Below are 54639 nucleotides of genomic sequence, written 5' to 3'. Positions count from 1 at the left end.
GCGCAATTGCAGGATACTGAATCCGGCGCCGAGATCATGCATATGGCCGAAAACGGCTTCTGCGCGGACGGCGAACAGGAACAATGGCTCGCCGAGGGATGGAGCGAGATTGGCGGTAAAATGCCGATCAACACCGACGGCGGCTGCCTTGCCTGCGGCGAACCCATCGGCGCCTCGGGCCTGCGGCAAGTCTATGAAAATACGGTGCAACTGCGCGGCCGCGGCGGCGAGCGGCAGGTGCCGAACGGCCCCAAGGTCGGTTACAGCCATGTCTATGGCGCGCCCGGCCTGTCGGCCGTGGCGATCCTCGAACGCTAGCGAATTTATGGATCTCGATCTCACCCAAGACGAACTGTATTTCCGCGAGGAGGTGCGCGATTTCCTCCGCACCTCGCTCCCCGACCATGTACGAGACGGAGCGAAACGAACGCCCGGCGTGTTCGTCGAACCCGATATCGGCCTCGTCTGGCACCGCATTCTCAACGACAAGGGGTGGGTCGCCTATCACTGGCCCGAGGATTGTGGCGGCACCGGCTGGACACCGATGCAACGCTATATCTTCGAAAAGGAATGCGCGGTCGCCGGCGCACCGGCCTTGTCGGTGCTCGGCCTGCGCCTCGTCGGCCCGGTGATCTGCGCCTTCGGCACGCAGGAACAGAAGGACCGCTTCCTGCCCGCGATCCGCGCCGGAACCGATTATTGGTGTCAGGGCTATTCCGAACCGCATAGCGGCTCCGACCTCGCGTCGCTCCGCACCCGCGCGCGGCGCGACGGCAACGAATATGTGGTCGACGGGTCGAAAATCTGGACCACGCATGCCCATCATGCGAACTGGATCTTCTGCCTCGTTCGCACCGACAGCGAAGTGAAGAAACAGGCGGGGATCAGCTTTCTGCTCGTGCCGATGGACCAACCCGGCGTCACGGTTGCCCCGATCATCACGATGGCGGGCGACCATGAGGTCAACCAGGTCTTCCTCGATGGCGCGCGCACCGCGGTCGACAACCGGATCGGCGAGGAAGGTCAAGGCTGGACGATCGCCAAATTCTTGCTCGAGAATGAGCGCGGCGGGTCGTTCCACGCGCCGCGCCTGATCCGCGCGATCGATCATCTGGAACAGCTCGCAGGCATCGCGCCGAGCGGGCACAATGGATCGCTCGGCGGCGACATCCAGGTTGCGATCCAGATCGCGCGGCTGCGGCTCGAGGCCGAAGCACTCGAAACCACCGAACTGCGCATCCTCGCCGACATCGCCAAGGGCCGCCCCGCCGGACCGCAGACCTCGCTCGTCAAGCTGATCTCGTCCGAACTGCACCAGCGGATCGATGCCCTTGCGATGGATCTCCATGGGTATGACGGCCTGCAATTGCCCACCGTTCGCCCGCTCTATGGCAACGAGGCGCCGTCGCCGATCGGCGACGAGGACGCGCAGGTTGCCGCCGCCCGCTATCTCAACAGCCGTGCCTGGACCGTATTCGGCGGTTCGAGCGAAGTTCAGAAAAACATCATAGCAAAGACGGTGCTCCGCTTATGACACATGCATTGCGACTTGCCCGCCCGTATGAGATAGTCCCCGGCATGGGAGAACAGGCAGAAAAACTGCCCGTCGACGGGTTCGCACCCCCAATGGATGCCAGGACGCTCGTCGACGCGGTCACGATCCGCAACGTGGAGGACATCCACGATGCCGCGGTGTTGCTCCGCGACTATGCTGCGGCTTTTGGTCTGCGCGCTGCGCTATGCGACGATATCGCGTCCAAGGAGACGATGGTCGATGCCGATGGCGCGGTGCTGGCGGCTGACCTGTTCGGCTGGCTCGGCGACGGCGAACGCTGGTGGGAAGATCACCGGCTGGCGCTTCATTCGCCCTTGCCGCGATCATGTCGCTACGAAAGCGAGCCGTTCTGGTGCAACAGCGACGGGTTTCGCACCGCCCAGCCGAACCCCTATCTCGAAGAAATCGACCCGGCGCGCTATTTCGCCGCGAACCCGCGCTATAAGGCGGCGATCGTTATTCCGGTGCATCTGCCGTTTGGACAGATTTCTGCCAACAGCTTTCATCCGACCGATCCAGACATCGCCGATCTGAGCGACCTGTTCGCGGAAATCGGCGACACGCTGGCGCTCGCGACGCGGCGCTTCATCGCGGGCTATGCTTCGGCGATGCGAACCAAGCGGCGTATCCCGTCGGATTGCGAGCTGTCGAAGCGCGAGGTCGAATGTCTGCGCTGGGCCGCGATCGGCAAGACCGACCGCGAAATCGGCATGATCATCTCGCTGAGCCACGCGACGGTGCGCTATCATGTCCATCGTGCGGGTGAGAAACTGAACTCGGTCAACCGCGCGCAGACGATCTTCAAGGCCGGGCAGCTCGGCTACCTCGGCGCGAATAGCTGATTATCCCAGCGAGCGTAGCGGCTCGCTGCCATCCCAGTTCCGCGCCGCGTCGCGCATCATCGCGAACAATTCCCTGGTGCCCGCCTGCGGCTCCAGTAGTTCCACAAGATTGCCGGGACCGCTGCCCGGATCGGCGTAGATCACCCCGCCGGTATCGCCAACGGGCGCCTCGAAGATGATCTCGGCGCCGACCTCGCCGCACCGCGCGCGTGCCTCGTCGATCGAATCGACCAACAGGCAAACATGGTGAAGCCGGTCGGCGACCCCATAATCGCCGCGATAGATCGACGCGGCGTCATTCTCGGGCCGGATCAACTCGATCTGCATGTCGCCCCAATAGCCAAGCGCCATGGTGAAGACCGGATCGCTGGCCTCGCCGCGATAGCGCCCGCCGGGAAGCGATACGTTCGGTAGCAGAAAAAACGGTCCCGCACCGATCACTTCGGTCCAATGTTTCACCGCCGCGTCAAAGTCCGATGGCACAAATGCCAGCTGCATGACGTCGCCCAGCGATGCGAGTGTTCGAGTTCCGGTCATGGGACATCCTCCTCAAAAGCGATAGCGCACAAGCTTGCGACTCTGTGCGATAAGATAGCCGAGACCCGGAAGCATACTGGGCAAAATGTGAGGAGAGCTATGGCCGATTCCGATCCCCATATCGCCCAGAAGGATTGGCCTGCCGTCCGCAAGCGCAATGCGCGCACCGGACTGCGCAAGCTGGTATCGATCGTCGCCGAGAACCGCACCGACCGCGCCGAAGCGCCGCTGCCGCTGCACAAATCCGTTTATACCGGTGAGGCCCGCAACGCGGCGGAAATGAAGCATATCTTCCGGGGCGAGCCCATTGTGGCGGGCCTTTCCGGCGACATTCCCAAGGCCGGCGACACACTCGTCTTCGACTCGGTCGGCCCGTCGATCCTCGTCGCGCGCGGCAAGGACGGCGTCGCCCGCGCCTTCCTCAACATGTGCACGCACCGCGGTGCGAAGCTGGTCGAAGAAAAAGAGCCCTGGAGCGGCCCGCGACCGCGTCTCGTCTGCCCCTTTCACGCATGGACCTTTGACCCGGCGGGCGAACTCGTCGGACAGCCCGGCAAGGAAGGCTTTGCAAACTGCGAGATCGGCGCCCGCAATCTGATCGCTCTGCCCTGCACCGAACATCTCGGCCTGATCTTCGTCCGCGCCAATCCCGATGGCGAACCGATCGACGCCGAGGCGCATCTTGGCGATTTCGGACCGGTGCTGGCACAACTTGAGCTGCATCGCGCCGAACCGGTCAAGAAGGGCATCCTCACCGCCGATTCGAACTGGAAGTTCGCGCTCGACACCTATGGTGAGAGCTATCACTTCAAGATGCTCCACAACACGACGATCGGCCAGACGCACTACAGCGACCGCAACGTCTATGAACCGATCGGCCGCCATCATCGCGTGAGCTTTCCCGACCTGTCGATCGGCACGCTCGTCGGCAAGGACGAGAGCGAATGGCCCGAGACCGAATATGGCGGAGTGCATTTTCTGTTCCCCAACACCGTGATCTTCTTCGGCGCCGTCACGCCCGGGGTCTATTTTACGCAGGTCTTCCGCCTCTTCCCCGACGGACCGGGCAAGATGTTCTGCCAGTTTGCGGTCTATGCGCCGTTCGGGGTCGAAAATGACGCGCATCGCGCGATGTGCGAGATGGCCTATGACGCGACCGCGACGGTGGTGCAGACCGAGGATTATCGCGTCGCGAGCAATGGCTACGCCAACCTGATGACCGCACCCGACAATTTCCGCGTCGTGTTGGGCGCGAACGAGCCGGCCTTGCACGGCGTCCACCGTTCGATCGCCGCCGCCTGCGGCATGCCGCTCGACCAGATCGCCTGAACCCTCCGGAGTTTATCGATGAACGACCTCAGTCCTACCCAGGCCGACAACAGCGATAGCGGGCGCGACGATCGTTGCCCCGGCACCAGCTACACCGACATGCTGAAGGCCGATACCCGGCGCGTGCCCGACTATCTGTTCGCCGAATCGAACCAGGATATAGGCGACGCACCGATCCCGATCGCGCGCTATGTCAGCGAGGATTGGGCGAAGCTCGAACGCGAAAAGATGTGGCCGAACATCTGGCAATATGCCGCGCGCGAAGAGGATATGCCCGAACCCGGCGATACGGTCGTCTATGACATCAACGAGAAAAGCATCCTGCTCGTCCGTCAGAAGGACCTGTCGGTCAAAGCCTTCTACAACGTCTGCCTGCACCGCGGCCGCAAGCTGCGCACCGAGAGCGGACCCGCGGTCAACCTGCGCTGCCCCTTCCATGGCTTTTCCTGGCACCATGACGGGCGCTTCAAGGAAGCCCCGTGCGCGTGGGATTTCAAGCATCTCGAAGCCAAGGATATGAGCCTGCCCGAACTGCGGGTCGAACGTTGGCAAGGCTTCATCCTCGTCACCGAAAATCTCGACCTGCCATCGTTCCGCGACTGGGTCGGCCCGGGCGTCGAGCATTATGACAATTGGCGGCTGGACGAATGCTACACCGGCGCATGGGTCGGCCGGGTCATTCCGGCCAACTGGAAAGCGGTATCCGAAGCCTTTATGGAGGCGTGGCACAGCATCGTCACCCATCCCCAGATCCTGGGCTTCACCGCTGACGCGAACACGCGCTACGACCTCTATGGCGACTTTCTCAACCGCGCGATCACCCCGGCGGGCGCAATGTCGCCGCACATCAAGGGCAAGGATCAGTTCTACGTCCTGAAATCGCTCGAAGATTTCATCGGTGCGGGCGATAGCCGCGCGCGCCGCGCGACCGGCGACCCTGCCGATCTGAAAGGCTTCGAAGCCGACGACCCGATGCTGGCGCGCAAGGTGCTGGCGCAGGCGAACCGCGACGCCTTTTCAGCGGTGAACGGGCATGATTATTCGGACGCGACCGACAGCGAGATGCTCGACAATTTCACGTACAATGTCTTCCCCAACTGGTCGCCCTGGGGAGGGCTGGTGCCCAACATCGTCTATCGCTGGCGCCCGTGGGGCGACGCCGACCATTGCCTGATGGAAGTCCGCATCCTGATGCGCACGCCCAAGGGCGAAAAGCCGCCGAAATCGGCGCCGATGTACCTGGTCCCAGATGATCAACCGTTCGCCAGCGCCAGTCATTTGATCGGCGCCGCGCTCGCCGGGGTGTTCGATCAGGACATGGAAAACCTGCCTTATGTGCAGGAGGGGATGAAATCGTCGCCGAACGGGGTGCTCGAACTCGGCCATTATCAGGAAAGCCGCATCCGCCATTTCCACCGCACGCTGGAAAAATATATGGACGGGACGCTGCCGGCCTGATGGCGACACGCCGCCCTCTGCTATCGCTGGCGGCGGGGGTGATGCCCGACTTCTCGCCGCAGCGGACCGTGGCAGCGGCAGCGCAAAGTGATTGGCCGGCAGTCGGCATCTGGTACGATCCAGCGACGTGGACCCCGGCCACGACGATCGAAATCCGTGACCGTATCGCCGACGCCGGGCTGGTCGCGCTCGATATCGAGGTGATCTGGCTGAAACCCGGTCCCGACGATCCAGCGCATTTCGCCGCGATCGATGCCGGCGCGGCCATCGGCGCGCGCAATGTGCTGGTGGTGAGTTCCGAATCCGACCCCGCGCGCACCGCCGAAAAGCTGGCGCGGTTGAGCAGCCATGCAGCGGCGTCGGGGATGCGCGTCTGTCTGGAGTTTGCCGCCTTTACGGCGGTCGGTACTATCGACGCGGCATTGGCCATCCTCGATGCGGCCGGGTGCGAAGAGGTCGGCCTGCTGATCGATCCGCTGCACCTTGCCAGAACCGGTGGCGCACCTGGCGATCTCGCCGCGATCGACCCGCACCGCTTTCCCTATGCGCAGTTCTGCGACGCCCCCGCCAGCGGCCCGCCGCCGAGCGACGTTCCCTCGATTATCCACGAAGCACTCGATCTGCGGCTGATGCCCGGCGACGGCGCGCTGCCATTGACCGAATTGTTGGCGGTATTGCCAGGCGATATTCCGCTGAGCGTCGAGCTCCGCAGCGCGATGCTGCGCGATGGCTACCCCGATCCGGTCGAGCGGGCCCGCGTCTTGCTGACCGCAACGCAGCAATGGCTGCGCTAGCCTAGCTCCAGTCCTGCCGCTTCGCCCACTCGACCAAGGGCGTCGGGGTCAATCCCAGCCGCGCGGCCGGCGCCGGATCGACGATCAATGGCGACACAGGCTGATCGTTATACCAGCGATAGAATTTCGCCATGCCGTCATAGATGCTGTGCGGCTGGACCTCACGCGATCCGGTGACAAGTTCGCTCATGCTCGCAGCGAATTCGTCGGGCGCAAGGCTGAGGAAACGGATCGGTCGGCCGAGCGCCTCCGACAAGCGTTCGGCCACTTGATCGCCAACCAGCGTTTCGGGACCACCCAGCGGCAGGTGCAGCGGCGCATCGGATTGTTCGAGCGCCGCGACCATAGCGGCGGCAACGTCGCCCAGGCACACCCAGTTGATCCGCAACGTCGGCGCGGCGGGATAGGCAAAGATGCCGCGCTGCGCGATCGACGGCCTGCTCCAGACGCGGATCATATTGTCCATGAACACCACGGGCTCGACGAAGCAACATCGTGCGCCGCTCGCCTGCAAAGCCGCCTCGATATCGCGCCGACCGTCGTGCGCCGACAGATCAAGATCATGGTCGGCGACAAAACAGGCGGTGTTGAACACGATATCGCGAATGCCCGCCGCCTTCGCCGCCGTGCCGATCGCCTGCCCGTAAGCAGCGGCGCGCGCGCGGTCAAATTCGAACGGCAAGTGAAAGGCAAGCGCGTCCTGCCCGGCAAAGGCGGCCGCGAGCGACGCGCTGTCTCCAATATCGGCGTGAACGGTCGGCAAGCTCGGAAACGGCGTACCCGCCATGGCGTCCGCGCGTCGCGCCCCTGCGGTCACGTCATGGCCCGCAGCGCGCAGCGCACGCACCAGCGGAACTCCCTGATCCGCCGACGCGCCCAGCACCATCACCCGCATCTCAGCCTGTTCTTTCGGTCGCATGGGCCGCGTGGCGCCCGGCAAGAAAGCCGAACACCATGCCCGGCGCGATCGTCCCGCCGGGGCCGCCGTAGGTCATGCCCATTGCCGAGGCCATGACATTGCCCGCGGCATAGAGGCCAGGGATCGCCCCGCCATCGACGCTCAAGACCCGCGCGTTCACATCAGTCTGTGGGCCGCCCTTGGTGCCGAGCGCCCCGCTCTTGAGCTCGACCGCGAAGAAAGGCGCCTGCCCGACCGGGCCGAGCGTTGCGGCCGTCGATCCGCGTCCGTCGGGATCCCCCCACCAGCGGTCATGCGCCGCATCGCCGCGCCCGAAATCGGGATCGCGCCCGCTCGCGCAGTGGCCGTTGAACCGATCGACCGTCGCTTCAAGCGCATCGGCATCGATGCCCAGCCGCTGCGCAAGCTCGGGCAGGTTTTCGGCGCGCATCGACCATTGCGGGGGCGCAACGCCACGCTCGCCGCTGATCATGCCAAAGCCGAAGCGGTCGATATATTGCTGGTCGAAGATCAGCCAGCACGGCAGGTTGGCATAGTCGAACGCGCTGACATCCTGATCGTGGAAGGCCGCGCCGATGGCGTTGTAATTCGCCGCCTCATTGGTGAAACGCTTGCCCGCGCAGTTGACCATGATCGAATGCGGCAGGCTGCGCTGACCGGCGACGAGCGTCTTGCCGGTCGAACATTCGCTTTCCGGCACCTCGGCCACGGGCATCCACCACGCCTCGCGCATATTGCCGAGCATCGCCCCGACGCGCATCGCCATTTTCAGCCCGTCGCCGCTGTTCGTCTGCGGGCTCAACGGATGCGTCATCGGCCCGCGGAGGAAGGCGCGGAGCAAATCCTTGTCCCATTCGAAACCACCGGTCGCGAGGATCACCGCATCGGCGGCGACCTCGACCGTCCCGTCAGCGGTTTCGAACACCGCCCCCGCAACGCGCTCACCGTCCATCAGCAACCGTACCGCACGAGGCCCCGTCCGCGGCTCGATGCCGCGATCGAGGCACGCCCGCAGCAACCGCCCGACCAGCGCCTGCCCGCTGCCGCGCAGATCGGCGTCGATCCGTCGCTGCAACTCCTCGGGCGACAGCGGTTCAGGCTGCGCCTGTCCGAGCGGAGTGTCGTAGATCGAGAAATGCGGCGAGGGATAATAGGGCGAGCGCGTCACCCGCTCGGCCCAGTCGCCCAGTTCGTGAAAGGAATAGAGCGGGCAATCGAGCGAGCGCCCCCCATTGGGCATCCCGCCCGGAAACTCGGCATGATAGTCGGGAAATTCGGGGATAGGCCGGAACTGCACTGGCGTATTCGCTTCGAGGAAGGCCACCATCTCGGGCCCATGATCGAGGAACGCCTCGACCAGATGCTCCTGCATCAACCCGTGCGACATCGACAGCAAATAGGTCAGCGCCTTTTCGCGGTTGTCCTCGACGCCAAGCGTGGCTTCATGATGATTGTTCGGAACCCAGATCATCCCGCCCGACCAGGCCGTGGTGCCGCCGACCTCGTCGCCCTTTTCGAACAGCGAAACCCGCGCGCCGGCTTCATGCGCGGCGATCGCGGCGGTCATCCCCGCGCCGCCAGTACCCAGAACGAGGACATGCGGCGCTTCCATCATGGCTATGCCTTCAATTGTTCGACCATATCGGCCGTGTCGAAATAATGGATGCGCATCGACGCCATCTTGCCAGCGTCGTCGAACGCGGTGACTTCGGCGATATGCGTCTCGAACCGCTTGCCGGAAGATCGCGCCGTCACCGTGAAGTGCAGCAACGCGACGGCATATTTTTCGCCGCCAACCAATTCCTGCCATTTGACCACCGGGTCTTCCCAATAGCCCATGACATGCGCGTAAAGCCGCTGCAGCGCGTCCTTCCCTTTCCACTCGCCGCCATAGGGAAGCGACGCTGGTTCATGGATGACGAAGGCGTCGGCCATGAAATCGGCGACCGCGTCCCAGTCGCCTTTGGCGACCGCGGCGTACATCGCCTTGCTGGCGTCGAGCGGCGTCATTCGATCGTCCCGACCAACGCGCCGACCGGATAGACTTCACCCTCGACTCCCGTGGGGCGAATCGTCCCCGCAACCTGCGCCTCGATCTCGACCGTCGTCTTGTCGGTTTCGACGGTGTAGATGATATCGCCGACCTCGACACGCTCGCCATCGCCGACCATCCACTCATTGAGTGTCATTTCGGTCGCCGACATGCCAATCTTCGGGATGCGCAGTTCTTCCGCCATTGTCTTCATCCCTTCCAGTTGACCGCGGCGCGCACGGCGTCGGCGATGGCATCCTTGTTCGGAATCCACGCCTGTTCGAGCGCATTCGCCATCGGCACGGCAGAGAAAGCGCCACCGATCCGTGTCACGGGCGCCTTCAGCTTACCGAACAATTTTTCGTTGAGACGCGAGGCGATTTCGGCGCCGGTGCCATATTGTTTGACCGCTTCGTGCAGCACCACCGCGCGCCCGGTCTTCTCGACCGACGCGGTGACGGTCGCCTCATCGTAAGGCGCGATGGTGCGCAGATCGATCACCTCGACCGAGATGCCTTCCTCGGCGAGCCTGCCCGCGATTTCGAGCGCGTCGAGCACGGTGCGGCCATAGGTGATGATCGAACAGTCGGTCCCCTCGCGCGTCACCGCCGCCTTGCCGAGCGGGACGATATGCCCCGGCCCCGGATCGTCCGACTTCAGCCCGTAACAGAGAATATTCTCGATAAAGATCACCGGGTCGTTGCACGCGATCGCGGCGCGCATCAGCCCCTGCGCATCGGCAGCGTTCGACGGGGTCACGACCTTCAGCCCCGCGACATGCGCAAACCACGCCTCCAGCATATCGCTATGCTGGCCGCCGAAACCGACGCCGACCCCGGTGGTGGTGCGGATGACCAGCGGAACATGCGTCTGGCCGCCCGACATGAAGCGCAGCTTGGCGGCGTGGTTGACGATCTGGTCCATCGCGACGGTGACGAAGTTCATCAGCATGATCTCGGCGATCGGGCGGAAACCCGCGAGCGCCGCGCCGACGCACGCGCCGACGATCGCCGTTTCCGAAATCGGCGTCGCACGAATGCGGTGCTCGCCATATTTTTCGCTGAGGCCCGACGAGATTTTGAACACCCCGCCGCCCTGCTTCGCCGCGACATCCTCGCCGAGCAGGATCACGCCCTCATCCTCGGCCATCGCTTCGTCGATCGCGCGGTTGATCGCCTGCGTCATCGTGATCTGACCGCTCATGCCGCAATCTCCTCTTCGAAGACATCCTTGCGGATTTCCTCCGGCCCCGGCAGCGGACTGTTCGCGGCGAATTCGGCGGCCGCGTCCATCTGCGCGTCGAGGTTGGCAACGATCGCGTCGAGTTCGGCCTCGGTGAACTGGTGATCAAGCATCAACTGGCGCAGTCGCGGCAACGGATCCTCGGCCGCCATCTCTGCCAGATGCTCCTTGGGCATGTAGGAGAAGTCGGCGCCAAAGAAATGGCCCATCATCCGGTAACACATCGCCTCGATCAGCGTCGGCCCCTCACCCGCCCGCGCACGCTCGACCGCAGCCTTCGTCGTGTTGTACATCGCGATCGCGTCATTGCCGTCCACATGCGCCCCGGCCATGCCATAGGCATTCGCTCGGGTGACGATCGAATCGACCTTGGTATGGTCGGCAAAGGCGGTGTGCTCGCCATAACGGTTGTTCTGGCACAGGAAGATCACGGGCAACTTCCACAACTGCGCCATGTTCATCGCCTCGTGGAACGCGCCGATATTGGTCGCGCCGTCGCCGAAGCAGACCATCGTCACCTTGCCGTCGCCGCGGTTCTGCGACGCGAGCGCGAGCCCGTTGGCGATCGGCAGCCCCGATCCGACGACCCCCGTCGTCACCATCACGCCTGTTTCGGGATGGGTGATGTGCATCGACCCACCCTTGCCGCGGCAGGTGCCACCGACCTTGCCCGCGATCTCGGCAAACAGCGGGTTCAGCGGCACGCCCTTGGCGATCTGGTCGTGCTGGCCGCGGTAGGTGGTGACGAGATAATCGTCCTGGTTGAGCGCCGCCATCGCCGCCGCCGACACCAGCTCCTGCCCGCGCACGGTGTAATAGATCACCGCCAGCTTGCCGGTCATCAGCAGCGAGCGGAATTTCTCGTCGGCACGCGCAACGCGCATCGTGCGGGTGTAGATGTCGCGCAATTTGTCGCGATCGATCGAGGCGTCGGTCATGCTAGTCTCTCCTCAGGCGGGTTCGGCCACGCCCTGTTTATGATTGGCACTGTCGGCAGCACTTGGCCGCGCCGCGACACGATCCCGCCATGCGACCAGGTTGGTCAGCGCGGGATCGAGCGGCTGCCCGACCATCGCTCCGAATTCGACGAACGAAAACAGCAGGATGTCGGCGAGGCTGAACCGATCTCCGGCGATCCACGGCCCGATGCCGACGATCTTGTCGATCGCCGCCATACCGCTTGCCGCCTGGCGTTTAAGATCGCCCGCGGCATCGGGCAGGCACAGCATCCGCGGCTGGAACATCGGTAGCCCTTCGGCACCGCGGAACGCCAGCGTCATCGGCACCACCGCCTGCTGGTCGATGATCCGCACCAGCATCCGCGTCTGCGCGCGCTCCTCCGCCGTCGCTCCGAGCAGCGCGTGCGCGGTGCGCGTCTCGTCCAGATATTCGCAGATCGCGATGCTTTCGGCGATGCAGCCCCCATCGTCGAGTTCGAGCAAAGGTGTGTGGCCGAGCGGACTTTTCGCGCAGAAGTCGGGCTGGCGGTTCTCGGCCGCCATGATGTCGACGAACCGGCGATCGACCTGCACGCCGGTCTCGGCGAGGTACATCAGCACCACGCGCGGATTAGGACCGAGTGATTGATATAGCTTCATCGCCCCGCGCCTAGAACTGGACGCGTTTGGTGAAACCGCCGTCGATGACGAGATGCGCGCCGGTCATATAAGGGCAAGCGGGCGAGGCCATGAAGACGATGCCCTTGGCGACTTCTTCGGCCTCGCCGAAACGCCCCATCGGCATCTGCGCGAGCGTCGCGTCATAGAGCGCGGGAACGGCCTCCTTGATGACCTCCCAGTTGCCGCCGGGGTAATAGATTGCGCCCGGCGAGACGATGTTGACGCGGATATTCTGTGCCGCGAGCGCCTGACTCAATTGCGAACCATAGGTGATGAGTGCGGCCTTCAGCGCATTGAACGCCTGCGGCACGATGAAGGTCTCGACCGCCGCGGTCGACGACATGAAGATGATCGATCCCGACCCCGACGCCGCCAGCGCCTCGGTCAGTACCTCGACCCCGTGCACCGCGCCCATGACGTCCATGTCGAGCCCGCGCTGCCAATCCCCGGTCGCGCCCTGCCCCGACGAGCTGGCGGTGTGGATGAAGATGTCGCAGCCGCCGAGCGCGTCGCGCGCCTTGCCCAGCCACTCGCGATAGCCGTCGGGATTGTCGGTCATGTCGAATTGTTCGCCGTGAACCTTGCCCGGCCCCGCCGCGTCGATCGCCGCGACCGCGGCCTTTACCTTTTCGGCGTTGCGCGAGAAAAAGGCGACGTCGGCGCCCTCGGCCGCAAAAATCTTGAGCGAAGCGAGCCCCAGACCGTGTGCGCCGCCGTTCATGATGACTTTTTTGCCCTTGAGACCCAGATCCATCGCATCCTCCTCTGATTATTTGCAAGAAGGGTAGCTGGAACATTGATCGCGAGACATCAGCAAAAATGTGAGCATCGCAGTCCGCGCGGGCATCACGGACCGGCGTTGTTCTACAGCCTGAGATGAGAACTAAACCACGCCGTCGAGCCTGCTTTCGCAAGGCAGGATGATTTCGGTGAGCGACCGAAATGAGGCGCGAACCGGACGGCGCGACAGCGACGTCTCGACACGCAGGTGGTGCGCGCCGGCCCCGCGCACGCGAGAATATGATGATGGCGTAGGATCGAAAATGATCGAAAAGAATCGGCAAATATCGCATAAAGATTATACCGACTGAATCATGAATTCAGACATGCGGGGAACGCCGTGTGGGACCGAATTTTCCGGACAAGTATTTGAAAAAATATATCAAATACATGGGTTTAGTTTTCTGAAACCTTTCGCTCCGCCACCGGAACGGAATTCCGGTTACATCGGCACATCTTCGATTGCTTAGCCGGTTCGTACACCTCACCTGCATCAAAGCGTTCGAAATCCTGCCGCCGATCTCTCTGCGCGGCTGTCCATTCGTGGTTGAAAATGTCGAAATCCGGGCAGAATATGTTCGCTTAAATGCGCGAAACACGATCCCACTAGCGATTTCGAACGCCACGCCGTAAAGGCGCCGCCATGCGGATCGCGATCATCGACACCAGCACGACGCGCGCGGCGATCATCTCCGATGGTTTGCGCGAGGCGGGGCTCGACGATCTGGTGCTGATCGATCCGGCGGGCGCGCTGGTCGCGCAAATCGAAGCGGCGAAACCCGAAGTCATATTGGTCAATCTGGAAAATCCCAGCCGCGATTTGCTCGAGGATTTCTTCGCCATGTCGCGCGCGCTTGCCCGGCCCATCGCGATGTTTGTCGACCAGAGCGATACCGAGGCAACCGGCGCCGCGATCGACGCGGGGGTGTCGGCGTATGTCGTCGACGGCCTGTCGAAGCAGCGGATCAAGCCCGTCATCGATCTTGCGGTGCGGCGGTTCCAGGCATTTTCGCGGCTCCAGCGCGAACTCGACGAAGCCAAAAATGCCTTGGCAGACCGCACGGTGATTGATCGCGCCAAGGCCATCCTGATGAAACGCCGCACAATCGACGAGCCGGCCGCCTACGCGCTGCTGCGCGGTCAGGCGATGCGCACCAACCGCCGGATCGCCGAGATCGCCGAGGCGATCGTCACGAGCGACGCGCTCTTGGGAGATATGGAATGAGCGCCGAGACATTCCGCATCGGATTCCTGCCGCTGGTCGACGCCGCGCTGCCGATCCTCGCGCATGAGCTGGGTTTCGCAGCGCGTGAGGGCGTGAACATCGAACTGGTCCGCGACATGACTTGGGCGACGGTGCGCGACCGCTTGCTCTATGGCCATACCGACGCGGCGCATATGATCGCGCCGCTGGCGATCGCGACCGCGCTCGGCCGCGACCGGCCGGCGGTCGCGATGGCAGTGCCCTTCGTTCTGGGGCTCAACGGCAATGCCGTGACCTTTTCGGTCGCGCTGGCGCTCCACGTCGGGTTGGGCGATGCGCTCGGCGATCCGGTGATCATTGGCGCCGCGCTCCGGGACATCGCGGCGGCACGCAAGAGGGCGGGCCAACCGCTGCGCTTCGGGGTTGTCCATCGCTATTCGAGCCACAATTACATGCTGCGATACTGGCTCGCCGGGGTAGGAATCCGCCCCGACGCCGATGTCGAGATCGTTGTCACCAGCCCGCCCTTCGCCGCCGATGCGCTCGCGGCGGGCGAGGTCGACGGCATATGCGTCGGCGAGCCCTGGAACTCGATCGCGGTCGATCGCGGCGTCGGTCATATCGCGCTCGCGACCGCGCAGATCTGGCGCCGCGGCGTCGAGAAGGTGCTTGCGATGCGCGAGGTCGTCATCGACGAGCGGCGCGATGCGGTCGAGGCGTTGCTGCGCGCGCTGCACGACGCCGCCGCCCATTTCGTCGAACCCGGCACGGCGGAGGAAAGCGCCGACATATTGGCGCGGCCCGAATATCTGGGCGCACCGCGCGATGCGATACTGCGCGCGATTACCGATCGCATCCGGCTCGTGCCCGGCGGTGACCCAATCCACTATCCCGATTTTATGTTCCAGCATCGCGAAGCCGCCAATTTCCCTTGGCGCAGCCAGGCGGCATGGCTTTATTCGCAGATGCTTCGATGGGACCGGGCCGACTATTCGGCCGCCGATGCCGCGACAGCCGCCGCGGTGTTCCGCCCAGACGTTTATCGCGCCGCATTGGCCGGGTCGGGCGCGCCCCTTCCCGGCGCCAGTTCGAAGCTCGAAGGCGGGATCGGCGAGCCCCTCGGCGCCGGCTCGACGCAGGGCCGCCTTGTCCTCGGCAGCGATCGCTTTTTCGACGGACGCGCCTTCGATCCCGACGATATTCAAGGCTATCTTGCTGATCTGGGCTAGTTTTACCCGCGCACCGAATTTTATGCTGCACCTGCGAAATAACCGGTTGCGCCGATAGGGCGAATCGGGCAGTCTTTACGCACTCGGCAAGGATGCCGGGACAGGATCAAGCGGCTACGTCTCCAACGAAGGGGCCGGTCCGCGTGGCAGGCGGGGAGCCTTTTCCCCGCACTCCAACAGGCAATGAAGCCGTCAGGATGCGCCCATATGGCCGCCGTCCTGGCGGCTTTTTTATTGCCCGTCGCACAAGGGGACGGACGATGACGACCATGAAGAGCGGCGCCAGTGCCGGGACAAAATCGAGTTTCTGGGCAAGCGGGCATTGGCCGACGCTGCTCGCGGCCTTTCTCTATTTCGACCTCGCCTTCATGGTGTGGGTCATCCTCGGGCCGCTCGCGCCCACGATCGCACAGGATTTGGGCCTGACCCCGGCGCAGAAAGGCTTGATGGTCGCTGTGCCGACGCTTGCCGGCGCGCTGCTCAGGATCACAAACGGGATACTCGTCGATGACATCGGCCCCAAGCGGGCGGGCGCCATCAGTCAGATTGTCGTCATCGGCGGGCTGTTCTATTCGTGGTTCAACGGGATCGACAGCTTCGAGGGCATCCTCGCGCTTGGCCTCGTCCTGGGGTTTGCGGGGGCAAGTTTCGCAATCGCGCTGCCGCTGGCGAGCCGTTGGTATCCGCCCGAACATCAGGGCAAGGCGATGGGTCTTGCCGGCATGGGCAATTCGGGAACGGTGCTCGCCGCGCTATTGGCCCCCACCCTCGCCAATAGCTATGGCTGGAACGCGGTACTCGGCCTGGCGTGCATCCCGCTCACGATCGTTTTCGTCGTCTACATGGTGATGGCGAAGGATGCGCCGAACCCGCCGGCGCGAAAAAGCCAAACGCGCTATTTCGAGCCGCTCAAGACCGCCGATGCCTGGTGGCTGATGGCTTTTTATGCGGTGACCTTCGGCGGCTTCGTCGGGCTTGCCGCGTCGCTCCCGATCTACTTCACCGACCAATTTCACCTTACCCCGGTCACCGCCGGCTATTGCACCGCGGCGTGCGTCTTCGCCGGATCGCTCGTGCGCCCGCTGGGCGGCGCGCTCGCCGACCGGATCGGCGGGGTCAAGGCGCTGATGATCGTCTTCGTCGTCGCCGCACTGGCGCTCGCCGGCGTTCCGCAAGCGGACAGCCTGCCCGCCGCACTCGCGCTGTTCGTGATCGCGATGCTCGCCTTCGGGATCGGCAACGGATCGGTGTTCCAACTGGTGCCGCAACGTTTCGCGGCCGAGATCGGCGTGATGACCGGCCTCGTCGGCATGGCGGGCGGCATGGGCGGCTTCTATCTCGCTTCTTCGCTCGGCTTCGCCAAGCAGTGGAGCGGCAGCTTCGCACCGGGCTTCTACATCTTCGCGGGGCTCGCCGTGCTGGCACTGATCGCGCTGATCTTCGTCAAGGGCCACTGGCGCGCGACCTGGGGCGCGGCCGAGGGCGTGCGGATCTGATCGATGAACCGCACGCTTATCCTCCTGCTGGCACTCGCACCATCCGGGGCGGCCCATGCTCAGGACATTATCCTGAAACCCCTCGGCGAAGCGCGGCTGCGCTATGAAAGCGTCGATCAGGACGGCCTGCCCGCCGATGCCGAGGCGCTGACCCTCCGCGTCCGCGCCGGGGTCGAGGCCAAGGCGGGCAATTGGTCGGCGCTGGTCGAAGGGCAAGGCAATCTGGCGATCGTCGACGACTATTTCGACGGACTCCACGGTGCCGCCACCCGCCCGCTGATCGCCGACCCGGACAATATCGCCCTCTCCCGCGCGCAGGTCCGCTATACCTCGCCCGGCTTCGCGATCACCGCGGGGCGCCAGCGGCTGGCGTTCGACGACGAGCGTTTCGTTGGCGGTGTTGGCTTCCGCCAGAACGGTCAAAGCTTCGACGCGGTGCGCGCGGAGATCACACCGGTAAAGGGCGTGAAGGCCGACATCGCCTATGCGTGGAGCGTTCGGACGATCTGGGGCATCGACGGCACGGGCGCCCGGCAACAGGCGGTGTCGGGCGACAATGTTTTCAGCAATCTCAGCGTGGCAACGCCGGTGGGCAAGGTGGCGGCCTTTGCCTATCTCGTCGACCAGGACGAAGCCGCGATGCAGGGCTTTCGCATGGCGAGTCAGAGCTATGGCGTGCGGCTCGACGGCAGCCAGCCGCTTGGCAAGGCGAAGATAGCCTATCAGCTCTCTTACGCGCGCCAGTCCGACTGGCACCGCAATCCGAATAATTATGCGACGGACTATTATCATGCCGACTTGGCGGTCGATTTTGGAGGCCCCCGGGTCGGCGTCGGGTATGAAATACTCGGCGCCGACGACGGGACCGCACTCACCAGCTTCCAGACCCCGCTCGCGACGGGTTTCAAATTCAAGGGCTGGGCCGACAAATTCCTCACCACCCCGCCCGACGGATTGCGCGACCTGTATGCGAGCGCGGGCTGGGGCTGGAAGGCGGTGGGGCCGTTGAAAGCCGTGACGCTGCAGGCGACGTATCACGAGTTTCGCAGCGACCGCGCCAGCCGCGTCTATGGCGACGAGATCGACCTGCTCGCCAGCGCGAAGCTCGGCAAGTTCACCACGTCGGCGCGCTACGCCCGCTACCGCGCCGACGGTTTCGCCACCGACACCGACAAATATTGGCTGCAACTCGATTGGACGCTTTGATGGAACATACTCCCCTCATGCCCGAAACCGACACGCGCGATCATCTGGTCGTGATCGGCAACGGCATGGCCGGCTGCCGCGCGATCGAAGAATTGCTCGCGCGCGATCCGGACCGCTATCGCGTGACGATTTTCGGCGCCGAACCGCGAGTCAATTACAACCGCATCATGCTCTCGCCCGTTCTCGCAGGCGAGAAGAGCTTCGACGACATCGTGATCAACGACGCCGACTGGTATGCGGCGAACGGCATTGCGCTGGTCGCCGGCGATCCAGTGGCCGCTATCGATCGTGCAGCAAAGACGGTGACGACGCGCGGCCGCCTCATCGAACGCTATGACCGGCTGCTGATCGCGACCGGTTCGGATCCCTTCATCATTCCCGTGCCGGGGAAGGATTTGCCCGGGGTCATCGCCTTCCGTGACATGGACGATGTCGAGACGATGCTTGCGGCGGCGGATGCCGGCGGTGACGCGGTCGTGATCGGGGGCGGGCTGCTTGGCCTCGAGGCGGCGCATGGGCTCAGCTTGCGCGGCATGAAAGTCACCGTCATCCACCTGATGCCGACGCTGATGGAGCGCCAGCTCGACGAGGCGGCGGGCTGGCTGCTCAAGCAAGCCTTGGAAGGCCGCGGGCAGACGATCCTGACCGGTGCCGATACCGCCGAGATCGTCGGCGATGCCCGGGTCGAAGGGGTAAAGCTCAAGGACGGGACGCTGATCCCCGCCAGCCTCGTCGTGATGGCGGTCGGCATACGCCCCTCGGTCGCGCTTGCCCGCGACGCCGGTCTCGCGGTCGGACGCGGCATCCAGGTCGACGATCATATGGTGACCAGCGACCCGCATGTCCTCGCGGTCGGCGAATGCGTCGAGCATGACGGGCAGGTTTACGGCCTCGTCGCGCCTTTGTGGGATATGTGCCGCAGCTTCGCTGACGGACTCGTCGAACAGCCGAGCGGCTATCGCGGATCGGTGACCTCGACCAAGCTCAAGGTATCGGGCATCGACGTGTTTTCGGCGGGCGATTTCTCGGGCGGCGACGGCTGCGAGGACATTGTGCTGCGCGACGCGAGCCGCGGCGTCTACAAGCGCGTGATCGTCAGGGACGACCGCATCGTCGGCGCAGTGCTTTATGGCGATACCGCCGACGGCAGCTGGTATTTCGACCTGCTCAAGAAGCAGGAGGACGTCTCCGAGCTTCGCGACCTGCTGATCTTTGGCCAGTCCTTCGCCTCGGGAGGGGGCGCGACGGACCCTAAGGCGGCCGTTGCGGCGCTCTCGGACGATGCCGAGATTTGCGGCTGCAACGGCGTTACCAAAGGCCAGGTCGTCTCGTGCATCGCCAAGGGCGCACACAGTCTCGATGCGGTGCGCGGCACCTGCAAGGCGTCCGCCAGCTGCGGCAGTTGCACGGGCCTCGTTGAAAATCTGCTCGCGCTGACGCTCGGCGACGATGTCCAGTCCGGCCCGAAGACAATGTGCAAATGCACCAGCTTCGGCCACGACGATGTCCGCCGCGAGATTGTCGCGCAGGACATGCGATCGATTCCCGAAGTAATGCAGAAACTGCACTGGACGACCCCCGATGGCTGCTCCTCATGCCGTCCGGCGCTCAACTATTATCTGCTCTGTGCACTTCCCGGCGACTATGTCGACGACCAGCAGAGCCGCTTCGTCAACGAGCGGATGCACGCCAATATCCAGAAGGACGGCACTTACTCGGTCGTCCCGCGCATGTGGGGCGGCCTCACCAACCCGCGCGAACTGCGCGCGATCGCCGATGTCGTCGAAAAGTTCAACGCGCCGATGGTCAAAGTGACCGGCGGCCAGCGGCTCGACATCTTCGGGATCAAGAAAGAGGATCTTCCTGCGGTCTGGGCCGATCTCAATGCGGCCGGGATGGTGTCCGGCCACGCTTATGGCAAGTCGCTGCGCACGGTGAAGACCTGCGTCGGGTCCGAATGGTGCCGCTTCGGCACGCAGGATTCGACCGGGCTTGGCGTGAAGATCGAGCGGATGAGCTGGGGCAGCTGGATGCCGCACAAGTTCAAGATCGCGGTGTCGGGCTGCCCGCGCAACTGCGCCGAGGCGACGATCAAGGATTTCGGCATCGTCTGCGTCGACAGCGGCTACGAACTCCACGTCGGCGGCAATGGCGGCATCCATGTCCGTGCCACCGACCTGCTTTGCAAGGTTGCGACCGAGCAGGAGGCGATGGACCATTGCGCCGCCTTCATCCAGCTCTACCGCGAGGAGGCGCGCTATCTCGAACGTACCGCGCCGTGGATCGAGCGCGTCGGCGTCGATTATATGAAGGCACGGATCGCCGACGACGCCGTGGGCCGCGAGGCGCTGCGCGCGCGTTTCCTTTACGCCCAGAGCTTTTCACAGGACGACCCGTGGGCACAGCGCGCCGAGGGCGCCGAACGCGAACATCATGCGCCGATGGCCCGCTTCACCCCGCAGGAAGCGTTTTTGAAAGAGGAGATGGGGGCATGACCGGCGACTGGCTCGACATCGGCTGGGTCGATGAAATCCCCGTGCGCGGCAGCCGTACGGTACAGGTCGCGGGCGGCGACGACATCGCGGTGTTTCGCACCGCCGAGGGCAAGGTTTTCGCGCTGCTCGACCGCTGCCCGCACAAGCATGGACGGCTGAGCCAGGGAATCGTCCACGGCGGCGCCGTCGCCTGCCCGCTCCACAATTGGCGGATCAGCCTGTCGACCGGCGAAGCGCTCGGCGAAGACAAGGGCTGCACCCCGACGGTGCCGGTCAAGATCGACGCCGGACGGGTGCTCATCTGCCGCGCGAGCACGTTGAAGGCCGCGGCCTGATGCGCGAAGCGGTCCGCACCACCTGCGCCTATTGCGGCGTTGGCTGCGGTATCCGGGCGACGGTGACGGGCGAGCGGACGGTCGAGATCGCAGGCGATCCCGATCATCCTGCCAACAGGGGCCGCCTCTGCTCGAAGGGAACGCATCTGGGCGAAACCGTCGGGCTGGAAGGTCGCCTGCTCGCGCCCATGATCGGCAAGAAGCGCGCGAGTTGGGACAAGGCGCTCGACCTCGTCGCGAAGCGTTTCAAGGAGACGATTGCGCGCCATGGGCCGAACAGCGTTGCCTTCTATGTCTCGGGCCAATTGCTCACCGAAGATTATTATGTCGCGAACAAGCTGATGAAGGGATTCATCGGCACTGCGAATATCGACACCAATTCGCGGCTGTGTATGTCGAGCGCAGTGGCGGGTCATATGCGCGCGCTCGGCGAGGATGTGGTCCCCGCGACATACGACGATCTCGACGCCGCAGACCTGATCGTGCTCGTGGGATCGAACACCGCCTGGTGCCACCCGATCGTCTATCAACGTATTCGTATGCGCTGCGAAGCGGGCGCAAAGCTCGTCGTCATCGACCCGCGCCGCACCGAGACCGCCGAAGAGGCCGACCTCCACCTCGCGATCCGGCCGGGCAGCGACGTCGCGCTGATGAACGGCCTCCTGCAATGGTGCCGCGAGGCCGGCGTGGTCGACGACGACTATCTCGCCGCGCATGTCGCGGTGCCCGACAGTTTCTGGGACGAGCTTGGCGAGGGGAATGACCTGTGGTCGGTGGCGCAGACATGCGACGTCCCTGCCGCCGACCTCAGGCATTTCTACGAGCTGTTCGCCGCAACCCCGCGCACGGTCACGATGTTCAGCCAGGGGATCAACCAGGCGACCGCAGGCACCGACCAGGTCAACGCGATCCTCAACATCCATCTCGCGACCGGCCGCATCGGCAAGCCCGGCGCCGCGCCCTTCTCGATCACCGGCCAGCCCAATGCGATGGGCGGGCGCGAGGTTGGCGGGCTCGCCTCGACGCTTGCCGCGCATATGGATTTCGCGCCGGAAAACCGCGCCCGCGTCCAGCGCTTCTGGGCCGCGCCGGCGATCGCGGAGAAGGCCGGACTGAAGGCCGTCGATCTGTTCCGCGCGGTCGGCGAGGGCCGCATCAAGGCGCTGTGGGTGATGGCGACCAACCCCGCCGTCTCGATGCCCGACGCGAACGCCGTGCGCGAGGCGCTTGGCCAGTGCCCCTTCGTCGTCGTCAGCGACGTGATCGAAAACACCGATACCGGCGCCTTCGCGCACGTCCGCCTGCCCGCCGCCGCATGGGGCGAAAAGGACGGCACTGTCACCAACAGCGACCGCACGATCAGCCGCCAGCGCGCGCTGTTTCCTTTGCCGGGCGAAGCGATGCCCGACTGGTGGATCGTCAAGGAAGTCGCGCGGCGGATGGGCTGGAAGACGGCCTTTAGCTATGACCGGCCCGCCGACATCTGGCGCGAGCATTGCCGTCTGTCGACCTATGACAATGACGGGGCGCGGCTGTTCGCGCTCCCCGGCGCAGGCCAGGGCGGCAACCGCGCCTATGACGACATGCCCCCTTTTCGATGGGGCGGCGACCATGTCTTCGCGGATGGCCGGTTTTCGACCGACGACCGCCGCGCGCGGCTCGTGCCGGTGGCGCAAAAGCCGCTCCCCGAACCGCTTGCGAAATGGCCGCTGACGCTCAACACCGGCCGCTATCGCGATCAGTGGCATACGATGACGCGCACCGGCCTCGCGCCAAAGCTCGCGCGTCACCGCGAGGAGCCGCTGGTCGAGGTGCACCCCGATGACGCCGCACGGCTCGGGCTTGCCGACGGCGGGCTCGCGCGGGTCGAAACCCCGCAGGGCGAGAGCGTCTATCGCACCGCCGTTTCGGAAGGCCAGCGGCGCGGCGAGCTGTTCGTCCCGATCCACTGGACCGACCGCACCTCAAGCGGCGGCCGCACCGGATTGCTCCCGCGCCCGCTCGTCGACCCCGTGTCAGGGCAGCCAGGCTTCAAGCGAACCCCCGCCGCGATCGCGCCGGTCGCGACGAAATGGCGCGGCTTCTTGCTCCTCGCAAACGAACTCGACGAACGGCCCGCCTGCCTGTGGGCGACCCGCGTCGCGGTGCCGGCGGGGGTGCTCTGGGAACTCGCCGGCAACGGCGACCTGAAACGCATCGAAGCGCTGCTCCCGCGCGGCGAACGGATCGAGGCGCAGGACAGCGCGCGCGGGACACGCCGCGTCGCGGTCGTCGCCGGGGGGCGCCTCGCCGGGGCACTGTTCGTCACCGAGAGCGGCGAACTGCCGCCGCGGGACTGGCTGATCGCGCAGCTTGGCGCGCCCGAGATCGCTCCGACGTTGCTCGCCGGCCGCGCCCCAGGCGCCCAGACCGACCGCGGCCCCGTCATTTGCGTCTGCTTCGATATCGGATTGAAGACGATCGCCGCGGCGATCCGCGACCAGCAGCTTGCCGACGTCGCCGCGATCGGCGGCGCAACCGGCGCGGGAACCAACTGCGGATCGTGCCGACCGGCGCTCGCACGCATATTGGCCGAGGAGACGAGCGATGCAGCCTGACGATTTTCAGCCCGGCACCGTCTGGCTCGTGGGTGCAGGCCCCGGCGACCCCGACCTTTTGACGCGCAAGGCGATCCGCCTCATCGAACGCGCCGACATCATATTCCACGACGCCCTCGTCGGCCCTGCCGTTCTCGATCTCATTCCGGCGGGCGCCGAACGCGTCAGCGTCGGCAAGCGTTCAGGTCGCCATTCGAAGGATCAGCATCAGATCGACGCTCTGTTGGTGACCGCCGCCGCGGCCGCCAAGCGCGTCGTTCGCCTGAAAGGCGGCGATCCTTCGCTATTCGGCCGTTCGACCGAGGAAATCGCGGCGTTGCACATCGCCGGCTATCCCGTCTTCGTCTGCCCCGGCATTACGGCGGCGAGCGCCGCCGCGGCATCAGCGAAAATATCGCTCTCGCTCCGCGATGTCGCGCGCGACGTCCGTTTTGTCACCGCACACAGCCGTCGCGGCGCGGCGCTCGACCTCGACTGGAACTCGCTCGCCCGCTGTGGATCGACCCTTGCCTTCTACATGGGACGCGACGCGGCCGCCGAAATCGCCCGCGGTCTCATCGGCGCGGGCATGCCGGCCGATATGCCTGTCATGATTGCTTGCAACGTCAGCCGCGCCGACGAACAGCGGCTCACGACGCGCCTCGACCTGCTCGGCCTAGCGACGCGCGCGCTGGCCAACGACGCCCCGACGCTCATCCTGATCGGTGCCGCGGTTATACTTGCCATGCCCGCAAAGGCTCGTGCGACCGCTACCGACAGCGCGTCATAGCCGCGATAGCCCGAACTCGGCCCACTGTGACCTTCGGGCCACAGTGCTTCGTCATTCGTGTCAGACGGTCGTTTTCTTCTCATCCTAATCCTTTTCAGAAGCGTTGCAGATGAGGTCGCCGGACTCCGTCCGATGGCCACTCGCATATGCCTGAAAAATAACAGGAGGAGAGGATCATGACCAAGTTCGAGCTTTTTGCCCGGTCTGGAACGGCGGGGATTGCCATCGCGGCGGCATTGGCGAACGCTTCGCCCGGCCGAGCCCAGCAAACGGGGCAGCCCCCACAAGACACCACCGCCGAAACCTCGGGCGAAACCATCGTCGTGACCGGCTCGCGCATTCGCCGCGACCCGCTCGATCAGGACGCGCCGATCGTCTATGTCGGACAGGACGATATAGCCAAGACCGGCCTCGCGTCGGTCAATGACGTGCTCCAGCGCCTACCGAGCTCGGGCGGCGGTCTCAACAGCAAGTTCAACAACAGCGGCAACCTTGGCAATCCGCCCGATGGCGGCGGCGTCGGCGCGGGTGCGGCCGAAATCGACCTGCGCTATCTCGGCTCACGCCGCGTCCTCGTGCTCGTCGACGGCATCCGCTATGTGAACGGCGCTTCGGCGAGCGGCGTGCCCGGATCGACCGACCTCAACTCGATCCCCGAAAGCGCGATCGAGCGTATCGAAGTGCTGCAGGACGGCGCCTCGGCGATTTACGGCTCGGACGCGATCGCCGGCGTCGTCAACATCATCACCAAGAAAAGTCAGGAGGGGCTCCGCGCCAGCGCGCAGGTCGGCGGCTATGGCCAAGGCGACGGCTTTACCAAGAGTGCGCAGGTGAGTTGGGGCAACGGCCGCGGCCCGACGCAGATCGTCGTCGGCGCGAACTATGTCCAGCAGGACGGCGTTTTGGCAGGCAGCCGGGCGATTTCGCGCTTTCCGGCGCCTTACTCCGACACCTGCCTCGACGGCGGCTGCTCGGGCTTTGTGCCGCTCGGACGCTTTATCGTCTTCGGTACTCCGACAGCCAGAAACGACCTGACGCTGCGCGGTCCGGTGATCGGCCGCAACCCCGTGTATAACGCGGGCAATCCGACCGATCCGGCGAGCGACTTCAAAGCCTTTGGAACCCCCGACCGCTTCAATTTCGGTCCGTTCAACTATCTGCAGATCCCCGTCGAACGCTATGGCGCCTTTATCAACGCCCGGCAGGAAATCTCCGACAGCATCAATTTCTCGGTTCGCGGGATCTGGAACCAGCGCAAGTCGAAGAACCAGGCCGCACCGCTGCCGTTCGGTTTCGGCCCCGCCGCGGGGCTGACCCCGGTGCTCGACGCGATCACCGTCGATGCCACCAATCCCTTCAACCCGTTCGGGGTAACGCTCGACGCGAGCAACACCGATCTGGTCTATCGCCGCTTCGTCGAGGGCGGCCCGCGCCGCTTCAACCAGACGGTGACGACCATATACGGCGTCGCGACGCTCGACGGCAGCTTCGACTTCGGCGGCGGCAGCAAATGGTATTGGGACATCAACGCCGCCTATGGCCGCAACAAGGCCAAGCAGACGATGTTCGGCAACATCAATTCGGATCGCCTGCGCCGCGCGCTTGGTCCGGTCGCCGCCTGTACCGGCGAATGCGTGCCGTTCAACATCTTCGGCGGGGTCGGCTCGATCACCCAGCCGATGCTCGACTATGTCATGTTCACCCAGCGCGACCGCAGCCGCCAGTCGACCTTCAGCGCCTCGGCCAATGTGACGGGCAGCCTGTTCGACTTACCCGGCGGGCCGCTCGGCATCGCGGTCGGGGTCGAATATCGCAAACTCAAAGGCAGCTTCGATCCCGACCCGATCGTCGCCGCGGGCTTCAGTTCGGACATTCCGGCGCTGCCGACGCGCGGCAGCTATAACGTCAAGGAAGCCTATGCCGAACTCAGCGCCCCGGTGCTGTCCGACATCCCCTTCATCGACCTGCTCGAATTCACCGGCGCGGTGCGCTGGTCGGACTATTCAACCTCGGGCTCGACGACGACGCTGAAGGGCGGCGTCAACTGGAAACCGATCCAGGATCTGCGCCTCCGCGCCTCCTATGCCGAAGGGTTCCGCGCCCCGTCGATCGGCGAATTGTTCGGCACCCAGTCGCGCTTCGACCAGCAGATCAACGATCCCTGCTCGACGTCGACGACCACGGGCCAGAACTGGAACAACAACACGACGATCCGCACCAATTGCATCGCGCAGGGGGTTCCCGCGGCGGGTTATGCCCAGGCGAATCCCCAAATCTCGGTGCTCGTCGGCGGCAATCAGGATCTGGCGGCCGAAAGTTCGAAGAGCTGGATTTTCGGCGGTGTTTACAGTCCCGGTTTCATCCCCGGCCTGTCGATCGAGGGCAATTATTACGACATCAAGATCAAGGGGGCGATCCAGGCGGTGAATGCCGCGATCACGCTGGGCCAATGCGTCGCACAGAATGATGCCGACGCCTGCGCGCTGGTCACCCGCGCGGGCGGCGGACAGCTGACTTTCGTCGAGGGGCTGCTCCAGAATATCGCCGGCATCCGCACCAAGGGGATCGACGCCAACCTGACCTACCGGACACAGAAAACCGCCGCCGGCCGGTTCGGCTTCACCTGGAACAACACCTTCCTCACCCAATATGATGTGATCGTTCCGACCGCCGACGGCCCGCTCGTCATCAGCCGCGAGGGAACCGAACAGGGCAGCCCCAGCCAGACCTTCCCCAAATGGAAGTCGGTCGGCATCCTCGATTGGGACGGCACCTCGATCGGCGCGACGCTGACCGGCCGTTATGTTTCGGCGATCCGCGAACCGCTGGCCGACGACAACAAGTTGAAGGCGCGCTTCTACACCGACTTCCAGCTGCGCTGGTTCCCGGCGGACGATCCCGAGGCATTCGGCTTCGCGCTCGGCGTGAACAATCTGTTCAACGTCAAGGCGCCGGGCTGCATCAGCTGCGACATCAACAATTTCGACCCCACCGCCTATGACCTGCCCGGACGCTATTATTACGTCCGCGCCAGCTTCAAGATGTAAGCGGGGATAGCGGACGATAGATTTGGCGCACATGCCGCCGCGCTTTAACAGACGCGGCAGCATGTATGATCGCAACCCAGGGCGTGATCGTCCTGTCCGACATCGCGACTACCAGAACCGTTTGGTGTCGACGAAATCCTCATGCGCGTCGGCGGCCGCTTCGATGAATCGCCCTTTCTTGCCATGAGCCATCAATTCGGCCGCGCCGTGGCTTTCGGCAATGCCAAGCCTTGTCAGAACTTCGGGTGCGGTCGCGAGGTCGTTGAGCGCACCGAGCTGGTCCTGCAGCGCTTCGAGTGCCTTGACGAAGCGCTTGTGCCGGCGTTTCTCGCCCTTGCGCTCGAATAGACCGGCATAGAACTCCGCCGCATAACGTAGCTTCTTCGCGCTCTTGCGCACCTCGTGTCGCGCATCGTCGTCGAGACCGGCCAGATTGCGCCCCTTGCGCTTCACCTTTCGCCGATAGCGGTCGAGCGCCCTGGCGGCGAAGTCCCGCGCCGGTCGATTGCCTTCGCGTTCGCCGCCTGCGGTCCCCGACCAATCCGACGTCGCAATCCACGCCGTCACATCGAACATGAGCCGGCGCGCCCGCACCGAGGACAGAATTTCGCACCCTTCGTCATAGGCGGCCTCGCGCATCGTCGCGATCCGGTCGTGCAGCGGTCCGCCCTCGGCACGCTTCAGGAGCACGTCGAGATCGCGCGCCTTGCCCAGTTCCGAAGCCAGCCAGCGCAATTCCGTGCGCAAATCGATACCTGCATCACCGATCATCGGCTTGAAGATCGAGAAGGCCGACCGCAGGCGGCGCAGCGCGACGCGCCCCTGATGCAAGGCGTCGGCGTTCCGGCTTGCGAGAAGAAGGGTCTCGTTGAGCCGGAACTGCCGGATGCAGGATTGCGCAATCAGCCCGAACGCCTGTCCCGCAGTCGTGTCGCCGCCGAGTATCACGGCCTCCGCGGTGACCCGCGCCGGCGCCGCGTCGGTGAACCGATAGCCGCGCTCCGCCTTGCTCAAGACGCCGAGACGTATCGGTACGACCGCGTCGATCCGGCGCGCGAAAGCGAACAGCGCAGCGGGATCGCCCGACTTCAGCTCAATTTCGATTTCGCACACCGGCGACCGCCGCTCGCCAACCACGACTTCGCCGCGGTCAAGCACCAGCTCGATCGTTGCACCGTCTTCGACGATATTCCAGACCCGGCGGTCGATCTCCACCTCGAAGGCCGGGGCGATGGCATCGACCTTGTCGCCGAGCAGCGAGGGGAGCGGCGTTGCGTAGTCGAGGACCGGCGTATCGTTTTCCGCCGCGCGCTCCCATTCGGATCGGATGAAGAGGCCGGCGGCACTGGCGCCATCCGCCTTGATCGTCTGCACCCGCTTCTTGCCCGAACGACGGATGCGAAGCGAAAAGCCGGCGTTGGCGACGTCATGATCGGGGGTATCGAAATAGGTCGATATCTGCCGCATCTTTTTGGGGGCGCCCGTCATCAAACCCGACGCCTCGAATTTTCCGGCGTCTTCGCTCGCAATTTCGAGTTTCAGTTCAATCTCGTCCGCCATATGCGTCTTCTCCGCAATACTGGACCTATCTCACAAATCCGACGATCCGGCGTTCACGCTTGGCTCTTTATCGCAATATGTGGCCCGCTGATAGTATCGGGCAACAGCCGCGCGTCAGCGCATTCGATTGCCGGCTGGCCGAGCCCTTCTTGACGATGCACAAGTATGGAAAACCCGCTCTTCCGACGATATCGGATCATGGCAGGAAGGAATGGTGCACCCGGAGCGATTCGAACGCCCGACCCTCAGATTCGTAGTTTTGTGGTCTAACTTGCCGCGAGTTTCCGGTAGCACGCCTTGGCTTTCCCGAATCGACGGCTTTCCGTGCTAGTTCCTGTCCTGTTCCTTCCTTGCCTTTCCTCTGGTTGCCGCTAGTATGATTGCCAGATGATTGCCAAGACGGCGATAAGGGCAAAGACATGGCGACAGGCAAAATCACGAAGCGAGCAGTGGACGCCTTGCGTGCTGGATCGCGCAACGATTTCCTGTGGGACACCGAGGTCAAGGGCTTCGGAGTAAAGATCACCCCTGCGGGCAAGCGGGTCTACATTCTTCAGTACAGGCTCGGCGGCGCTGGCACCAAGACGCAACGCTATACGATAGGCCAGCATGGAACATGGACGCCCGACGCGGCCGAGCGAGAGGCGAAGCGGCTGCTTGCTCTTGTCGATCAAGGGAAAGACCCTGCCGACGATAAGCGCCAGCGCGTCCGCGAGGCAACCGACCTGACCTTCAACGCTGTTGCCGACCGATTTGAGACATTGGAAGTTCCGAAGCGGTGGCCGAAGTCGGGCGGCTTCGTGAAAGATGCGCTGCGGCTGCATCTCCGTCCAAAACTAGGCAAGCGCCCCCTCCCCGCCATCAAGGGGCAAGAAGTCGTCGCGCTGCTCGATGACCTCAAGGGCGGGCAGGCCATGCGCCGCAACGTGTATGCCGTCGTGCATCGCCTGTTCCGCTGGTCGCTAGGCCGCGGCGAAATCGACCGCAACCCGCTTGAGGGTGTCGAGGCGCCCAAGCCGGTTGCCAGCCGTGACCGCGTGCTGTCAGATAACGAGCTGCGGATGGTGTGGCTCGCGAGCGAGGAATTGGGAGCGACATTCGGCGCGCTGGTCCGCCTGCTGCTGCTGACCGGACAGAGGCGTGATGAAGTCGCGGGGCTGGAATGGTCCGAACTTGATCGCTCCCGCTCCGAATGGATATTGCCTGCCGCCAGGGCGAAAAATGGCAGAGAACACCTTGTGCCGCTGTCACCGCAAGTGGTGGCCGAATTTGATGCGCTCGCTGGCGGTGAGACGTGGCCGCGCAAATGCTATGTCCTAACAACCGACGCGGGCAAATCGCGCGTCTCGGGCTTCTCCAAGGCCAAGCGCAAGCTAGACGGAGAGATTGCTGACCTTATCGAAGACGACGCGCCCCCGGTGCAGCCGTGGCGCTTCCACGATCTGCGGCGTTCAGTCGCGACGGGGCTTCAACGTCTCCGCATCCCATCGGACTGGATCGAGGCCGTCCAGAATCGGCGCAAGGCGGGAATGGCTGGCACCTATCAGCGGTATGCCTTTGCCGATGAAAAGCGGGAGGCGTTGCAGACTTGGGGCGGGCACGTCGCTTCGCTCCTGATTGCCGAGGACAATGTGGTGCAGATAGCGGAACGCCGATGAAAACAGGGCAATGGGATTTCTTCGAGATCATTCTGTGGATTGGCTCTCGGTCGCCACAAATGATCGCGGATTTCCAGTCTTTGCGGGAGGGGCACCAGCATAACAACTATCGCCCTCATTCCGGTGGCGAAATGTTCGTAATTCACTCCTATTTGGATGGTGCCGTCGTTGGCTACGGCGACGCGATCGATGAGCTGCGAGTGGCTCTACAGGATAACGCACTTTGCGCCAGCTCCCTTGGCCCCGATGGGACAAGAGCGATGCGTGCCGCTTACGAATTTTCTGACTGGTCGATCTCTTATGAAACCAGCGGGACTTATGTCACTCGCGATCTGTACGACGTGCGGGCCTCGGCGAATGACGTGATCGTCCATTGGCCGCAGTCGTGCTCCGATCTCACGAGATACGCTGACAGTTCAGGTGGACCCGGCCGTAAATCGGTCAAGCATATCGTGGCCGGCGAGATATGGGACAGCCGCAGAAGTCGAAAACTACCGCTCTGCCCTACCCTAAGGGAAGAGGCCGTGGCGTGTCTCGCAGATTTTGACGCATTGGACGGCGTGCGGGGTCTGGCCCGACCTGCCAAATCTAATACGGTGGAGGGTTGGCTGCGTGACCAATACAACGCGGCCAAAACAGCGGGCGATAAACTATAAAATCAGGGCGATTTATCGCCAGTATTTATCGCTTCCCGCATTTGCCAGTCCTTTCCTGCCCGATCCATGGGCTGGAGAACTGACATGCAAACCAGTGATATTCTGGCGGTAAACGAGGATGAAGCCTCAAAGCTGATTGGCGTTTCCGTCTCATCCCTTCAAAAAATGCGGATGCGGGGAGATGGCCCGCCCTATGCCAAGGTTGGTCAGCGGGTCCGCTACCGCCCGTCCGATCTGGCGGCATTTGTCGCAAGCCGAATCGTTCGCTCGACCAGCGAACAGGTCGCGGCATGATCCATGGGGGTCATCAACGGTTATTCGCACCGTAAAGCGAAAGACCGCACCGACGTAAAGCCGCGTGCGGTCCCCGAATTGCCTAAGCTGGCAGGCTGGCTCGAATTAGATAGCGCAGAAGCGCGGCGCCTTCAAGTTTGGGGGCAGCGCATCATCGACGACATACGGCAATGGCGGCACCGTGAGGCCCGCCGTCGCGAGGGGGCGCCGAAATGAGCAGCAACCCCACAATGGCAGCCGTGCGCGTCAAAATGCTGGCTGAACATCAGCGGCAAGCCTGCCACGCGCTCGACACCGGCAAAGGCATCTTGAGCCGCGCCGAGTGCTCGTTTCTCCACCGCGTTCGGGAGGAGATCGCAATCACCGCAAAGCAGCGCCGGTATCTCAACGATATTGATGCGCGCCTGAAATGGGAGATTTCCCTTGTCCATATCTGAATCCGCCTTCGCGCTTTTGGAAGCGCACCGATCAGGCAAATCGAAACTCACCCGCAAGGCTGGGTCGCTGTGTGGTCAATGCGCTGTTGATCCCCAGCCACTTACCGAAGCTCAGGCGAACTGGATTGCGATCCTTCTGGAACGTGCCGGCTTGCCGCAGATCGGGGAGCGCGCCAATGGCTGATGCTCTCCCAAGCTACCGCGGCGGTGCGGGCGCTGGCTTTCGCAACCATAGCGAAGCCAGCAAGGACGGCGCCCGCAAGGTCAACCCGAAACGCCTGACGCTGTGCGACGAGTATTACACGCTGATACTGGATTCGGGGCACAGTGGCATGTCGGGCGAGAACATCGCGGCCATTGTCGAGCGCGATCCCTACCTGATCCGCCCACGCCTGACCGACCTGAAAAATCAGGGCAAGATCGTCGTGAAAGTCGATGAGCGCCGCCCCGGTTATTATGGGGTGGATAACACCGTATGGATCGCCGCCTGCTTCGCCCCGAAGCTCGACGGCGATCAAGGCGACTTGTTCGGGGAGGCTGCATAGTGGCAGCGGTCCACCTGAGCCGCGACAAGGGGATTTACCGCGTTCGGGTCTTGCCGCCCGACGCGGCCCCGGCTCGCCCAGTCGTGTCCGAAACCCATATCGGCTACCTGTCCGCACAGACTGCCGCCTTTACGGCTTGCAAAGTCCTGGGGCTCCCGCTTGTCGATGAGTCTCAGGATAGAGGGGGGCGTCGTGGCTGATCGCAGCAACTCGGCTCGACCGCAAAAGGTCGACCACGGCGGCAACTTCATCCAGCTTCCACGCGCGATGTTGACAAGCCCGCCGTTCTTGAGCCTGTCGATGCGGGCGCGCTCGGCCCTCTATGTCATGCTGGAACGGTTCAACGGCTTCAACAATGGCCGCATATGCCTATCGATCGACAACCTCGGCGCAGCCCTCGGCAATCAAAACCATGCCGCCAACTCACGCGCGCTGGTCGAGCTAATGGATCGCGGCTTTCTGGAGTGCGTGGCCGGGGCGAACCACATCAAGAGCAAAGCCCGGGAATATCGCCTGACCTTCATTGAATCGGGTCACCGCGGGCAAGAAAAGGCGACCAATGAATGGAAACTTTGGCAGGCTCCGAAAAAAAACGGTCCTGAGGCTACCGCAACGCGAGAGTGGAAACCCGTTGAGGCTACCGCAACGCGACGGAAACTTGGCGTTGAGGCTACCGCAACGCGAGCGACGGAAACTTGCGGGGTTGGAGGACGTTTCCGCGTTGAGGCTACCGCAGCCCATATAATTAGCCAGTATGAGCCTGCTCCTGCCGCTGCTCTGGATCATGGAAACAGCTTCAAATCCCCATCCGAACTTCGGGCGGCCCTCAACGACCTCATCGCGACGGGCGAAACTACGGCGACGGCGGTTGCTCTCGCGATCGGCATGCCAGCCGGGACGATGAGCAAGTTCCGAAATGGCAAGGGGCTTCCCGATTCATACCGCGGCCCGCTTCATCTGGAACTGGGGCGGCATGATGCTTTCGCGCTGACCGGCGATGGTCCTGTCGAGGGAGGTAGTCAGTCGGTCGGGGTTGTCGTCCTCGGCGATGCGCTTTGCTGGCGTGACGGTCGCACCCTCAAGGTGCTGCCAGACATCCTGCTCGCCTCGTCACCGACACGGGCGGCAAAAAGCAGGGTCGCAGCATGAAAACACCAGAGAATAGACCCTCAAAAAAATCGGGCCTCCCACGAAATGCGTAAAACCATGGCAAATGATGACTATCCCGAGAAGTTCGGCACGGGCGGCGACATCGATCCGATGACCGCTGATGTCGGTGGGCGCCGGCGTCGTGTCGCGCGTGATCGCCCCGCCCCGCCTGACGAACTGCGTAAATGGGAAGCCAAGGCCGAACAGCGCATGTTGGCGCGGCCCTATCCGCCGAACGTCATCCTCGAACCGGCTGGCATGGATCGGGAGCATCTGACCTCCCCCCATAGCGACCCGGCTCTGTGGACGTTGCAGCTTGCCGACGCCTTCGGCACTCGCTCCCGCGCCGTGATCGATTTCTTTATGTCGCAGCTCCGGGAATTTTGCGGCGGCAACATCTGGGACGAGGAAGCCCAGCAATGGCGGCTCGACGAAACTGAATATTCGGCGATGCTCGCGCTCGTGAACGCCCACCGACCGAAGAATGAGGCGCAAGCGATGATCGCCGCTCAACTCGTCGGGCTGCACATCCTGTCCATGAAGGTCACGGCTCGGGGCATCCGCTATCCCTATGAGACGCGCACCGTCACCAACGCTGCGAAGCTCGCCACCGCAACCGCGAATCTCACCGACGCAATGCAGGGGCTGAAAGGTCGCAACCGCACCGCCCGCCAATCCATCAAGGTCACGAAGGAAACCCACTATCATGCTCACCGACACGATCCCCCCACCCCCGGGGGAGGTGCAGGAAATAGCGAGCGACCCCATGAGCGAAAGGACAGCCATGCTGCCCAAATTGATGACCAACGCACGCTTGTGCGGCGCGAAGAATCGAGCCGGGTTGCCCTGTCGCTGCCCAGCGATGAGGGGTAAGGCTCGATGCTCCAAACACGGGGGCAAATCACCGGGCGGGCCGAAGGGTGAGCACAACGGGAATTATCGTCACGGCGGCGAGACGCTGGAAGCCATCGAACTGCGGCGGCAAGTGAGCCGCGCGCTCAAGACGATCAGGAGCGAAGCCTATGCGCAATGATTTTCGGACAGGTACGCGCGCCCGCGCGCGCGAGGGTGAAACACGGGGGCCGAACAAGATCGCCGCCGACTGTCGGGACGCCGTGGCCGAACTCGACGCAGCGATTGACGCCGCACCGACCAAGCGCGCCGCGAAGCCCCTGCGGCAGAAACGCCGACTGATGCGCGATATCGAACGCTGGGCGAAGTCGTGCGCGGGGTATGTGGAGCCGGTGAAGTGATCCGCCGCCCATCATGGCGGGAGAACCTCGCCGAGTGCGATCGGCAGATAGCGCAGATGGAGCGGGAGCGCCCGACCGTCACCGCCGATCTGATGCCGCAGTTCGAACGGGCATTGGCGCAGCTTCACGCCGTCCGCAATGTTGCGCTCGACCAGATGAGGGCGAAAGCGTGACCGGCGAACCGTGGACCCGCGAGCGCCTGGCCGAAATGTGCCGCAGTGCGATCCTCGATATGGAGGGAGACGCCGCGCTTTATGCGGCGATGCCCGCCAGCATGAGACGTCAATTCGATAACCAGCTAGCCGCCCTGAAAGACACCGAAGCGCGATGCGGGGGTGTCACCGTGATAATCAAGCGAGGATCCGATGCAGAGTGAACCATGGACGATTGACCTCCTACGCCGGATGACGCGGGGCCAATTCAACGCGCGGGTGAAGACTGGGGATTTGCCGCCTGTCGATCTCGCCATGCAACTGATGACCGAGCGGCTTGGCCGGCGCGTCAATAAGATTGGCAATTCTGATCTTAACCGCGGCGAGTGACTGATAATACAGGCGGATATAACGGGCGGTCAGCATTCGCACCCGGATTCGGTCCTATCTCCTGCTGCCGATCGCTCGCGCAGATGATATGAGAGGGCATGGCCAACGACGAACAACTTGCTGGCGGCTGGGTGGATTACCTCATCGCCAGCGACGATCCCATTGACCGGGCATTGCTCGATGAGTTTCGCGACCGGGCGTGGGCACATGGGCAGCTGATGCAATTCATCACGGCCGACCCGGCGAACATCAACGCCGAGACATTCGCACGGATGGAAGAAGGTCAGGAGCAGGAGAACGACCTGCAAAGCCGCATCGCCGCGCGTGGCAAGGTTCTGCGTGATGCAGGGCACGCGCCGGCCGACGAAGCTGCCTTCAAGGCGTGGCGCGCAACATGGGTGCCGCTGGCGTCGCACCTCCCATCGGACGAGCCAATCCCGCGCGCCTGAGCGTGTGGAGTAGTGTCCCGTAATGGGTTCAACTACCAACTGCCGATCGTTGACGATGCCGCCATTATGGATATGATTGCTGCAACTTTGGCGACTCCTGCGACCAGGAGAAGCCACGGGTGAGGGCATACCCAATGCCGGAAAGGCCGTGCTCCACTGGCGCGGCCTTTTTGCTGCGCGCTTGCCTGAACATCAACCTCGCTGAGGCGGGATGCACTGGCACGAGAAAGGCGCCGGATCGTAATCCGACGCCCCTTTTACCCGTTTACACAATGCTGTTATCAACCGCCCGTCGGTACAGTTGCCGGTACGGGCTCGACGATCGCCGCTGGCGATGCCGCGACTGGAACCGACACAGGTGCCGCCGGCGCGGGAATCTGCAAGGGTGCAGGCGCAGCGTTTGCGAACGACAGTTCCACATCTTCGTCGATGAAGCCACCGACGGTCCCGCCCTTGGGAAGAACTGCGCTGGTGCCGGTTACGAAGAAGCCAACGACTGGGACTAGCAAGACCGATGCAACGACGCCGCCGGTGCCGGTCACGCCCTTGTCGTCGAACGTGCCAGTCAGTCGGATTTGTCGCCCGTCAATGCGCAGGTAAAGCACTCGAGCATCCAGCTTGCCGGACTTGCCCCACATGCCCTTGTTGCGGACGGTGGTGATTTCGCCCCATGCAGGCGTCCCGCTTGGAACCACGGTGATATTGTTGACGACCACGGGCTCGGCAACTTCCATCATGAACCGCTGGCCGACGCGAGCTGCCTTCTTCTGCGTTGTGATTTCTTCCATCATCCGCAGAACAACCGGCGTGCCGGCGCGAAGCATTGCCTTGCTCGGCGCGATCGCAGCCGCTTCGACAATTGGCGCGGCATCTGACGTCTGTGCGGATGCCTTAGGCGCGAACAAGCATGAGACCGCAAGCGCGGCCGCAATAGTGGCTTTCATTAATTGACCCCTCCCAAGTGAACGGTCCCCCGACCGATCATCGCGATCTTCTATCAACGACTTGCGCGCGCGCAATTTAATTCGCCGGTGCCATGCGACAATCTTGCAACCATTTTGGTTGCTAATGGCGGTTAGGCGTTAAATGAGAATTGGCCCCCTCCGGCGCCGTTAAATTGTAACGGCATCACTCCCGAGTCCTGCCAATCTGGCACCATTTCACGCCGCATCGGACGAAGATGATGCGGATTCCTGCGTCAAAATGGGGCATATTCCCAACGTCACAGATGCGGGGGATTTATGGAGCATCAAATTGGCGAGCAGCACATCTCACCGGAATTTACCGGCGATAAGGCGGCATTCGTAGAGAATGAACTTCGTCGCCTTTGCAACCTTCTTGGCTTCAAAATGGAACCGTTGGCGAGCCAGTCTGACGCCATCGCCTCACCGGTTAGTTTTCGACCTAGCGTGCTAACGGCGTCTGTTAGGTCGGCTATCGATCCTACCACACAACAGCGACGAGCCCGCGCGCGCCTCGTCAGGGACGAAATCAGAAAGAGGCGCCAGCGCGATCGCTTCTTTCCGTCAGATCTGTTTGCCGATCCCGCTTGGGATATCCTGCTTGATCTTTACGCCTCGCATCTTGAAGGTCGAAATATTTCTGTTTCGAGCGCTTGCATTGCTGCGGCCGTGCCGGCGACCACGGCGCTGCGCTGGCTGAAAACCCTGTCGGACAATGGGCAAATTGTGAGGGTGCCGGACGTCTACGATGGCCGACGGATATTCGTTGCGATCAGCGAAGATTCTAAGAATCAGCTAGATGCTTATTTCGAGGAATGGAGCGACCAGTAGCGAGCCAGTTCAGTTAGAAAACAGACGATTCTGTAGCCGCTGAATTTCCTCTTCGCTGGTGGGCTCGTTAAGCCGCATGTTAAGAATTTCGATTGCGGCATTCACGTCATCGCCAGCCCGAACCTCCCCGAGCAGATCAAGCTCCGCCAATTCGGCTCGTAGTCGATCACGCGACGCCCGCACTCGGACCTCCAAGTCCTTAATCTTGCCTGCCATGAGAGTTTCCCCGCAGCCCCTACGCCATCAAGCGCGCGGGAATTGGGGAGGCAATATCAAATGCGCTGGCCGGGCGAAACCATTTTTGGTTCAGTTTGGCGGCGCCATTCTGATCCGAATGGCAAGTTCGACGTCATCGCCCGATTTTCGTGACGTAAGGACGCCTTGATCGACGAGCTGCGCGGCTACACGAATAATCGTAGTGCACGGAAGGCCAGTGGTCTCCGTCAATCGGCGAATTGAAGTGTGCCCATAGGCGATACCATCCATGATCGCCTTGGCTCGCATGATAAAATCAACCGTCGGCTTCTCGAAAGTGTTTTCGTTGAACATGGCTATTTGGTCCTAGCCGAAGCGTCATCTCTGTCGCGCAATGTCGCTGTGCCAATTCGTGCGCGATGCGCCTGTCGCCAGAGAGCTGCCATTAGGATTACGGCCATCTGCGGATAGGCCCAAAAGCCTTGGCCCGCGGAGTAAATCTTGGGGACGATGTCCGGCGCCACTAGCTTGGCGAGATGGGTCAGGCAGGTGATAAGTTGGAGTGCCGGCAGGACAATGGTCCAGTATCGTCGGCTAACTGCCAAATGCCCCATGAAGATGGCTAGCACCAGAAAATCGAGCGAAATAAGAAGCATATCGGCAAATTCGAAATATCGTCCCGAAAGATAGACAATCAGAAGCGTCAGTGCCGATCCGGCGGCCATCGTCGAAATCGCAAATCTGGCTTCCCAATCCCCAACCCACAAAATGTAGGCAGTCGCTGACAGCGTCAAGCCGATGTAGATGTAGCCCCAGATCATGATAGGTCCTTGTCCAGACTGAGCACGATCTGGGGTTGCCAGGGATTACGCGGCCCGCGCGTCGCTTGTCGACGTCACTGCTTCGTCGTTCAAGCCTTGGGGTTCGAGAATTTTTGCCGCATCCCCCATTCCAGCGATGCGGAAGCGCCGGAGGCCCATTCGGTTTCGAACGTCGTCGATTTTGTGATGGAAAGCGACCATGCTTGAGCGGGTGGTCAGGAGTGCGTTGGCCGCGGCCTGTAAATCGCCATATGCACCATCGCCGACCACCGGCGAGATTTTGGCCGATGCCTGCGCGGCAGGAAGGTGGCTCATCAAGGCTCCCACCTTCGCGACGGCTTGATCAATTGCCTGCTCGGCCTCGAAAAGCTTCGTTGCGACGATGGTCGCCGCGGCAAGACGTTCTTTCAGCATATTGTTCCCCCCTACATGCTTTCGCACGCTCAATCATGGAGAAGAGTAAAGCCGGGACAATTGCAACAGGCCGCTTACGAGCCCCCCGAAACCAATCCCAATTCCGATCGCAAGCGCAATGACCCAGAGCATGCGCTGTACGAGGGAAAGCCTGTTCTCGCCTCCAAAGAATTTGGCAATCGGATGATAAGGCTCAAGCCAAGCAGGACCATCCCAGGAATCCCGTGATTCCGAACTGATTGGTTCGCGATGTCTGAGGTCGTCGGGTCCGTCGCCTTGCCCCGCCGACACCTCGTTGTCCGCTAAATTGCAGTCATTCGAAATGTCCGAATTTCCATATACCATTTTTGGTACTTCGCGGTTTTTCGCACTCACGAGCATTTGCGCGGCGACACCTCGCTTCGCGACGTTAAGTTTTTTGGCGGCCGATTTCAGATAGGCGTCAACGGTATTGGGCGACAATCGGGTCTCGCGTGCGATCTCTTTCGACGTCAGCCCCTTAGGGACCAGTTCAAGGCATCGGATTTCCGCAGGCGTAAGCCTTGCGAGCAGCCTGTCTACTTCATCGGGGGAAGGTTCATCGTTCATTTGTTCTGCCCGCCCATGCCTTGGCGCATAATGCCGCTATTGGGCGGGCTCAATCAAGCTTTGGTTACAGCCGCACTAACGTAAGTTGTCCGCACGAGATCTCTGACCGTGAAATCTAGCTCTGTCGCTTGGGCTGCCCCCTCCATTCGATGATTCCCGACAACAAAAATTACGGCGCGTGCGCTCCTCAGAAGTCAGATCGCTTCGTGGCATCCGCTTCCGCTTCGCGAAGTAGTGCTAAGCCGACGTCGGATGAGATCGATGGGCTAGCCGCTTTATGGTGCACGGAAGGGCTGCGAAAGTCGATCGATCAGGCTAACGGCAACGAATGATTATCTCACTGCTGCTTTCCGCTACCGTAGTCCCCGCGGGCCAATCATTCCGATGCACGCCCACCGCCGTGTGGGACGGCGATGGCCCGATATGGTGCGCAGAAGGTCCGCATATTCGCCTGTCTGGCATTGCAGCGCGCGAGATGGACGGGACGTGCCGCCCTGGTCATCCGTGTCCCGCCGCCAGTCCGATTGCGGCCCGCGATCATCTCGTGTCGCTGCTCGGCAAGCGGGGCGCCGCCCGACCAACGGGACACATATCTGTCACCGGGCCGACCATGCGCTGCCGATCAGCGGGCGGGGCTGGCGGCAATCGAACAGCGGCTTTCTGCGCCTCGGCCAAATCCGGTGATATATCGTGTGCAATGGTCCGCGATGGGTACGCCGCGCGCTGGGATCGGTATTGGCAGGGGCATCGTTGCGAATGAGCCGAGAGCCGAAATGGAAATCGCGCGCCGTGGCGATCGAGTTTTGGCTAGTCACCGCGTTGGTGGCGGGATCGTTTATTGTCGGTATCGTGTCCGCTGTGCAGTATCTTCTAGAATGATGACTCCCGAGCGCGAACTGTGGGCGTGCGCATTGCTCATCGAGCGCGAGCAAGGCGACAACGCCGCCATCTACATTGCAGAGCGTATCGGTGCCCTCGCATTGAAGGACGATGCTGCCGGTGTCGCGAGATGGAAAGCGATTGCCGAAAAGCTGTCGTTGCTCTGGACGGGCGAGCGTCCCTTGCCGATGTAGGTTGGGCAGCGAGCCGAAACCCGCTGCCCTCAATCTTCCGATCTGGAAGATTTAGCTCACCCTGTAGCGCGTCGGCTCGATCCCCTTCGGCGCAGGCAGGATGATGAACGACTGATCCTCGCCGTCCAGCGTGGGCGATAGTGCGGTGCGGTTACTGCCTTCGCCCGCGTCGGCAACGGGGCAACCCGCGCCCGCATCCATGCCTAGAAGGCGCGCCGGGTCGCAATCATCCTCGCTCTGGCTGTAGTCGCCTTCATCGCCGTTGGCTTCAACATCGGTGTCGCCGTCGATGTCGTCCAGCCGGTCGATGATCGACTGCGCCAGTCGCTCCAGCATGGGCCGGGGTAGCGACGGGATCAAGGACAGGGCGATGTCGGCGGGGAGCCGCGAAGCCCCCCGACCGATCATGATGTTAAGCGCGCTCATGCTGCGCCTCCCGCCAGCGCCGCCAGCCATTTAGGCTCCAACGTCCGCCACATCAAAAGAGCGTTACTCGCGCCGTTGATGCCGCCGGCAAGTTTGCGCATCAACTTCTCGCGCTCGGCACGCTCCGTCTTTCCAGACATGGGGAGCTGAACGAAATTATCGAATAGCTCGATCATGGCTGTTGCGGCCAGTCCGTGCTCTGCCGACATTCGCCGCGCGTTAGGGTCATCAATGCCGAAGGCCATGCGCTCGTTGACGGCGAGGTAATGCTTCGCGCAGCTCGTGTGGTAGGCAGCGATCACCGCCCTGAATAGCTGCATCCGATGCTCATGATCGGCCCTGCGGGCATCGCGACGGGCTGCTCCCACTTCCCATGATTTGAGCTGCGGCGTGGCGGTGAACAAGGCCATAAGGCCCTGCTGCCGGTCGTGTTTCGCGGCGCTCATGACAGCACCCGAAATGCAAGGTCGACCGTCTGCATGACGATCCACGATCCGCCGAGCGCGACGGTCCAACCCCAAACAATCATCCGGGGGCTTTCGGGTTCGCTGCGGGCGCTCACGACCTCACCCCCTCGCGAAGCGCAGGTAGCAATCCCCGCGCATCGATAGCCAGCATCGCCAAGGCTTCTTCGGCGCACCACCATCCATCGGTGACGTTGTGGTCGTTCATCACCTCGATTTTGAGGCGGATGTCTGCGGCGCATTCCGCAGGGGTTAGCAGTATCGCGTCAATGGCGGCGGTATAGGCGTCATTCTTCGTCTCACCGTCTTCGCTACCCAGCGCATCGGCCAATGCCAGCTCGGCGCGGGCTATGGCGTAGTTGTGAGAGAGCTTCGGCCAAACGCCGCGCAGCTCCGCGGGAAGGTCGCGCTTCATGCCGCACCTCCAATCTCGCGGAGCGAGCGAAGGGCTGCGACGGTCAACTTTTCCTGCCAGTCCAAGCGGTCGAACTTGGCATTGAACCAACCGAGGTCGGCGCGGAAACAGGGAGCTTCATCCTCGGCGTCGGTGAAGAGGTAGACGACGGCGGTCCAAAGCTGCAATTCAGCGCCGCGCGGGGTCGCCGCGACTGCGTTGCAGATTTCCTTCTCCGCCGCATCGACGATTGCCCACTGTGCCGATTGTTCGTCCGTTTCTCCGCGCGCCGTGGGATCGTCGGGCAATGCGCGGACCGCCAGAAAGGCGGTCGCCCTGCGATCAAATGCGGCGATGATCGCCGGGTCGGCTTGGTTGGTAAACGTGGTGGCGCCATCGGGCGCACGGGTGCTATTGATACCCATAGTCTTGCCTCCTCAGTAGGCTGGATTAGGGCCGGTGCAGTCGTTGGTAGCTTCTGCGCTGGCCCGCCTTGGGACGTTCCCTAGGTGATATGGTTTGTAAAGGCAGTTAATGCTTGTCGTCAAGCCCCTTTGATACTATTTGTAAGGACATGACACCGAACCAATGCAAAATGGCCCGCGTGGGCCTTGGCCTTAGTGCTGACAATTTGTCGGAAAAGTCCGGGGTTTCCCGCGTGACCATTGCCCGGTTTGAATCTGGCAATCCCGTGGCTGCGACTTCGGCAACTGCAATCCTGTCGGCCCTCGCTGACGCTGGCGCCGACTTTACGCGCCGCGGTGGTCGCGTCGGGGTCACGGTTCCGGAATGATTAGCGCATTCTTGACGCGCTCGACGTCATAGGCGACATATCCGCGCCTGTGGGGGTGAGGTATGCTCGACGTTATCGGAAGTGAAGCAATCCAAGCCGGTCGCGATCTGGCGATAGCTGGCCTCGCCTATCTCGCTTACAAGACTGCCCGCGAAGCGACGACATCGGCGGGCCGCATCCCTGTAATGCTCAAGGGCGGCGGGTTCGTGCTGGCGCTCGCGGCCTTCGCTTCCTTTGCGCTCGGTAGCCCGTCCTGCGAAGATGGCGATCCGCTTTATGGTGCTTGCACGCAGACTGGTGATGATGGTTTCGACCCGTCTGACGCGCAGCGGGCGGGGACGTTCCTGTATTGGGTGCTGTTGTTTGGCGTCCCTGTCGGCTTGGGCACCATGTCCGCACGCGTCGATCCCCTGAACCCTTGGGGCAAGCCGCGCAAGAATCTGCACTGAACCCCTGCGATTCAGATCGATAGGGGCGATCACTACCGCCAAACACATTGACGTTCTCGATGATACGTGGCATTAGAATTGCCACGGCTGCGGCTGGTTAGTCGCGCTTTTCGGTAGCTAGACCCCGCCCGGTCCATTCGCTGCCGGTCGCAGCCATCCCTACATCGCGGAGCACATCCCATGCACATCAACCACGACGTTCCGGTCGGCGACGACACGCGCCAGTATGTTGCCGATCTAAGGCTTGCAGCAGCGGGAGATGCTCAGGCACAGTTCCGCCTCTCCTATGCCGCTCGGCAGATGGTCGTTTCCGGTGAGGCCGATGAGATTGTAGCCTCGTTGGAAGGCATCTCTTATGCCCGCCTCGCCGCTACCCAAGGCGTTCCCGAAGCTCTTATGCTCGCGGCCGATCATTGCAGCCACCTCGCGAAAGTTTATTCGGACTGCGGCGAAGACGAATGCGCGGGCGATTGGGCTGGCCAGGCGATCGGTCTGCTCGAAATCGCAACCGATCTATTGCCCGCGTCGAATGCGGCCGAGTTGATGCAGACGCTCAACACCGCGGCTGACATGGCCACACCTGAAATCATGGCACATGCGAAATATTACCGCGCCGCCTTCGCCCCGGCGTTCGGCGCCCCCGCATTCGCATAATTAGAGAGGACCGACCCGACATGACTGCTCGCCAGCCTCGCACCCCGCAGGAAGCCGCAATGCTCGATCCGATGGCGCTTATGTCGATGCCAAGGCCGAATATGCCACGCGGCCTGTTCGGATCGGTTGGCCGGCGCCGGGGGGCGCCGCACATGCGCAGCGATGGCCCGTCATACAGTGATGATGGCGGGCAGGACATGACAGCGCCTCCCGTTACCTCTGCACCGCCGCCGCCCGCCAACTGGAAGACGACACTCGGCCCCGAATTGCTGGCACAGCTTCCCGCACCGTCGCTGCAATCCGACCCCCTCCAGCCCGCACCGCCGATGCGTGGCGGGCCGTTCATTAATCGGGGAATGTTCGGCACGGTTCCTTCCACGATGGCGCCGCAGCAGCTTCCCGGCACGACGTCCGACAAGATCGGCAATCGTGGCGCTCCCCCGATGCTGGACGCAAACGGCAAGGGCAAGAAGGGTTTCGATTGGCGAATGCTCGCTGGCATCGTCGGCGACGGGCTGCTCGGCCTGAACGGACAGCCGGGGGTCTACGGTCCTGCCATGTGGAAGCGGCGCCAGGACGAAGCGAACCACGCCCAGCGCCTTGCCGAGATGCGCGAACAGAACCGCCTTAAGCTCGCCGAGCCTGACTTTGCCACGGTGAACAACCGCCGCGTTCGCATCGATCCGACGACCGGGCAGGCTGACGTTCTCTATGCCGCGCCGCAGGACTTCGACGACTACGCTGCATCGCTCGGCGCTGAGCCGGGAACGCCTGAATATGATCGGCTTGTGCAGGATTATGTTCTGCGCGGCAGCGGGCCGACCGCGACGGACAACTACAACACCCGCGAGGAATGGCGGCAGGACAACCGCCTAGAGCTTGAGGGCGAGCGGCAGGGCAACCGCATCGGGTTGCAGGATCGTCGGCAAACCGGTCAGCGCGCGCTCAAGGCAACGCCGAGCTATCGACAGGCCAATCCCCTGCCCCCTCGCACTGGCAGCCGCTCAGGCGGTGGTGGCGGCGTGCGTGAAGGTCAGACGGCAACCAATCCGCAGACCGGTGCAAGGGTCGTCTATCGCGGCGGCAAATGGGTGCCCGCCAAGTGAGCGACCTTCCCCCCGGCTTTGAACTGGACGCTCCAACGGCGGGGCTGAAACCCAAGCGCCCGCCCTTGGTTGCCCCTCCTGTGGTGCCGCCGCTGGCTCGACCTCCTGTGCTTCCCGGCCTGACCGCGACGGGCGGTGTGGTGGATGGCGACACGATCCGCCTGACCAATGGGACAAGCGGGCGCCTGCTCGGGTTCGACGCATTCGAGAAGGGCCAGCCGGGGTATAGAGCAGACGGAACGCGCATTAACCTCGGCGATGTGTCGGCGGGGGCGCTGTCCGCATACATCCGTCCTTCGCAGACCGTGGCGCCAATTGGCAAGCAGACCTATGGCCGACCGGTCATCACCTTGGGCGATGGTGCCGAAGATCCGATGCTTGGCTTGCTCTGGCAGGGTGCGGGTTATGCGGCCCCCGATTATCTTCGCGACGATCCGCAGCGTGCGGCCTCCTACACCGAAGCCGAACGCCTCGGGCGCATGAACCGTCAGGGCGGTTTCGGAACGACGCACATCCGCCCAGATGCTTATCGCCGTCCACTGACAACGCGCACGGCGAAGCTGGGGGCAGACGAGTTTCTCGCATTCGACGATCAGCTTCCCGACGATGCGCCGAAACTCAAGCGGCTGGACGCGGCGCAGGAAAAGCGGATTGCGGCCTACATCGCATCGCAGGCGGGCAATCCGAACTTCTCGCTCAAGCAGTATCGTGACTGGTTCCGCAATGACCTTGGTGTGACCGACATCGAGCCGTCCGATAATCCAAAGTTTATCGAGGACGTGCGCAAGGGCGAAGGGTTTTCCCCGGCCGTCGATTACGGCACGCTCGACGGCGAATCTGTGCGCGAGCTGCAAGAGCTTATCGCCTTCTCCGGTCTGCGCCCCGAGGACGCCCAAGGTTATCGCGATCTGCTCGGCTCGGGCAGCGAAGCCCAAGTGCTGGACTATGCCCGTTCCAAGGGCATGACGCTCGACCCGCGCGACCTGTCCGAATATTTCGCAGCCCGCGATAAAGGTGAGCGCTCCGCTATCCCGCTGCCGATCATCAACCCAGGGGACGGGCGCACGGGCGCCGCTGCTCGCGGGTTTGGCGATCCGCTTGGCTTCCTCGACGAGATGGGCGCAGTTCCCGATGCGCTCGGCATGACGGCGAATCGAGAAAGCATCTTCAACAGCGATCGGTCGTTTGGCGACATCTACGAGAACAACCTTCGCCAGAATCGTGCGATCATCGATTACGACGAGACAAATCACCCTTGGTATCGCTTCGGCGGTCAGATGGTCAGTGGTGCAGCCCTGCCGGGTAGCATCGGTGTTCGCGGTGTTGCTGGATATGCGAAAGCTGGCGGGGCCATCGGCGGCGTCTACGGCTTCGGTTCGGCTGATGGCACGCTGGGACAACGCCTTGCGAATGTGCCGCTGAACGCCGCAGGCGGTGCGCTGCTGGGTGGAACGCTCGGCAAGGGCTTCGACCTCGCCGCCCCGCTCATTGGCAAGGGCTTCGGCAAGATGCGCGGCCTTGGCCGTGGCGCACCGGTCAGCGCGCCGGTCGGCTTCGCTGGCGAGCCGGGGTCACTCGTTTCCCATGTGGCTGCCGATGATCTGCCTCCCGGTTTCGCGCTCGATGATGCGCCAATCTCGGCGCGTCCGCGCGACACGCTGGATATTCAACCCGGTCCCGCTGGCCCGCTGCCCGTTCCGGCGCTGGGCGAGCGCGTCCCGTCAGCCCCGGCGCTCGGCGCCGATCATGCCCGCGCGCCAAACTGGATCGACATTGCCCAACAGCCTGCACCTTCGGGCGGGACGCTGCTCGAACAGGTGATGGCAACTGGCCGTCGCCTCAGTGCGCAGCGCGCCGATATGGCGGGGGACACTCTCCCCTCGCTTTCTTCCCCGCGCCTGCGTGACGTGATCGACGTTGGAGCGAACAGGACAACCCGCCTGCTCGACGGCCCGACCGAAGCCATGATGCGGACGGCTGCCGCTCGCGTCGATCCCGGCGATGTGCTGCCGCGCCCTGCGAATGAGGTCCAGTCGCTCGATGAGTTTAACCGGATCAGTCAGGATCTATATCCCGACGTGCGCGCACCGAACGAACGGGACGCGCTGACCTCTAGGCAATTCCCTTCACGCTCCGATCCGTCGAAGAGCTTCAATCGTCGCGGTCCGCTCGATCTGGCGGCGTATGTCCGTGAACAGGGCGGCGTTGCAGACTTCCGCGGCGAATTGAAAGCGGCGGGCCTGTCGAATGTCGCGCGCAAGGGCGATGACTTCGTGGGGGGCGAGAACCGCCTCGGTCCGCTGCTCAACGACGAAGGCGGCGCTTCGCTCGACGATATGGCGCAGCGGGCATGGGAGGCGGGATATTTTCCCGACCATCACCAGCGGCCGACCGTTGACGAGTTTGTGACCGCGCTGGGCGACACATACAGGGGCGTCAATCGCACCTTCCGCCCCGATGACTATGCCGAGCTTGATGCATATGGCGCCGCGCGCGATCAGCGGTTCGCGGTGGAGCGCGCAAAGCAGGAAGGCGCCCCGCTGGCCGACGACATGGGCCAACCCGCCACCTACGACGACATCATCGCCAACACGCCCCCGGCGACGGCCTATGACGACTGGAATAATGCGGTCGTGTCGAAGGTCGGCAATATCCGTGTCGACAAGCTGGAAAGCCCCCAGGACATTGGACAGGCGCTCAAGGTCGCCGAGAATGTGGCCGGCGGGTTCGATGCTGCGAAGCGCGGCAAGATCAGTTTCGCCGAGACGCAGGCGCTTGCCCAAGATTTAGGCATGACGGCCGACGACCTTCTCGCCCGCCGAAAGGGACAGGCGTTCAGCGCGGAGGAAGCGTATGCGGCGCGCGCGATCCTCGCCAAGTCCGGCAACGAACTGGTCAACCTCGCTCGCCGGGTCCATTCTCTCGGTGACGATCCGGGTTCGGAAGCCCTCGCGGCATTCCGCAAGGCGCTGGTTCGTCATACGGCAATTCAGGAGCAGGTGTCGGGTATGACGGCGGAAGCCGGCCGTGCGCTGTCCGCGTTCCGCATGAACGCCGATAGCCGTGATGCACCGGGGCGGGTGCTGGAAGGCATCATCAATGCCGGTGGCGGCAAGGGACGCCTTCAAGACGTTGCCTCCGCGATCATTGATCTGGAACGCGACCCCGCCAACCTGAATCGCTTTATCGAGAAAGTCAGCAAGCCGACGTGGAAAGATAAGGCGGTCGAGCTGTGGTATAATTACCTTCTCTCCGGCCCACAAACGCACGCGGTCAATATGCTGTCCAACACTATGACCAGCATGGCGCAGATTCCCGAATTTGCCGTCGCCGCTGGTGTGGGCGCAGCTCGCCGCGCGCTGCGTCGGGATGCTGCCGACCGGGTACTATTCGGTGAAGTTGGCGCCCGTGCTGTGGGCCTGCTGCAAGGGACGAAGGAAGGCGCTCGCATGTTCGCCACCGCCCTGCGTACGGGCGAAGCATCCGACTTTGTGACCAAGGTCGAGAACCAAGGGCAGAAGGCAATCAGCGGCGTTAAGGGCGAACTGCTGCGTATGCCCTCGCGCTTCCTGACGGCAGAGGATGAGATGTTCAAGGGCATCGCCCGCCGCATGGAACTGAACGGCCTCGCGGTTCGCAAAGCCTCGCAAGAGGGGTTTAAGGGGCAGGAAGCCCGCGACCGTGCCGCCGAACTTCTGGTCAACCCGACCGATGACATGATGCTGTCGGCGCTGGAATATGGACGCTACGCCACGTTCCAAGCGCCGCTGGGTCGGTTCGCGTCGAAGGTGTCGCAGGCAACCACGGAAATGCCCATCCTTAAGGCTGTGCTTCCGTTCGTTCGGACCCCTACAAACCTGTTCAAATTCTTTGTTGAACGGTCGCCGGGTGCCCCCGTCCTGAAAGAGTTTCGCCGGGACTTTGCGGCAGGTGGCGCCAAGCGCGATCTTGCTATTGCTAAGGTCATGGTCGGCTCTGGCATGGGGGCCACGGTCGCTGAGTTGGCGGCTAAAGGCGTCATGACTGGCTCACCACCTAAGGACGATAACAAGCGCCGCCTGATGGAAGCCGATGGCTGGCAGCCTTACAGCGTCAAGATTGGCGACAAATATTACAGCTACAAGCGGCTGGACCCGTTCGCGCTGACCATCGGCGCCGCTGCCGATCTGGCTACCCTCAGCGACGGCATGACCGACAAGCAGCTCGATAATCGCGCGGGCCTCGTCACGGCAAGCATCTTGGGTAACCTGTCGAATAAGACCTGGCTGTCGGGAATCTCCGATTTGCTTTCGGCGGCGGACGATCCCGAACGGTTCGGCAGCGCCTTTATCAAGCGTCTCGCTGGCTCGATCGCGGTGCCGACCGGCGTAGCGCAGATTGCGCGCACAATGGACCCCACGGCCCGCGAGACGCCCGACATCGCCAGCACGATACAGTCGCGCCTTCCCGGCCTGTCCGATAACCTTCTTCCCAAGCGCGATGTCTGGGGCCGTCCCCTCGTCAATGAGGGCGGGCTTGGGCCGGACATCGTTTCACCGATCTGGACCAGCGCCGACAAGAATGACCCGATCACCCGCGAAGCCCTGCGCGTCGATGCCACCATATCGAAACCGCAAAAGGGCGACCTGACTGCTGAGCAATATGACCGGCTGCAAGATGTCGCCGGGTCAGTCGGCCGCAAGTGGCTGGGTCAGCTTATCGCCTCACCGGAATATCAGGCGCTCGATACGGAATCGCAAGCCGACGAAATCGGCGACGTGATGAAGCGGGCGCGGAAGGCTGCGAAGGCGGCGGTCCTGACTGGCGAGCCGATACTGGACCAGCGCCCGATGAAAGGCGAACGCAAACGCCGACCGGCGGGATTGCCGGGAGGGTTCAATCTCGATCCGCTGCCGGATGGGTTCGTTCTGGATCGGTGAGGGAAGCGCCGCAAGCCGAGAAACCAGCGGGGGCCTTCTTCTCATTGAGAATTGCGATTATTGCGCGCCGTTTAATCGACAAGAGCGATTACGGCTGATTCGGCCAATACGGCGCAACCAATGATCCGAATCTGATCCGCCAGATTGCTATATGATTGCCAGCCGCCCGATTGGCCAGCGGTCAAGATTGCTAAGTTATTGAAAGGAATGGTGCACCCGGAGCGATTCGAACGCCCGACCCTCAGATTCGTAGTCTGATGCTCTATCCAGCTGAGCTACGGGTGCGTGGAGAGGCGCCTTTAAGGGGCGTCGCGCGGGCGCGCAACCCCCTATTTCAGCTTTGTGACCGTGGCGCAGGACGATTGGCGGCGTACCGCGTCGAGCCCGCCGATTTCCGCGGGGTCCTTCAGCAAAAGACGGATCAGCGCGATGCCCCGATCATGGTTTGTGCGGACGACCTCGGCGCCGGCAGGCACCGCCTGCCCGTCCCGCGCGACGATGATTCGAAAGGGCTTGCCCCCTGCCTCGACATCGTTGCGCACGAAAATCACGTCGGTGGCGGCATCGAAGATGCTAAGCGACGTGTAACGCCCCGGCACCGGCGTCACGGCGATCGCGACCGGTCCTGCGGCGAGATCATAGGGGCAGCTCGAATAGGCGAGATCCGGGCTGGGCCGCACAACGGGCTGGCGATCGGGATCGGCCAGATCGCCGTAAGACATCCTGTTGACGCCGCCCTGCCCCAGCCGGTCCATCGCGACATGCATCAGCCCATAAGGAATGGCGGCGAGTGCGGCATAAGCGGCCGCCGCCGCGACGATCAGTCCAAAGGCGAGCGGGCCGAGCCAGTTGCGCATCTCAGCAGCCCTCCTTCACGATTTGCGGCAGCGTCGCCTTTCGGGGATCGGCGCGGAACGCCTCGCCGGGATTATACATGCGCAATGTCAGGTGAAAGGGCTGCCCCTTGGTTCCCGGCAGCCATGCGCCCGCGGCGGGCCGCGTCGGCGCGATAGTGACGCGCCATTCGCCCTTGCGGTCGAGCGCGACATTGGCGCCGTTCACCGACCAGATATTCGCCGGATTGGCTACGAGATAACCCTTGGCGTCGTAGATGGTGACGCTCCACCAGCGCGCGTCGAGCGGCGTCCCCGACAAGCCATAGCGGCAATTGCCCTCGAGCGGCGCGCCCGTGGCGTCGGTCTTGGCCGACCAATAGACGGTTTCCTTTGCAGGAAGCGCAAGCAGTCCCGCGCGCGCCACTGCCGCGCGGGTTACCGGATCGGTCGCCTTGGTTCCAAAGCCGAGCGAGGTTGTCCACGGGCCATTGACGATCGCGCCGCCACTGAGCCCGCCGCCGGTTATGGCCCATGCCGCACCGAGCCCCACCGCTAGTCCGCCCACCAATGTGATCGTATAGCGGTGCCAGCCCCTCATGCGCGTTCCCCCGGGTTATTTGCCCTTTTTCAACGCAGCCTGAGCGGCTGCGAGACGGGCTATGGGCACACGGTAAGGCGAGGCGCTGACATAGTCGAGGCCGGTCTTTTCGCAGAAATGGATGCTCGGCGCGTCGCCGCCATGCTCGCCGCAGATGCCGAGCTTGACGTCGGGGCGCGTCTTGCGCCCGCGGTCGGCGGCGATCTCGATCAACTGCCCGACCCCCTCGACATCGAGGCTGACGAACGGGTCGGTCAGGAAGATGCCCTTGTCGACATATTGCGTCAGGAAGCGGCCCGCGTCGTCGCGGCTGATCCCGATCGTCGTCTGCGTCAAATCGTTGGTGCCGAAGCTGAAAAATTCGGCGGTCTCGGCGATCTCGCCCGCCATCAGCGCGGCGCGCGGCAATTCGATCATCGTGCCGACGAGGTACGCGATCTCGCGCCCCTTTTCGGCGAACACCGCCTTCGCTTGCGCGTCGACGACGGCCTTCATCAGGTCGAATTCGCGGCGCGTCGCGACGAGCGGGATCATCACTTCGGGAATCGGCGCGGCGCCGGTCTCGGCGGCGACATCGCACGCCGCCTCGAAGATCGCGCGCGCCTGCATTTCATAGATTTCGGGGTAGGTGACGCCGAGGCGGCAGCCGCGATGGCCGAGCATCGGGTTGAACTCGTGCAATTCGTTCGCACGCGCCTTCAGCGCCTCGATCCCGACACCCGCCGCCTCGGCGACATCGGCGAAATCCTCCTCGCGCGTCGGCAGAAATTCGTGGAGCGGCGGGTCGAGCAGGCGGATCGTCACCGGCAGGCCAGCCATCACGCCGAAGATCGCGGCAAAGTCGCCACGCTGTTCGGGCAGCAGCTTGGCAAGCGCGACGCGGCGCCCGGCCTCATTCTCGGCGAGGATCATCTCGCGCACCGCGGTAATCCGCGCGGCGTCGAAGAACATATGCTCGGTGCGGCATAGTCCGATACCTTCTGCACCGAAATCGCGTGCGACTTGAGCGTCTTGGGGGGTTTCGGCGTTGGCGCGCACCTTCATGCGGCGCACCTTGTCGGCCCACACCATCAGGACACCGAAATCGCCGACCAGTTCGGGAAGCAGGGTCGGAACCTCGCCCGCCATCACTTCGCCGGTCGACCCGTCGAGGGTGATGATGTCGCCCTCGCGCAGTTCGCGCCCCGCAACGCGCAGCACGCGCGCATTGCCGTCGATCGACAGCCCACCGGCGCCCGAGACGCACGGACGCCCCATACCGCGCGCGACAACCGCTGCGTGGCTGGTCATCCCGCCGCGCGCGGTCAGGATGCCCTTCGCCGCGTGCATCCCGTGGATGTCTTCGGGCGAGGTTTCGGTGCGGACGAGGATCACTGCCTCGCCCATCGCCGCGGCTTTCTCGGCGCTGTCGGCGGTGAACATGATCATGCCCGATGCGGCGCCGGGACTCGCCGGAAGCCCCTTGGTCAGCACATCGCGCGGCGCCTTCGGATCGAGCGTCGGGTGGAGCAATTGGTCGAGCGCGCCCGGATCGACGCGGCCGACGGCTTCCTCTTCCGAAATCAGCCCCTCGGCCGCCATATCGACCGCAATCTTTAGCGCGGCCTTGGCGGTGCGCTTGCCCGAGCGCGTCTGCAGCATCCACAGCGTCCCGCGTTCGACGGTGAACTCGATGTCCTGCATGTCGCGGTAATGCGTTTCGAGCGTGTCGAAGACGCGGCCCAGCTCCTCGAAGGTCTCGGGCATCGCCTCTTCCATCGACGCCGGCTTGGCGCCCGCCTTTTCGCGCGCGATCTTCGTCAGATATTGCGGCGTGCGGATGCCCGCGACGACGTCCTCGCCCTGCGCATTGATCAGCCATTCGCCGTACCAGGCGCGCTCACCGGTCGCGGGGTCGCGGGTGAACGCCACACCCGTCGCCGAGGTGTCGCCCATATTGCCGAACACCATCGCCTGAACGCTGACCGCGGTGCCCCATTCGGCGGGGATCGAATTAATACGGCGATAGACTTTGGCGCGGTCGCTTCCCCAGCTGGCGAAGACAGCACCGACGGCACCCCAAAGCTGTTCGTTCGGATCCTGCGGGAACGGCGCGCCGGTTTCGCGCTCGACGATCGCCTGATAGTCCTTGACCAGCGCCTGCCAGTCTTCAGCCGACAACTCTGTGTCGAGGAAGAAGCCTCTGTCTTCCTTTGCGATTTCCAGCGCTTCTTCGAACTCGGCATGGTCGAGGCCCATGACGACGTCGGCGTACATCTGGACGAAGCGGCGATAGCTGTCCCACGCGAAACGCGGGTCGCCCGACGCTTCGGACAGGCCGACGACGGTCGTGTCGTTGAGCCCGAGGTTGAGCACGGTGTCCATCATTCCCGGCATCGACACCCGCGCGCCCGACCGGACCGAGACGAGCAGCGGGTTTGCCGGATCGCCGAACTTCCGGCCGGTGATGCCCTCGATATGCGTGATGCCCGACGTCACTTCGCCGATCAGACCTGCCGGGAACTGCTCGCCATTGGCATAATAAGCGGTGCAGACGTCGGTGGTGATCGTAAAGCCCGGGGGCACCGGCAGGCCGATCGAGGCCATTTCGGCGAGGTTCGACCCCTTGCCGCCCAGCAATTCCTTCGAACGCTCGGCCGTCGTCGCCGCGCCGCCGAACAAATGCACCATCTTCGTCATATGTAGCTCCTGCTGCCCCGGGGAGGAGGTTGCGGCTGGATAGGGTGGAGATTGGCCGTGGTCGATTCAGTTTTACTTCGTTTGATCCAAGCTCTCGGGCGTTTCAGCCCTCGATCTTCGAGAAATCGGCCACGCCATGCACCGCGCCGGTAAAGCGTGCGAGCAGGCCAAGGCGATAGGCGCGGACTGCTTCATCGGGATCGTTGACCATCACGCCGTCGAAAAAGGCGTCGATCGGGGCGCGGAGCGAGGCGAGCGCCGCCATGGCGTCGGTGAAGCGTTCGTCGGTGACGGCGGCGGAGGCCGCGGGTTCGGCAGCATCTAGGGCGGCGAGGAGGGCGGCATCATGCTCCGTCATGCTCCCCGGCGAAGGCCGGGGTCCAGAGCCAGATTGCACTGACGCTGGCTC

Annotated in this window: 60 protein-coding genes and 1 tRNA gene (1 of these 61 only partly in view); 35 read left to right on the top strand and 26 right to left on the bottom strand. The window is 63.4% G+C overall.

What is annotated here, in order from left to right:
• The 3 genes in view from ACREBX_RS20360 to ACREBX_RS20350 are tightly spaced (at most 44 nt apart) and all read left to right on the top strand, a layout consistent with a single transcriptional unit that may run on beyond the window.
• A protein-coding gene (locus ACREBX_RS20360; RefSeq protein WP_431563556.1) for a thiolase family protein crosses the window boundary here: on the top strand, window positions 1–318 show its 3' portion. 831 nt of this gene lie to the left of the window's left edge; only the last 318 of its 1149 coding nucleotides appear in the window; its start codon lies off the left edge, out of view; the stop codon is at window positions 316–318.
• 7 nt (window positions 319–325) lie between these two features.
• Entirely contained in the window at window positions 326–1534 is a 1209-nt protein-coding gene (locus tag ACREBX_RS20355) for an acyl-CoA dehydrogenase family protein (RefSeq protein ID WP_431563555.1), read from the top strand.
• Between the two features lie 44 nt (window positions 1535–1578).
• Window positions 1579–2397 carry a helix-turn-helix transcriptional regulator gene (locus ACREBX_RS20350; RefSeq protein ID WP_431563554.1) on the top strand — a complete coding sequence of 273 codons (819 nt, stop codon included), beginning with the start codon at window positions 1579–1581 and terminating at the stop codon, window positions 2395–2397.
• Here ACREBX_RS20350 and ACREBX_RS20345 read toward each other — a convergent pair whose 3' ends face one another.
• Entirely contained in the window at window positions 2398–2934 is a 537-nt protein-coding gene (locus ACREBX_RS20345) for a VOC family protein (protein WP_431563553.1), read from the bottom strand.
• 99 nt (window positions 2935–3033) lie between these two features.
• On the opposite strand from ACREBX_RS20345, the gene ACREBX_RS20340 reads away from it, so the two are divergent.
• From ACREBX_RS20340 to ACREBX_RS20330, 3 genes are read left to right on the top strand one after another with little or no spacing between them, the layout of a single operon-like run.
• Window positions 3034–4263: an aromatic ring-hydroxylating oxygenase subunit alpha gene (locus ACREBX_RS20340; RefSeq protein WP_431563552.1), complete on the top strand. Its 1230-nt coding sequence runs from the start codon at window positions 3034–3036 to the stop codon at window positions 4261–4263.
• Between the two features lie 18 nt (window positions 4264–4281).
• Entirely contained in the window at window positions 4282–5721 is a 1440-nt protein-coding gene (locus ACREBX_RS20335; protein ID WP_431563551.1) for an aromatic ring-hydroxylating oxygenase subunit alpha, read from the top strand.
• Window positions 5721–6515 carry a sugar phosphate isomerase/epimerase family protein gene (locus ACREBX_RS20330; protein ID WP_431563550.1) on the top strand — a complete coding sequence of 265 codons (795 nt, stop codon included), beginning with the start codon at window positions 5721–5723 and terminating at the stop codon, window positions 6513–6515. Before ACREBX_RS20335 ends, ACREBX_RS20330 begins: the two co-directional genes overlap by 1 nt.
• A 1-nt stretch (window position 6516) precedes the next feature.
• Here ACREBX_RS20330 and ACREBX_RS20325 read toward each other — a convergent pair whose 3' ends face one another.
• The 8 genes from ACREBX_RS20325 to ACREBX_RS20290 are packed head-to-tail and all read right to left on the bottom strand — an operon-like array spanning window position 6517 to window position 13081.
• Complete coding sequence (locus ACREBX_RS20325) at window positions 6517–7410, bottom strand: SDR family oxidoreductase (RefSeq protein ID WP_431563549.1); 894 nt, start codon at window positions 7408–7410, stop codon at window positions 6517–6519.
• Between the two features lies 1 nt (window position 7411).
• Window positions 7412–9049 carry an FAD-dependent oxidoreductase gene (locus ACREBX_RS20320; RefSeq protein WP_431563548.1) on the bottom strand — a complete coding sequence of 546 codons (1638 nt, stop codon included), beginning with the start codon at window positions 9047–9049 and terminating at the stop codon, window positions 7412–7414.
• Between the two features lie 2 nt (window positions 9050–9051).
• On the bottom strand, window positions 9052–9444 hold the full coding sequence (locus ACREBX_RS20315) for a nuclear transport factor 2 family protein (protein ID WP_431563547.1): 393 nt from the start codon (window positions 9442–9444) through the stop codon (window positions 9052–9054).
• Window positions 9441–9671 (bottom strand): biotin/lipoyl-containing protein, encoded by a 231-nt coding sequence (locus ACREBX_RS20310; RefSeq protein ID WP_077145288.1) that lies wholly within the window; start codon window positions 9669–9671, stop codon window positions 9441–9443. Before ACREBX_RS20310 ends, ACREBX_RS20315 begins: the two co-directional genes overlap by 4 nt.
• 5 nt (window positions 9672–9676) lie before the next feature.
• The gene (locus tag ACREBX_RS20305) at window positions 9677–10669 is read right to left on the bottom strand and encodes an alpha-ketoacid dehydrogenase subunit beta (RefSeq protein ID WP_431563546.1); all 993 of its coding nucleotides are present in this window, start codon (window positions 10667–10669) and stop codon (window positions 9677–9679) included.
• Entirely contained in the window at window positions 10666–11646 is a 981-nt protein-coding gene (locus ACREBX_RS20300; RefSeq protein ID WP_431563545.1) for a thiamine pyrophosphate-dependent dehydrogenase E1 component subunit alpha, read from the bottom strand. The genes ACREBX_RS20305 and ACREBX_RS20300 overlap by 4 nt, the downstream gene beginning before the upstream one ends.
• A gap of 12 nt (window positions 11647–11658) precedes the next feature.
• Window positions 11659–12306, bottom strand: a complete 648-nt coding sequence (locus ACREBX_RS20295) for a glutathione S-transferase family protein (RefSeq protein ID WP_431563544.1) — start codon at window positions 12304–12306, stop codon at window positions 11659–11661.
• A 10-nt stretch (window positions 12307–12316) separates the two neighbouring features.
• A complete protein-coding gene (locus ACREBX_RS20290; RefSeq protein ID WP_431563543.1) occupies window positions 12317–13081 on the bottom strand; it encodes an SDR family NAD(P)-dependent oxidoreductase in 765 nt (254 codons plus the stop codon).
• Window positions 13082–13750: 669 nt separating this feature from the next.
• On the opposite strand from ACREBX_RS20290, the gene ACREBX_RS20285 reads away from it, so the two are divergent.
• From ACREBX_RS20285 to ACREBX_RS20245, 9 genes are all read left to right on the top strand, one after another.
• Window positions 13751–14332: an ANTAR domain-containing response regulator gene (locus ACREBX_RS20285; RefSeq protein ID WP_431563542.1), complete on the top strand. Its 582-nt coding sequence runs from the start codon at window positions 13751–13753 to the stop codon at window positions 14330–14332.
• The gene (locus tag ACREBX_RS20280) at window positions 14329–15540 is read left to right on the top strand and encodes a CmpA/NrtA family ABC transporter substrate-binding protein (protein ID WP_431563541.1); all 1212 of its coding nucleotides are present in this window, start codon (window positions 14329–14331) and stop codon (window positions 15538–15540) included. Before ACREBX_RS20285 ends, ACREBX_RS20280 begins: the two co-directional genes overlap by 4 nt.
• A 260-nt stretch (window positions 15541–15800) precedes the next feature.
• Window positions 15801–17036 carry a nitrate/nitrite transporter gene (locus ACREBX_RS20275; protein ID WP_431563540.1) on the top strand — a complete coding sequence of 412 codons (1236 nt, stop codon included), beginning with the start codon at window positions 15801–15803 and terminating at the stop codon, window positions 17034–17036.
• 3 nt (window positions 17037–17039) lie between these two features.
• Window positions 17040–18242, top strand: coding sequence for an alginate export family protein (locus tag ACREBX_RS20270; RefSeq protein WP_431563539.1), 1203 nt, complete (start codon window positions 17040–17042; stop codon window positions 18240–18242).
• On the top strand, window positions 18242–20737 hold the full coding sequence (gene nirB, locus ACREBX_RS20265) for a nitrite reductase large subunit NirB (RefSeq protein WP_431563538.1): 2496 nt from the start codon (window positions 18242–18244) through the stop codon (window positions 20735–20737). The genes ACREBX_RS20270 and nirB overlap by 1 nt, the downstream gene beginning before the upstream one ends.
• Complete coding sequence (gene nirD / locus ACREBX_RS20260; RefSeq protein ID WP_431563537.1) at window positions 20734–21072, top strand: nitrite reductase small subunit NirD; 339 nt, start codon at window positions 20734–20736, stop codon at window positions 21070–21072. Before nirB ends, nirD begins: the two co-directional genes overlap by 4 nt.
• Window positions 21072–23669: a molybdopterin-dependent oxidoreductase gene (locus ACREBX_RS20255; protein WP_431563536.1), complete on the top strand. Its 2598-nt coding sequence runs from the start codon at window positions 21072–21074 to the stop codon at window positions 23667–23669. The genes nirD and ACREBX_RS20255 overlap by 1 nt, the downstream gene beginning before the upstream one ends.
• On the top strand, window positions 23659–24438 hold the full coding sequence (gene cobA / locus ACREBX_RS20250; RefSeq protein WP_431563535.1) for a uroporphyrinogen-III C-methyltransferase: 780 nt from the start codon (window positions 23659–23661) through the stop codon (window positions 24436–24438). The genes ACREBX_RS20255 and cobA overlap by 11 nt, the downstream gene beginning before the upstream one ends.
• Window positions 24439–24614: 176 nt before the next feature.
• Complete coding sequence (locus ACREBX_RS20245) at window positions 24615–27485, top strand: TonB-dependent receptor domain-containing protein (protein ID WP_431563534.1); 2871 nt, start codon at window positions 24615–24617, stop codon at window positions 27483–27485.
• A gap of 108 nt (window positions 27486–27593) precedes the next feature.
• Here ACREBX_RS20245 and ACREBX_RS20240 read toward each other — a convergent pair whose 3' ends face one another.
• Complete coding sequence (locus ACREBX_RS20240) at window positions 27594–29045, bottom strand: CHAD domain-containing protein (protein WP_431563533.1); 1452 nt, start codon at window positions 29043–29045, stop codon at window positions 27594–27596.
• 419 nt (window positions 29046–29464) lie between these two features.
• On the opposite strand from ACREBX_RS20240, the gene ACREBX_RS20235 reads away from it, so the two are divergent.
• The 11 genes from ACREBX_RS20235 to ACREBX_RS20185 all read left to right on the top strand — a co-directional run bounded on the left by ACREBX_RS20235 (window position 29465) and on the right by ACREBX_RS20185 (window position 35413).
• Window positions 29465–30703: a tyrosine-type recombinase/integrase gene (locus ACREBX_RS20235; protein ID WP_431563532.1), complete on the top strand. Its 1239-nt coding sequence runs from the start codon at window positions 29465–29467 to the stop codon at window positions 30701–30703.
• Window positions 30700–31359 carry a hypothetical protein gene (locus tag ACREBX_RS20230; RefSeq protein WP_431563531.1) on the top strand — a complete coding sequence of 220 codons (660 nt, stop codon included), beginning with the start codon at window positions 30700–30702 and terminating at the stop codon, window positions 31357–31359. The genes ACREBX_RS20235 and ACREBX_RS20230 overlap by 4 nt, the downstream gene beginning before the upstream one ends.
• Before the next feature lie 84 nt (window positions 31360–31443).
• A complete protein-coding gene (locus tag ACREBX_RS20225) occupies window positions 31444–31653 on the top strand; it encodes a helix-turn-helix transcriptional regulator (protein ID WP_431563530.1) in 210 nt (69 codons plus the stop codon).
• A 212-nt stretch (window positions 31654–31865) separates the two neighbouring features.
• Window positions 31866–32090 carry a hypothetical protein gene (locus tag ACREBX_RS20220; protein ID WP_431563529.1) on the top strand — a complete coding sequence of 75 codons (225 nt, stop codon included), beginning with the start codon at window positions 31866–31868 and terminating at the stop codon, window positions 32088–32090.
• Window positions 32091–32266: 176 nt separating this feature from the next.
• Window positions 32267–32635 carry a hypothetical protein gene (locus ACREBX_RS20215; protein ID WP_431563528.1) on the top strand — a complete coding sequence of 123 codons (369 nt, stop codon included), beginning with the start codon at window positions 32267–32269 and terminating at the stop codon, window positions 32633–32635.
• A gap of 192 nt (window positions 32636–32827) precedes the next feature.
• Complete coding sequence (locus tag ACREBX_RS20210) at window positions 32828–33784, top strand: hypothetical protein (RefSeq protein WP_431563527.1); 957 nt, start codon at window positions 32828–32830, stop codon at window positions 33782–33784.
• A 57-nt stretch (window positions 33785–33841) separates the two neighbouring features.
• Entirely contained in the window at window positions 33842–34657 is an 816-nt protein-coding gene (locus ACREBX_RS20205) for a hypothetical protein (protein WP_431563526.1), read from the top strand.
• Entirely contained in the window at window positions 34551–34817 is a 267-nt protein-coding gene (locus ACREBX_RS20200; RefSeq protein WP_431563525.1) for an HGGxSTG domain-containing protein, read from the top strand. Before ACREBX_RS20205 ends, ACREBX_RS20200 begins: the two co-directional genes overlap by 107 nt.
• Window positions 34807–35037, top strand: coding sequence for a hypothetical protein (locus tag ACREBX_RS20195; RefSeq protein ID WP_431563524.1), 231 nt, complete (start codon window positions 34807–34809; stop codon window positions 35035–35037). Before ACREBX_RS20200 ends, ACREBX_RS20195 begins: the two co-directional genes overlap by 11 nt.
• A complete protein-coding gene (locus ACREBX_RS20190) occupies window positions 35034–35210 on the top strand; it encodes a hypothetical protein (RefSeq protein WP_431563523.1) in 177 nt (58 codons plus the stop codon). Before ACREBX_RS20195 ends, ACREBX_RS20190 begins: the two co-directional genes overlap by 4 nt.
• Complete coding sequence (locus ACREBX_RS20185) at window positions 35207–35413, top strand: hypothetical protein (protein WP_431563522.1); 207 nt, start codon at window positions 35207–35209, stop codon at window positions 35411–35413. Before ACREBX_RS20190 ends, ACREBX_RS20185 begins: the two co-directional genes overlap by 4 nt.
• A gap of 19 nt (window positions 35414–35432) precedes the next feature.
• On the opposite strand, the gene ACREBX_RS20180 is transcribed toward ACREBX_RS20185, so the two are convergent.
• Entirely contained in the window at window positions 35433–35615 is a 183-nt protein-coding gene (locus ACREBX_RS20180) for a hypothetical protein (RefSeq protein WP_431563521.1), read from the bottom strand.
• A 62-nt stretch (window positions 35616–35677) separates the two neighbouring features.
• On the opposite strand from ACREBX_RS20180, the gene ACREBX_RS20175 reads away from it, so the two are divergent.
• Window positions 35678–36028, top strand: coding sequence for a hypothetical protein (locus tag ACREBX_RS20175; RefSeq protein WP_431563520.1), 351 nt, complete (start codon window positions 35678–35680; stop codon window positions 36026–36028).
• A 281-nt stretch (window positions 36029–36309) separates the two neighbouring features.
• Here ACREBX_RS20175 and ACREBX_RS20170 read toward each other — a convergent pair whose 3' ends face one another.
• Window positions 36310–36972, bottom strand: a complete 663-nt coding sequence (locus ACREBX_RS20170) for a hypothetical protein (protein WP_431563519.1) — start codon at window positions 36970–36972, stop codon at window positions 36310–36312.
• 297 nt (window positions 36973–37269) lie between these two features.
• On the opposite strand from ACREBX_RS20170, the gene ACREBX_RS20165 reads away from it, so the two are divergent.
• Window positions 37270–37821 carry a winged helix DNA-binding protein gene (locus tag ACREBX_RS20165; protein ID WP_431563518.1) on the top strand — a complete coding sequence of 184 codons (552 nt, stop codon included), beginning with the start codon at window positions 37270–37272 and terminating at the stop codon, window positions 37819–37821.
• Between the two features lie 9 nt (window positions 37822–37830).
• Here ACREBX_RS20165 and ACREBX_RS20160 read toward each other — a convergent pair whose 3' ends face one another.
• The 5 genes from ACREBX_RS20160 to ACREBX_RS20140 all read right to left on the bottom strand — a co-directional run bounded on the left by ACREBX_RS20160 (window position 37831) and on the right by ACREBX_RS20140 (window position 39839).
• Window positions 37831–38037: a hypothetical protein gene (locus ACREBX_RS20160; RefSeq protein WP_431563517.1), complete on the bottom strand. Its 207-nt coding sequence runs from the start codon at window positions 38035–38037 to the stop codon at window positions 37831–37833.
• Between the two features lie 90 nt (window positions 38038–38127).
• Window positions 38128–38370 carry a hypothetical protein gene (locus tag ACREBX_RS20155; RefSeq protein ID WP_431563516.1) on the bottom strand — a complete coding sequence of 81 codons (243 nt, stop codon included), beginning with the start codon at window positions 38368–38370 and terminating at the stop codon, window positions 38128–38130.
• Between the two features lie 2 nt (window positions 38371–38372).
• Window positions 38373–38837, bottom strand: a complete 465-nt coding sequence (locus tag ACREBX_RS20150; RefSeq protein WP_431563515.1) for a hypothetical protein — start codon at window positions 38835–38837, stop codon at window positions 38373–38375.
• 45 nt (window positions 38838–38882) lie between these two features.
• Window positions 38883–39251: a hypothetical protein gene (locus tag ACREBX_RS20145; protein ID WP_431563514.1), complete on the bottom strand. Its 369-nt coding sequence runs from the start codon at window positions 39249–39251 to the stop codon at window positions 38883–38885.
• A gap of 33 nt (window positions 39252–39284) precedes the next feature.
• On the bottom strand, window positions 39285–39839 hold the full coding sequence (locus ACREBX_RS20140) for a helix-turn-helix domain-containing protein (RefSeq protein ID WP_431563513.1): 555 nt from the start codon (window positions 39837–39839) through the stop codon (window positions 39285–39287).
• A gap of 328 nt (window positions 39840–40167) precedes the next feature.
• Between ACREBX_RS20140 and ACREBX_RS20135 the strand changes: the two genes are divergently transcribed.
• Together ACREBX_RS20135 and ACREBX_RS20130 are read left to right on the top strand one after the other, a co-directional pair.
• On the top strand, window positions 40168–40599 hold the full coding sequence (locus tag ACREBX_RS20135; RefSeq protein WP_431563512.1) for a thermonuclease family protein: 432 nt from the start codon (window positions 40168–40170) through the stop codon (window positions 40597–40599).
• 115 nt (window positions 40600–40714) lie between these two features.
• A complete protein-coding gene (locus tag ACREBX_RS20130) occupies window positions 40715–40912 on the top strand; it encodes a DUF6961 family protein (RefSeq protein WP_431563511.1) in 198 nt (65 codons plus the stop codon).
• Between the two features lie 51 nt (window positions 40913–40963).
• Here the strand turns inward: ACREBX_RS20130 and ACREBX_RS20125 are convergent, their stop codons facing one another.
• The 4 genes from ACREBX_RS20125 to ACREBX_RS20110 form a co-directional block, all read right to left on the bottom strand.
• A complete protein-coding gene (locus ACREBX_RS20125) occupies window positions 40964–41338 on the bottom strand; it encodes a hypothetical protein (RefSeq protein ID WP_431563510.1) in 375 nt (124 codons plus the stop codon).
• Window positions 41335–41784, bottom strand: a complete 450-nt coding sequence (locus ACREBX_RS20120; protein ID WP_431563509.1) for a hypothetical protein — start codon at window positions 41782–41784, stop codon at window positions 41335–41337. The genes ACREBX_RS20125 and ACREBX_RS20120 overlap by 4 nt, the downstream gene beginning before the upstream one ends.
• A 112-nt stretch (window positions 41785–41896) precedes the next feature.
• Window positions 41897–42217 carry a hypothetical protein gene (locus ACREBX_RS20115; protein ID WP_431563508.1) on the bottom strand — a complete coding sequence of 107 codons (321 nt, stop codon included), beginning with the start codon at window positions 42215–42217 and terminating at the stop codon, window positions 41897–41899.
• Entirely contained in the window at window positions 42214–42621 is a 408-nt protein-coding gene (locus ACREBX_RS20110) for a hypothetical protein (protein ID WP_431563507.1), read from the bottom strand. The genes ACREBX_RS20115 and ACREBX_RS20110 overlap by 4 nt, the downstream gene beginning before the upstream one ends.
• Before the next feature lie 149 nt (window positions 42622–42770).
• Between ACREBX_RS20110 and ACREBX_RS20105 the strand changes: the two genes are divergently transcribed.
• From ACREBX_RS20105 to ACREBX_RS20085, 5 genes are all read left to right on the top strand, one after another.
• Window positions 42771–42989: a helix-turn-helix domain-containing protein gene (locus ACREBX_RS20105; RefSeq protein ID WP_431563506.1), complete on the top strand. Its 219-nt coding sequence runs from the start codon at window positions 42771–42773 to the stop codon at window positions 42987–42989.
• Between the two features lie 62 nt (window positions 42990–43051).
• Window positions 43052–43438 (top strand): hypothetical protein, encoded by a 387-nt coding sequence (locus ACREBX_RS20100; RefSeq protein ID WP_431563505.1) that lies wholly within the window; start codon window positions 43052–43054, stop codon window positions 43436–43438.
• A gap of 180 nt (window positions 43439–43618) precedes the next feature.
• Entirely contained in the window at window positions 43619–44092 is a 474-nt protein-coding gene (locus tag ACREBX_RS20095) for a hypothetical protein (protein WP_431563504.1), read from the top strand.
• Window positions 44093–44289: 197 nt separating this feature from the next.
• Entirely contained in the window at window positions 44290–45198 is a 909-nt protein-coding gene (locus tag ACREBX_RS20090) for a hypothetical protein (RefSeq protein ID WP_431563503.1), read from the top strand.
• The gene (locus tag ACREBX_RS20085) at window positions 45195–50117 is read left to right on the top strand and encodes a thermonuclease family protein (RefSeq protein WP_431563502.1); all 4923 of its coding nucleotides are present in this window, start codon (window positions 45195–45197) and stop codon (window positions 50115–50117) included. Before ACREBX_RS20090 ends, ACREBX_RS20085 begins: the two co-directional genes overlap by 4 nt.
• 208 nt (window positions 50118–50325) lie before the next feature.
• Here the strand turns inward: ACREBX_RS20085 and ACREBX_RS20080 are convergent.
• From ACREBX_RS20080 to ACREBX_RS20060, 5 genes are all read right to left on the bottom strand, one after another.
• Window positions 50326–50402, bottom strand: a tRNA-Arg gene (locus tag ACREBX_RS20080).
• A 44-nt stretch (window positions 50403–50446) separates the two neighbouring features.
• A complete protein-coding gene (locus ACREBX_RS20075; RefSeq protein WP_431563501.1) occupies window positions 50447–50974 on the bottom strand; it encodes a DUF1254 domain-containing protein in 528 nt (175 codons plus the stop codon).
• Window position 50975: 1 nt separating this feature from the next.
• Window positions 50976–51551 (bottom strand): DUF1214 domain-containing protein, encoded by a 576-nt coding sequence (locus ACREBX_RS20070; RefSeq protein WP_431563500.1) that lies wholly within the window; start codon window positions 51549–51551, stop codon window positions 50976–50978.
• 15 nt (window positions 51552–51566) lie between these two features.
• Complete coding sequence (gene ppdK, locus ACREBX_RS20065; RefSeq protein WP_431563499.1) at window positions 51567–54230, bottom strand: pyruvate, phosphate dikinase; 2664 nt, start codon at window positions 54228–54230, stop codon at window positions 51567–51569.
• A gap of 103 nt (window positions 54231–54333) precedes the next feature.
• On the bottom strand, window positions 54334–54639 hold a 306-nt coding region (locus tag ACREBX_RS20060), incomplete at its 5' end, for a DALR anticodon-binding domain-containing protein (protein WP_431563498.1).

Source organism: Sphingopyxis sp., from assembly GCF_050725655.1.
In the GTDB taxonomy this organism is placed as follows: Bacteria; Pseudomonadota; Alphaproteobacteria; order Sphingomonadales; family Sphingomonadaceae; genus Sphingopyxis.
The sequence above is the reverse complement of the archived record's forward strand: the minus strand, read 5'-3'. Positions and strand labels throughout refer to the sequence as shown.

Excerpts from the sequence above, each read along its gene's own strand:
- ACREBX_RS20355 (WP_431563555.1), top strand. The coding sequence starts at position 326 with ATGGATCTCGATCTCACCCAAGACGAACTGTATTTCCGCGAGGAGGTG.
- ACREBX_RS20350 (WP_431563554.1), top strand. The coding sequence starts at position 1,579 with ATGGGAGAACAGGCAGAAAAACTGCCCGTCGACGGGTTCGCACCCCCA.
- ACREBX_RS20345 (WP_431563553.1), bottom strand. The coding sequence starts at position 2,934 with ATGACCGGAACTCGAACACTCGCATCGCTGGGCGACGTCATGCAGCTG.
- ACREBX_RS20340 (WP_431563552.1), top strand. The coding sequence starts at position 3,034 with ATGGCCGATTCCGATCCCCATATCGCCCAGAAGGATTGGCCTGCCGTC.
- ACREBX_RS20335 (WP_431563551.1), top strand. The coding sequence starts at position 4,282 with ATGAACGACCTCAGTCCTACCCAGGCCGACAACAGCGATAGCGGGCGC.
- ACREBX_RS20330 (WP_431563550.1), top strand. The coding sequence starts at position 5,721 with ATGGCGACACGCCGCCCTCTGCTATCGCTGGCGGCGGGGGTGATGCCC.
- ACREBX_RS20325 (WP_431563549.1), bottom strand. The coding sequence starts at position 7,410 with ATGCGGGTGATGGTGCTGGGCGCGTCGGCGGATCAGGGAGTTCCGCTG.
- ACREBX_RS20320 (WP_431563548.1), bottom strand. The coding sequence starts at position 9,049 with ATGATGGAAGCGCCGCATGTCCTCGTTCTGGGTACTGGCGGCGCGGGG.
- ACREBX_RS20315 (WP_431563547.1), bottom strand. The coding sequence starts at position 9,444 with ATGACGCCGCTCGACGCCAGCAAGGCGATGTACGCCGCGGTCGCCAAA.
- ACREBX_RS20310 (WP_077145288.1), bottom strand. The coding sequence starts at position 9,671 with ATGGCGGAAGAACTGCGCATCCCGAAGATTGGCATGTCGGCGACCGAA.
- ACREBX_RS20305 (WP_431563546.1), bottom strand. The coding sequence starts at position 10,669 with ATGAGCGGTCAGATCACGATGACGCAGGCGATCAACCGCGCGATCGAC.
- ACREBX_RS20300 (WP_431563545.1), bottom strand. The coding sequence starts at position 11,646 with ATGACCGACGCCTCGATCGATCGCGACAAATTGCGCGACATCTACACC.
- ACREBX_RS20295 (WP_431563544.1), bottom strand. The coding sequence starts at position 12,306 with ATGAAGCTATATCAATCACTCGGTCCTAATCCGCGCGTGGTGCTGATG.
- ACREBX_RS20290 (WP_431563543.1), bottom strand. The coding sequence starts at position 13,081 with ATGGATCTGGGTCTCAAGGGCAAAAAAGTCATCATGAACGGCGGCGCA.
- ACREBX_RS20285 (WP_431563542.1), top strand. The coding sequence starts at position 13,751 with ATGCGGATCGCGATCATCGACACCAGCACGACGCGCGCGGCGATCATC.
- ACREBX_RS20280 (WP_431563541.1), top strand. The coding sequence starts at position 14,329 with ATGAGCGCCGAGACATTCCGCATCGGATTCCTGCCGCTGGTCGACGCC.
- ACREBX_RS20275 (WP_431563540.1), top strand. The coding sequence starts at position 15,801 with ATGACGACCATGAAGAGCGGCGCCAGTGCCGGGACAAAATCGAGTTTC.
- ACREBX_RS20270 (WP_431563539.1), top strand. The coding sequence starts at position 17,040 with ATGAACCGCACGCTTATCCTCCTGCTGGCACTCGCACCATCCGGGGCG.
- nirB (WP_431563538.1), top strand. The coding sequence starts at position 18,242 with ATGGAACATACTCCCCTCATGCCCGAAACCGACACGCGCGATCATCTG.
- nirD (WP_431563537.1), top strand. The coding sequence starts at position 20,734 with ATGACCGGCGACTGGCTCGACATCGGCTGGGTCGATGAAATCCCCGTG.
- ACREBX_RS20255 (WP_431563536.1), top strand. The coding sequence starts at position 21,072 with ATGCGCGAAGCGGTCCGCACCACCTGCGCCTATTGCGGCGTTGGCTGC.
- cobA (WP_431563535.1), top strand. The coding sequence starts at position 23,659 with ATGCAGCCTGACGATTTTCAGCCCGGCACCGTCTGGCTCGTGGGTGCA.
- ACREBX_RS20245 (WP_431563534.1), top strand. The coding sequence starts at position 24,615 with ATGACCAAGTTCGAGCTTTTTGCCCGGTCTGGAACGGCGGGGATTGCC.
- ACREBX_RS20240 (WP_431563533.1), bottom strand. The coding sequence starts at position 29,045 with ATGGCGGACGAGATTGAACTGAAACTCGAAATTGCGAGCGAAGACGCC.
- ACREBX_RS20235 (WP_431563532.1), top strand. The coding sequence starts at position 29,465 with ATGGCGACAGGCAAAATCACGAAGCGAGCAGTGGACGCCTTGCGTGCT.
- ACREBX_RS20230 (WP_431563531.1), top strand. The coding sequence starts at position 30,700 with ATGAAAACAGGGCAATGGGATTTCTTCGAGATCATTCTGTGGATTGGC.
- ACREBX_RS20225 (WP_431563530.1), top strand. The coding sequence starts at position 31,444 with ATGCAAACCAGTGATATTCTGGCGGTAAACGAGGATGAAGCCTCAAAG.
- ACREBX_RS20220 (WP_431563529.1), top strand. The coding sequence starts at position 31,866 with ATGAGCAGCAACCCCACAATGGCAGCCGTGCGCGTCAAAATGCTGGCT.
- ACREBX_RS20215 (WP_431563528.1), top strand. The coding sequence starts at position 32,267 with ATGGCTGATGCTCTCCCAAGCTACCGCGGCGGTGCGGGCGCTGGCTTT.
- ACREBX_RS20205 (WP_431563526.1), top strand. The coding sequence starts at position 33,842 with ATGGCAAATGATGACTATCCCGAGAAGTTCGGCACGGGCGGCGACATC.
- ACREBX_RS20200 (WP_431563525.1), top strand. The coding sequence starts at position 34,551 with ATGAGCGAAAGGACAGCCATGCTGCCCAAATTGATGACCAACGCACGC.
- ACREBX_RS20195 (WP_431563524.1), top strand. The coding sequence starts at position 34,807 with ATGCGCAATGATTTTCGGACAGGTACGCGCGCCCGCGCGCGCGAGGGT.
- ACREBX_RS20180 (WP_431563521.1), bottom strand. The coding sequence starts at position 35,615 with ATGCTGACCGCCCGTTATATCCGCCTGTATTATCAGTCACTCGCCGCG.
- ACREBX_RS20175 (WP_431563520.1), top strand. The coding sequence starts at position 35,678 with ATGGCCAACGACGAACAACTTGCTGGCGGCTGGGTGGATTACCTCATC.
- ACREBX_RS20170 (WP_431563519.1), bottom strand. The coding sequence starts at position 36,972 with ATGAAAGCCACTATTGCGGCCGCGCTTGCGGTCTCATGCTTGTTCGCG.
- ACREBX_RS20165 (WP_431563518.1), top strand. The coding sequence starts at position 37,270 with ATGGAGCATCAAATTGGCGAGCAGCACATCTCACCGGAATTTACCGGC.
- ACREBX_RS20160 (WP_431563517.1), bottom strand. The coding sequence starts at position 38,037 with ATGGCAGGCAAGATTAAGGACTTGGAGGTCCGAGTGCGGGCGTCGCGT.
- ACREBX_RS20155 (WP_431563516.1), bottom strand. The coding sequence starts at position 38,370 with ATGTTCAACGAAAACACTTTCGAGAAGCCGACGGTTGATTTTATCATG.
- ACREBX_RS20150 (WP_431563515.1), bottom strand. The coding sequence starts at position 38,837 with ATGATCTGGGGCTACATCTACATCGGCTTGACGCTGTCAGCGACTGCC.
- ACREBX_RS20145 (WP_431563514.1), bottom strand. The coding sequence starts at position 39,251 with ATGCTGAAAGAACGTCTTGCCGCGGCGACCATCGTCGCAACGAAGCTT.
- ACREBX_RS20140 (WP_431563513.1), bottom strand. The coding sequence starts at position 39,839 with ATGAACGATGAACCTTCCCCCGATGAAGTAGACAGGCTGCTCGCAAGG.
- ACREBX_RS20135 (WP_431563512.1), top strand. The coding sequence starts at position 40,168 with ATGATTATCTCACTGCTGCTTTCCGCTACCGTAGTCCCCGCGGGCCAA.
- ACREBX_RS20130 (WP_431563511.1), top strand. The coding sequence starts at position 40,715 with ATGATGACTCCCGAGCGCGAACTGTGGGCGTGCGCATTGCTCATCGAG.
- ACREBX_RS20125 (WP_431563510.1), bottom strand. The coding sequence starts at position 41,338 with ATGAGCGCGCTTAACATCATGATCGGTCGGGGGGCTTCGCGGCTCCCC.
- ACREBX_RS20120 (WP_431563509.1), bottom strand. The coding sequence starts at position 41,784 with ATGAGCGCCGCGAAACACGACCGGCAGCAGGGCCTTATGGCCTTGTTC.
- ACREBX_RS20115 (WP_431563508.1), bottom strand. The coding sequence starts at position 42,217 with ATGAAGCGCGACCTTCCCGCGGAGCTGCGCGGCGTTTGGCCGAAGCTC.
- ACREBX_RS20110 (WP_431563507.1), bottom strand. The coding sequence starts at position 42,621 with ATGGGTATCAATAGCACCCGTGCGCCCGATGGCGCCACCACGTTTACC.
- ACREBX_RS20105 (WP_431563506.1), top strand. The coding sequence starts at position 42,771 with ATGACACCGAACCAATGCAAAATGGCCCGCGTGGGCCTTGGCCTTAGT.
- ACREBX_RS20100 (WP_431563505.1), top strand. The coding sequence starts at position 43,052 with ATGCTCGACGTTATCGGAAGTGAAGCAATCCAAGCCGGTCGCGATCTG.
- ACREBX_RS20095 (WP_431563504.1), top strand. The coding sequence starts at position 43,619 with ATGCACATCAACCACGACGTTCCGGTCGGCGACGACACGCGCCAGTAT.
- ACREBX_RS20090 (WP_431563503.1), top strand. The coding sequence starts at position 44,290 with ATGACAGCGCCTCCCGTTACCTCTGCACCGCCGCCGCCCGCCAACTGG.
- ACREBX_RS20075 (WP_431563501.1), bottom strand. The coding sequence starts at position 50,974 with ATGCGCAACTGGCTCGGCCCGCTCGCCTTTGGACTGATCGTCGCGGCG.
- ACREBX_RS20070 (WP_431563500.1), bottom strand. The coding sequence starts at position 51,551 with ATGAGGGGCTGGCACCGCTATACGATCACATTGGTGGGCGGACTAGCG.
- ppdK (WP_431563499.1), bottom strand. The coding sequence starts at position 54,230 with ATGACGAAGATGGTGCATTTGTTCGGCGGCGCGGCGACGACGGCCGAG.